This window comes from Lentzea chajnantorensis (genome assembly GCF_054300775.1).
On record NZ_JBSDZT010000001.1, the window covers coordinates 1 to 53,101 of the forward strand.

Annotated in this window: 70 protein-coding genes (1 of these 70 cut by a window edge); 25 read left to right on the forward strand and 45 right to left on the reverse strand. The window is 68.9% G+C overall.

The features are described 5' to 3' along the window. From ACVDFE_RS00005 to ACVDFE_RS00130, 26 genes are all read right to left on the reverse strand, one after another. The coding region (locus ACVDFE_RS00005; RefSeq protein WP_458429131.1) for a hypothetical protein at positions 1 to 373 on the reverse strand (373 nt) is incomplete at its 3' end. Between the two features lie 110 nt (positions 374 to 483). Then, positions 484 to 1,341, reverse strand: a complete 858-nt coding sequence (locus tag ACVDFE_RS00010; protein WP_458429212.1) for a formyltransferase family protein — start codon at positions 1,339 to 1,341, stop codon at positions 484 to 486. Further along, positions 1,341 to 2,006, reverse strand: a complete 666-nt coding sequence (locus tag ACVDFE_RS00015) for a YczE/YyaS/YitT family protein (RefSeq protein WP_458429132.1) — start codon at positions 2,004 to 2,006, stop codon at positions 1,341 to 1,343. The genes ACVDFE_RS00010 and ACVDFE_RS00015 overlap by 1 nt, the downstream gene beginning before the upstream one ends. After that, positions 1,996 to 2,889, reverse strand: coding sequence for an inositol monophosphatase family protein (locus ACVDFE_RS00020; RefSeq protein WP_458429133.1), 894 nt, complete (start codon positions 2,887 to 2,889; stop codon positions 1,996 to 1,998). Before ACVDFE_RS00020 ends, ACVDFE_RS00015 begins: the two co-directional genes overlap by 11 nt. A 95-nt stretch (positions 2,890 to 2,984) precedes the next feature. Further along, complete coding sequence (locus ACVDFE_RS00025) at positions 2,985 to 3,152, reverse strand: hypothetical protein (RefSeq protein WP_458429134.1); 168 nt, start codon at positions 3,150 to 3,152, stop codon at positions 2,985 to 2,987. 182 nt (positions 3,153 to 3,334) lie between these two features. After that, on the reverse strand, positions 3,335 to 3,769 hold the full coding sequence (locus ACVDFE_RS00030; protein WP_458429135.1) for a hypothetical protein: 435 nt from the start codon (positions 3,767 to 3,769) through the stop codon (positions 3,335 to 3,337). Beyond that, on the reverse strand, positions 3,750 to 4,547 hold the full coding sequence (locus ACVDFE_RS00035; protein WP_458429136.1) for an SAM-dependent methyltransferase: 798 nt from the start codon (positions 4,545 to 4,547) through the stop codon (positions 3,750 to 3,752). The genes ACVDFE_RS00030 and ACVDFE_RS00035 overlap by 20 nt, the downstream gene beginning before the upstream one ends. Before the next feature lie 17 nt (positions 4,548 to 4,564). Continuing rightward, a complete protein-coding gene (locus ACVDFE_RS00040; RefSeq protein ID WP_458429137.1) occupies positions 4,565 to 5,536 on the reverse strand; it encodes a helix-turn-helix domain-containing protein in 972 nt (323 codons plus the stop codon). A 54-nt stretch (positions 5,537 to 5,590) separates the two neighbouring features. Further along, on the reverse strand, positions 5,591 to 5,734 hold the full coding sequence (locus tag ACVDFE_RS00045) for a hypothetical protein (protein ID WP_458429138.1): 144 nt from the start codon (positions 5,732 to 5,734) through the stop codon (positions 5,591 to 5,593). Positions 5,735 to 5,836: 102 nt separating this feature from the next. After that, on the reverse strand, positions 5,837 to 6,307 hold the full coding sequence (locus ACVDFE_RS00050) for a hypothetical protein (protein WP_458429139.1): 471 nt from the start codon (positions 6,305 to 6,307) through the stop codon (positions 5,837 to 5,839). 61 nt (positions 6,308 to 6,368) lie between these two features. Then, positions 6,369 to 7,640 (reverse strand): helix-turn-helix domain-containing protein, encoded by a 1,272-nt coding sequence (locus ACVDFE_RS00055; protein ID WP_458429140.1) that lies wholly within the window; start codon positions 7,638 to 7,640, stop codon positions 6,369 to 6,371. 77 nt (positions 7,641 to 7,717) lie between these two features. After that, complete coding sequence (locus ACVDFE_RS00060) at positions 7,718 to 8,107, reverse strand: hypothetical protein (protein ID WP_458429141.1); 390 nt, start codon at positions 8,105 to 8,107, stop codon at positions 7,718 to 7,720. 109 nt (positions 8,108 to 8,216) lie between these two features. Then, complete coding sequence (locus ACVDFE_RS00065; RefSeq protein WP_458429142.1) at positions 8,217 to 8,630, reverse strand: hypothetical protein; 414 nt, start codon at positions 8,628 to 8,630, stop codon at positions 8,217 to 8,219. Between the two features lie 56 nt (positions 8,631 to 8,686). After that, positions 8,687 to 9,127 carry a hypothetical protein gene (locus ACVDFE_RS00070; RefSeq protein WP_458429143.1) on the reverse strand — a complete coding sequence of 147 codons (441 nt, stop codon included), beginning with the start codon at positions 9,125 to 9,127 and terminating at the stop codon, positions 8,687 to 8,689. Positions 9,128 to 9,147: 20 nt separating this feature from the next. Further along, entirely contained in the window at positions 9,148 to 9,450 is a 303-nt protein-coding gene (locus ACVDFE_RS00075) for a hypothetical protein (protein ID WP_458429144.1), read from the reverse strand. A 160-nt stretch (positions 9,451 to 9,610) separates the two neighbouring features. Continuing rightward, positions 9,611 to 10,201, reverse strand: coding sequence for a hypothetical protein (locus ACVDFE_RS00080; protein ID WP_458429145.1), 591 nt, complete (start codon positions 10,199 to 10,201; stop codon positions 9,611 to 9,613). Then, positions 10,201 to 10,524 (reverse strand): hypothetical protein, encoded by a 324-nt coding sequence (locus ACVDFE_RS00085; protein WP_458429146.1) that lies wholly within the window; start codon positions 10,522 to 10,524, stop codon positions 10,201 to 10,203. Before ACVDFE_RS00085 ends, ACVDFE_RS00080 begins: the two co-directional genes overlap by 1 nt. Before the next feature lie 131 nt (positions 10,525 to 10,655). Continuing rightward, entirely contained in the window at positions 10,656 to 11,111 is a 456-nt protein-coding gene (locus ACVDFE_RS00090; RefSeq protein ID WP_458429147.1) for a hypothetical protein, read from the reverse strand. Between the two features lie 260 nt (positions 11,112 to 11,371). Next, entirely contained in the window at positions 11,372 to 11,803 is a 432-nt protein-coding gene (locus ACVDFE_RS00095) for a GNAT family N-acetyltransferase (RefSeq protein WP_458429148.1), read from the reverse strand. Continuing rightward, on the reverse strand, positions 11,800 to 12,036 hold the full coding sequence (locus ACVDFE_RS00100) for a hypothetical protein (RefSeq protein ID WP_458429149.1): 237 nt from the start codon (positions 12,034 to 12,036) through the stop codon (positions 11,800 to 11,802). The genes ACVDFE_RS00095 and ACVDFE_RS00100 overlap by 4 nt, the downstream gene beginning before the upstream one ends. A 103-nt stretch (positions 12,037 to 12,139) precedes the next feature. Beyond that, entirely contained in the window at positions 12,140 to 12,316 is a 177-nt protein-coding gene (locus ACVDFE_RS00105) for a hypothetical protein (protein ID WP_458429150.1), read from the reverse strand. A gap of 26 nt (positions 12,317 to 12,342) precedes the next feature. Beyond that, positions 12,343 to 12,639 (reverse strand): hypothetical protein, encoded by a 297-nt coding sequence (locus ACVDFE_RS00110; RefSeq protein WP_458429151.1) that lies wholly within the window; start codon positions 12,637 to 12,639, stop codon positions 12,343 to 12,345. Positions 12,640 to 12,791: 152 nt separating this feature from the next. Continuing rightward, complete coding sequence (locus tag ACVDFE_RS00115; RefSeq protein WP_458429152.1) at positions 12,792 to 13,700, reverse strand: hypothetical protein; 909 nt, start codon at positions 13,698 to 13,700, stop codon at positions 12,792 to 12,794. A gap of 162 nt (positions 13,701 to 13,862) precedes the next feature. After that, positions 13,863 to 14,642, reverse strand: coding sequence for a hypothetical protein (locus tag ACVDFE_RS00120; protein WP_458429153.1), 780 nt, complete (start codon positions 14,640 to 14,642; stop codon positions 13,863 to 13,865). Positions 14,643 to 14,972: 330 nt separating this feature from the next. Next, complete coding sequence (locus ACVDFE_RS00125; protein WP_458429154.1) at positions 14,973 to 15,833, reverse strand: hypothetical protein; 861 nt, start codon at positions 15,831 to 15,833, stop codon at positions 14,973 to 14,975. Positions 15,834 to 15,899: 66 nt separating this feature from the next. Next, positions 15,900 to 16,880 carry a hypothetical protein gene (locus ACVDFE_RS00130; RefSeq protein WP_458429155.1) on the reverse strand — a complete coding sequence of 327 codons (981 nt, stop codon included), beginning with the start codon at positions 16,878 to 16,880 and terminating at the stop codon, positions 15,900 to 15,902. 390 nt (positions 16,881 to 17,270) lie between these two features. Here ACVDFE_RS00130 and ACVDFE_RS00135 point away from each other — a divergent pair, with 390 nt between their 5' ends. Continuing rightward, positions 17,271 to 17,933, forward strand: a complete 663-nt coding sequence (locus ACVDFE_RS00135; protein ID WP_458429156.1) for a hypothetical protein — start codon at positions 17,271 to 17,273, stop codon at positions 17,931 to 17,933. Further along, complete coding sequence (locus ACVDFE_RS00140) at positions 17,930 to 18,166, forward strand: Rmf/CrpP fold protein (RefSeq protein ID WP_458429157.1); 237 nt, start codon at positions 17,930 to 17,932, stop codon at positions 18,164 to 18,166. The genes ACVDFE_RS00135 and ACVDFE_RS00140 overlap by 4 nt, the downstream gene beginning before the upstream one ends. A 645-nt stretch (positions 18,167 to 18,811) precedes the next feature. On the opposite strand, the gene ACVDFE_RS00145 is transcribed toward ACVDFE_RS00140, so the two are convergent. Both ACVDFE_RS00145 and ACVDFE_RS00150 read right to left on the reverse strand, forming a co-directional pair. Next, complete coding sequence (locus ACVDFE_RS00145) at positions 18,812 to 20,674, reverse strand: hypothetical protein (RefSeq protein WP_458429158.1); 1,863 nt, start codon at positions 20,672 to 20,674, stop codon at positions 18,812 to 18,814. Further along, entirely contained in the window at positions 20,671 to 21,273 is a 603-nt protein-coding gene (locus tag ACVDFE_RS00150) for a hypothetical protein (protein WP_458429159.1), read from the reverse strand. The genes ACVDFE_RS00145 and ACVDFE_RS00150 overlap by 4 nt, the downstream gene beginning before the upstream one ends. A gap of 386 nt (positions 21,274 to 21,659) precedes the next feature. Between ACVDFE_RS00150 and ACVDFE_RS00155 the strand changes: the two genes are divergently transcribed. From ACVDFE_RS00155 to ACVDFE_RS00165, 3 genes are all read left to right on the forward strand, one after another. Further along, a complete protein-coding gene (locus tag ACVDFE_RS00155) occupies positions 21,660 to 22,064 on the forward strand; it encodes a hypothetical protein (protein WP_458429160.1) in 405 nt (134 codons plus the stop codon). A gap of 536 nt (positions 22,065 to 22,600) precedes the next feature. Continuing rightward, positions 22,601 to 22,987: a hypothetical protein gene (locus tag ACVDFE_RS00160; protein WP_458429161.1), complete on the forward strand. Its 387-nt coding sequence runs from the start codon at positions 22,601 to 22,603 to the stop codon at positions 22,985 to 22,987. Between the two features lie 182 nt (positions 22,988 to 23,169). Next, a complete protein-coding gene (locus ACVDFE_RS00165) occupies positions 23,170 to 25,500 on the forward strand; it encodes a helix-turn-helix transcriptional regulator (protein WP_458429162.1) in 2,331 nt (776 codons plus the stop codon). Between the two features lie 100 nt (positions 25,501 to 25,600). Here the strand turns inward: ACVDFE_RS00165 and ACVDFE_RS00170 are convergent, their stop codons facing one another. Continuing rightward, positions 25,601 to 26,716 carry a cytochrome P450 family protein gene (locus ACVDFE_RS00170; RefSeq protein WP_458429163.1) on the reverse strand — a complete coding sequence of 372 codons (1,116 nt, stop codon included), beginning with the start codon at positions 26,714 to 26,716 and terminating at the stop codon, positions 25,601 to 25,603. Positions 26,717 to 27,278: 562 nt separating this feature from the next. On the opposite strand from ACVDFE_RS00170, the gene ACVDFE_RS00175 reads away from it, so the two are divergent. Genes ACVDFE_RS00175 through ACVDFE_RS00210 form a run of 8 tightly spaced genes read left to right on the forward strand, consistent with a single transcriptional unit; the run spans position 27,279 to position 32,923 of the window. Beyond that, positions 27,279 to 28,073, forward strand: coding sequence for a thioesterase II family protein (locus ACVDFE_RS00175; protein ID WP_458429164.1), 795 nt, complete (start codon positions 27,279 to 27,281; stop codon positions 28,071 to 28,073). Continuing rightward, a complete protein-coding gene (locus ACVDFE_RS00180; RefSeq protein WP_458429165.1) occupies positions 28,070 to 28,663 on the forward strand; it encodes an N-acetyltransferase family protein in 594 nt (197 codons plus the stop codon). Before ACVDFE_RS00175 ends, ACVDFE_RS00180 begins: the two co-directional genes overlap by 4 nt. Next, complete coding sequence (locus ACVDFE_RS00185) at positions 28,660 to 29,061, forward strand: hypothetical protein (protein ID WP_458429166.1); 402 nt, start codon at positions 28,660 to 28,662, stop codon at positions 29,059 to 29,061. The genes ACVDFE_RS00180 and ACVDFE_RS00185 overlap by 4 nt, the downstream gene beginning before the upstream one ends. A 2-nt stretch (positions 29,062 to 29,063) precedes the next feature. Beyond that, on the forward strand, positions 29,064 to 29,474 hold the full coding sequence (locus ACVDFE_RS00190; protein WP_458429167.1) for an SseB family protein: 411 nt from the start codon (positions 29,064 to 29,066) through the stop codon (positions 29,472 to 29,474). Further along, positions 29,471 to 29,818: a hypothetical protein gene (locus ACVDFE_RS00195; protein ID WP_458429168.1), complete on the forward strand. Its 348-nt coding sequence runs from the start codon at positions 29,471 to 29,473 to the stop codon at positions 29,816 to 29,818. Before ACVDFE_RS00190 ends, ACVDFE_RS00195 begins: the two co-directional genes overlap by 4 nt. Further along, positions 29,815 to 30,198, forward strand: coding sequence for a hypothetical protein (locus ACVDFE_RS00200; protein WP_458429169.1), 384 nt, complete (start codon positions 29,815 to 29,817; stop codon positions 30,196 to 30,198). Before ACVDFE_RS00195 ends, ACVDFE_RS00200 begins: the two co-directional genes overlap by 4 nt. Beyond that, complete coding sequence (locus ACVDFE_RS00205) at positions 30,195 to 32,462, forward strand: WXG100 family type VII secretion target (RefSeq protein ID WP_458429170.1); 2,268 nt, start codon at positions 30,195 to 30,197, stop codon at positions 32,460 to 32,462. The genes ACVDFE_RS00200 and ACVDFE_RS00205 overlap by 4 nt, the downstream gene beginning before the upstream one ends. A 20-nt stretch (positions 32,463 to 32,482) precedes the next feature. Continuing rightward, positions 32,483 to 32,923, forward strand: coding sequence for a hypothetical protein (locus ACVDFE_RS00210; protein ID WP_458429171.1), 441 nt, complete (start codon positions 32,483 to 32,485; stop codon positions 32,921 to 32,923). Positions 32,924 to 33,119: 196 nt separating this feature from the next. On the opposite strand, the gene ACVDFE_RS00215 is transcribed toward ACVDFE_RS00210, so the two are convergent. Together ACVDFE_RS00215 and ACVDFE_RS00220 are read right to left on the reverse strand one after the other, a co-directional pair. Then, entirely contained in the window at positions 33,120 to 33,443 is a 324-nt protein-coding gene (locus ACVDFE_RS00215; protein ID WP_458429172.1) for a hypothetical protein, read from the reverse strand. 127 nt (positions 33,444 to 33,570) lie between these two features. Then, positions 33,571 to 34,176 (reverse strand): hypothetical protein, encoded by a 606-nt coding sequence (locus ACVDFE_RS00220; RefSeq protein ID WP_458429173.1) that lies wholly within the window; start codon positions 34,174 to 34,176, stop codon positions 33,571 to 33,573. A 292-nt stretch (positions 34,177 to 34,468) separates the two neighbouring features. Here ACVDFE_RS00220 and ACVDFE_RS00225 point away from each other — a divergent pair, with 292 nt between their 5' ends. Further along, on the forward strand, positions 34,469 to 34,873 hold the full coding sequence (locus ACVDFE_RS00225) for a RapZ C-terminal domain-containing protein (RefSeq protein ID WP_458429174.1): 405 nt from the start codon (positions 34,469 to 34,471) through the stop codon (positions 34,871 to 34,873). A 56-nt stretch (positions 34,874 to 34,929) separates the two neighbouring features. Here ACVDFE_RS00225 and ACVDFE_RS00230 read toward each other — a convergent pair whose 3' ends face one another. Then, positions 34,930 to 35,445: a hypothetical protein gene (locus ACVDFE_RS00230; RefSeq protein ID WP_458429175.1), complete on the reverse strand. Its 516-nt coding sequence runs from the start codon at positions 35,443 to 35,445 to the stop codon at positions 34,930 to 34,932. Positions 35,446 to 35,650: 205 nt separating this feature from the next. Here ACVDFE_RS00230 and ACVDFE_RS00235 point away from each other — a divergent pair, with 205 nt between their 5' ends. Beyond that, positions 35,651 to 35,851 (forward strand): hypothetical protein, encoded by a 201-nt coding sequence (locus tag ACVDFE_RS00235; protein WP_458429176.1) that lies wholly within the window; start codon positions 35,651 to 35,653, stop codon positions 35,849 to 35,851. 67 nt (positions 35,852 to 35,918) lie between these two features. Here ACVDFE_RS00235 and ACVDFE_RS00240 read toward each other — a convergent pair whose 3' ends face one another. The 9 genes from ACVDFE_RS00240 to ACVDFE_RS00280 form a co-directional block, all read right to left on the reverse strand. Continuing rightward, the gene (locus ACVDFE_RS00240; RefSeq protein ID WP_458429177.1) at positions 35,919 to 36,359 is read right to left on the reverse strand and encodes a hypothetical protein; all 441 of its coding nucleotides are present in this window, start codon (positions 36,357 to 36,359) and stop codon (positions 35,919 to 35,921) included. A gap of 297 nt (positions 36,360 to 36,656) precedes the next feature. Next, positions 36,657 to 37,457: a sigma-70 family RNA polymerase sigma factor gene (locus tag ACVDFE_RS00245; protein WP_458429178.1), complete on the reverse strand. Its 801-nt coding sequence runs from the start codon at positions 37,455 to 37,457 to the stop codon at positions 36,657 to 36,659. Positions 37,458 to 37,616: 159 nt separating this feature from the next. Beyond that, a complete protein-coding gene (locus tag ACVDFE_RS00250; RefSeq protein WP_458429179.1) occupies positions 37,617 to 39,767 on the reverse strand; it encodes a hypothetical protein in 2,151 nt (716 codons plus the stop codon). An 8-nt stretch (positions 39,768 to 39,775) separates the two neighbouring features. Further along, entirely contained in the window at positions 39,776 to 41,647 is a 1,872-nt protein-coding gene (locus tag ACVDFE_RS00255) for a DUF2637 domain-containing protein (protein ID WP_458429180.1), read from the reverse strand. A 49-nt stretch (positions 41,648 to 41,696) separates the two neighbouring features. Further along, positions 41,697 to 42,122, reverse strand: coding sequence for a hypothetical protein (locus ACVDFE_RS00260; RefSeq protein ID WP_458429181.1), 426 nt, complete (start codon positions 42,120 to 42,122; stop codon positions 41,697 to 41,699). Then, positions 42,119 to 42,337, reverse strand: a complete 219-nt coding sequence (locus ACVDFE_RS00265; protein ID WP_458429182.1) for a hypothetical protein — start codon at positions 42,335 to 42,337, stop codon at positions 42,119 to 42,121. Before ACVDFE_RS00265 ends, ACVDFE_RS00260 begins: the two co-directional genes overlap by 4 nt. After that, complete coding sequence (locus ACVDFE_RS00270) at positions 42,334 to 42,645, reverse strand: hypothetical protein (RefSeq protein ID WP_458429183.1); 312 nt, start codon at positions 42,643 to 42,645, stop codon at positions 42,334 to 42,336. The genes ACVDFE_RS00265 and ACVDFE_RS00270 overlap by 4 nt, the downstream gene beginning before the upstream one ends. Beyond that, complete coding sequence (locus tag ACVDFE_RS00275) at positions 42,642 to 43,031, reverse strand: hypothetical protein (protein ID WP_458429184.1); 390 nt, start codon at positions 43,029 to 43,031, stop codon at positions 42,642 to 42,644. The genes ACVDFE_RS00270 and ACVDFE_RS00275 overlap by 4 nt, the downstream gene beginning before the upstream one ends. Further along, positions 43,028 to 43,444 (reverse strand): hypothetical protein, encoded by a 417-nt coding sequence (locus ACVDFE_RS00280; protein ID WP_458429185.1) that lies wholly within the window; start codon positions 43,442 to 43,444, stop codon positions 43,028 to 43,030. Before ACVDFE_RS00280 ends, ACVDFE_RS00275 begins: the two co-directional genes overlap by 4 nt. 251 nt (positions 43,445 to 43,695) lie before the next feature. Between ACVDFE_RS00280 and ACVDFE_RS00285 the strand changes: the two genes are divergently transcribed. From ACVDFE_RS00285 to ACVDFE_RS00330, 10 genes are all read left to right on the forward strand, one after another. Continuing rightward, the gene (locus ACVDFE_RS00285) at positions 43,696 to 44,520 is read left to right on the forward strand and encodes a GntR family transcriptional regulator (protein WP_458429186.1); all 825 of its coding nucleotides are present in this window, start codon (positions 43,696 to 43,698) and stop codon (positions 44,518 to 44,520) included. Continuing rightward, the gene (locus ACVDFE_RS00290) at positions 44,520 to 44,888 is read left to right on the forward strand and encodes a hypothetical protein (RefSeq protein WP_458429187.1); all 369 of its coding nucleotides are present in this window, start codon (positions 44,520 to 44,522) and stop codon (positions 44,886 to 44,888) included. The genes ACVDFE_RS00285 and ACVDFE_RS00290 overlap by 1 nt, the downstream gene beginning before the upstream one ends. Positions 44,889 to 45,185: 297 nt before the next feature. After that, the gene (locus ACVDFE_RS00295; RefSeq protein ID WP_458429188.1) at positions 45,186 to 46,205 is read left to right on the forward strand and encodes a DUF2786 domain-containing protein; all 1,020 of its coding nucleotides are present in this window, start codon (positions 45,186 to 45,188) and stop codon (positions 46,203 to 46,205) included. Between the two features lie 103 nt (positions 46,206 to 46,308). Beyond that, complete coding sequence (locus ACVDFE_RS00300) at positions 46,309 to 47,061, forward strand: hypothetical protein (protein ID WP_458429189.1); 753 nt, start codon at positions 46,309 to 46,311, stop codon at positions 47,059 to 47,061. A gap of 761 nt (positions 47,062 to 47,822) precedes the next feature. Beyond that, positions 47,823 to 47,975, forward strand: a complete 153-nt coding sequence (locus tag ACVDFE_RS00305; RefSeq protein ID WP_458429190.1) for a hypothetical protein — start codon at positions 47,823 to 47,825, stop codon at positions 47,973 to 47,975. Positions 47,976 to 48,047: 72 nt separating this feature from the next. Beyond that, positions 48,048 to 48,218: a hypothetical protein gene (locus tag ACVDFE_RS00310; protein WP_458429191.1), complete on the forward strand. Its 171-nt coding sequence runs from the start codon at positions 48,048 to 48,050 to the stop codon at positions 48,216 to 48,218. Continuing rightward, positions 48,215 to 48,763 carry an AAA family ATPase gene (locus ACVDFE_RS00315; protein ID WP_458429192.1) on the forward strand — a complete coding sequence of 183 codons (549 nt, stop codon included), beginning with the start codon at positions 48,215 to 48,217 and terminating at the stop codon, positions 48,761 to 48,763. The genes ACVDFE_RS00310 and ACVDFE_RS00315 overlap by 4 nt, the downstream gene beginning before the upstream one ends. A 7-nt stretch (positions 48,764 to 48,770) precedes the next feature. Then, positions 48,771 to 49,352, forward strand: a complete 582-nt coding sequence (locus tag ACVDFE_RS00320; RefSeq protein ID WP_458429193.1) for a hypothetical protein — start codon at positions 48,771 to 48,773, stop codon at positions 49,350 to 49,352. 23 nt (positions 49,353 to 49,375) lie between these two features. After that, entirely contained in the window at positions 49,376 to 49,705 is a 330-nt protein-coding gene (locus ACVDFE_RS00325) for a hypothetical protein (RefSeq protein ID WP_458429194.1), read from the forward strand. Between the two features lie 222 nt (positions 49,706 to 49,927). Then, positions 49,928 to 50,599 (forward strand): HNH endonuclease family protein, encoded by a 672-nt coding sequence (locus ACVDFE_RS00330; protein WP_458429195.1) that lies wholly within the window; start codon positions 49,928 to 49,930, stop codon positions 50,597 to 50,599. A 525-nt stretch (positions 50,600 to 51,124) separates the two neighbouring features. Here the strand turns inward: ACVDFE_RS00330 and ACVDFE_RS00335 are convergent. The 4 genes from ACVDFE_RS00335 to ACVDFE_RS00350 all read right to left on the reverse strand — a co-directional run. Continuing rightward, on the reverse strand, positions 51,125 to 52,198 hold the full coding sequence (locus tag ACVDFE_RS00335) for a DUF6744 family protein (RefSeq protein WP_458429196.1): 1,074 nt from the start codon (positions 52,196 to 52,198) through the stop codon (positions 51,125 to 51,127). Positions 52,199 to 52,389: 191 nt separating this feature from the next. Continuing rightward, the gene (locus tag ACVDFE_RS00340) at positions 52,390 to 52,662 is read right to left on the reverse strand and encodes a hypothetical protein (RefSeq protein ID WP_458429197.1); all 273 of its coding nucleotides are present in this window, start codon (positions 52,660 to 52,662) and stop codon (positions 52,390 to 52,392) included. A gap of 40 nt (positions 52,663 to 52,702) precedes the next feature. Beyond that, positions 52,703 to 53,005, reverse strand: a complete 303-nt coding sequence (locus ACVDFE_RS00345) for a hypothetical protein (protein ID WP_458429198.1) — start codon at positions 53,003 to 53,005, stop codon at positions 52,703 to 52,705. Between the two features lie 85 nt (positions 53,006 to 53,090). After that, positions 53,091 to 53,101: the 3' end of a VWA domain-containing protein gene (locus ACVDFE_RS00350; RefSeq protein WP_458429199.1), read on the reverse strand. It continues 1,588 nt past the right edge of the window; 11 of the gene's 1,599 nt are visible here — the last part of the coding sequence; the start codon falls outside the window, past its right edge; it ends in the stop codon at positions 53,091 to 53,093.

The following is a 53,101-nucleotide window of genomic DNA, read 5'->3' on the forward strand; positions in this document are numbered from 1 at the left end:
CGTCGGCCAGCGTCGGGCGCGGCCACAAGCCCTGTTGCAGCGCGAGACGGTAGATCGTGGCCACCGTGCGGGCCTTGGCCTCCGCGTTGCCACGCCCGAACGGCGGGACCATGAGCAGCGCAGCCATCTCGATCCCCATGTCCACCCCGCCGACGTCGAGCCGCCCGACCTGCCGTGCAGCCCACGTCAGGAACCTCTTCGAGGGAGGCCGGACGTTGCTCCTGCTCCCCCGGCGCCGACCCATGCTGAGCAACTGCGCGGTTCCCTGGGGCGGGTTGATCTCGAATACCAGCGCCCAGTTCTCCGCACCGGGCATGCCGCCGAGTTCCGCACGTCGTCCGTTGTCGCCGTAGAAGATCTTTCCGTTCAACATGTGACCAGCATCGGCGCAGGTCAACGGTGATCGAAAGCTCTATGGGCAAAGACCACTGAACTCGGGGAAGGACGCCCTGAACGGGCGACCCCTCCCCGAGTTGCGCCCGCCTAGGCGGGGATGTGGACGGTGCGGCCGCCGCAGACCAGCACCTCCCCGCGGGCATGCCTGCCCACGGCCGTGAGCAGCGCGGCGACCTCGACCTGGCGGCCCGCAACACTCAGGTCCCGGGTGGAAGGCGCCGGGCCGAGCCCGTCGACGCTGCGGAACTCCTGGGTGATGATCTGGCCGGCGTCCAGGACCTCGGTCGCGTAGTGGGCGGTGGCCGCGATCGTGCGTGCTCCCCGTTCCCGCACGCGTGCGTACGGGTTCGCGCCGGCGAACCTCAGGGTGTCGTCGTGGTGGACGTTGATCACTGGCACCAGCTGGCACAGCTGCGCGGGCAGGACCTGCATGAAGCGGGCCATCACCACCATGTCCGCGGCTGTTTCCTTGATCAGCTGCTCCAGCTCGGCGTGCGCGGCCGCGGCGCCGTCCGCGTCGGTCGGCCAGTTGATGTGTGCGAACGGCACGCCGTAGACCTCGGTCAGCGCCTGGAGTCGCAGGTGGTTGGACGCGACCGTGACGACGTCGCCGTCCAGGTGCCCGGCCTGGTGCTGCGCCAGCAGCTCGTGCACGCAGTGGTCGACCAGGCTGGCCAGGACGAGGATTCGCGGCCGGTCCAGTGCCTGAACCTGCCAGGCCTCCAGCGACCAGTACGCCGCGTGCGTCTCGAGGTCGAGCAGGAGCGCGTCCAGCTCGGTCAGACACGCGAACTCGATCCGCACATACGCCACCGCCCGGTGCGAGTCGCTGAACGCCCGGACATTGGTGCCCAGCCGCGCGCCGTGCCCGCGTAGCCAGCTCTCCAGCTTGCCGCGCAATCCGGTCTGATCAGGCCCGGCGATCATCACGACGTAGGACCGCATCACCGGCTCACCTCCGCCTCGACCTGCTGCCGGCGCGAGAACGCCGGCAGCAAACGGGCGATCGCGGGCCCCAGCAGCAGGGCCAGCACCACGCTTCCGACTCCGAGCGTCCCCGTCCGCACCGCCAGGACCGGGTTGATGATCAGCACCCCGGCGGTCAGGCAGAGCAGATCGGCGGCGACGCGGATCCGCGCCAACCCCCAGCTGGTGCGCCGGGCGATTTCGAGCATCAGCCCGTCCCGGGGCAGCCCGCCGAGTCCCGCGGCCAGGTACAGGCTCGTTCCGAGAGCGAACAGCACACCACCGAGCACCAGGCCCGCCACCCGCAACCACAGCACGTCCGGCACGGGCAGCACGGTCAGCGCGGCGTCGGCCACGACGGCGGGCACCACGACGGACGCGACCGTGCCGACACCAGGACGAACCCCTAGCGACAGGTTGATGACCAGCACAAACGACTGCACGGCGATGATCGCTCCGCCGATGGTCCAGCCCACGCGATCACCGGTCGCGCGGTGCAGGACGTCGAGGGGCAGCAGCCCCAGCGCGCTGCGGACCAGCACCGCGACCGCGAGCCCCATCAGCGCCGTGCCGACGACGACCTGGACCAGGCGCAGGGCCAGCGCCCCGGCCGTCTTCCCAGCGGGAACGGCGTCACGATGCATGCGCGGTCACCCACTCCGGCTGTACGTCCTCGACGCGCCGCGCGAGCCCGGCCGCCCCGGCTTCCTTGAGCAGCCGCAGGAAGTCGTCCGCGATCTCGGGCGCGCACGCCACGATGGGGTCGCCGAGGTGCGCGGCTGGTCCGCCGGTGCCGGGCCAGCTGACCACCGCCCCGGCTTCCTCGCAGATCAGCAGACCCGCTGACCAGTCCCAGACGTGCAGGTGGTGCTCGTAGTAGGCACCGAGGACGCCTTGCGCGACCCGGCACAGGTCCATCACGGCACTGCCACCGCGGCGAACGTCCTCCACCTGGTCGATCATCCGCGCCACCACCTGCGCCTGCGGCACGCGCTCGTCGGCGAGGTAGGAGAACCCGGTGGCCAGCAGACGCTCCGCGAGCGGACGCCCGACACGGGCCTGGAGCGGCCGCGACTGGTGGACCACGTTCGGGTCGTAGAGCAGCGCGCCGTGGCCGCGTGCCGCCGAGTAGAGCCGGCCACTCACCGGCTCGGCGACCGCGCCGGCCAGGACTAACCCGTCCGCGGCGATGGCGACGGACACCCCGAACTCTGGAGCTCCACTGCGCAGGTTCGCGGTCCCGTCGACCGGATCAACGATCAGCTGGAGCGCGCCGGGCCTGGCCGGCTCGGCGCCGCCTTCCTCACCAACGAAGCTGTAGTCGACGGCATCTCCCCACGTCTCACGTGCTGCTTCACGGATCGCGGCCTCCGACGTCGTGTCGCACACGGTCACGTAGTCGGTGGCCGAACTCTTGGTACGCGCGTCGGTGGCCCCCGGCCGCCTGAGCCGTTCCCGCACGGCGCTGGCGCCCATGCGCGCGAAGTGCTCGGCGTGGTTGCGCAACTGCTTGGTGTCGTAGTGCACGTGCTCCCCCTGATGACGACGACGGATCGGCCGTGGTGCAGGCCGGATCACCTTGTGCGGCGGCGGTGGCGTGAGGAGAAGGCGTTGCACCGGCCTCACCGGCCGGTCTCCGCGGTGGCCCTGCGGCGCCGCGACGGCCTCCAGAACCCTGGATCGGCGGCGGCCGCGACCAGGTACAGCACGAGCAGCACGACGGCGCCCGCGCGCGTCCACACCGCAGCGGTCGCTCGCCGGCCCGTCCAATCGACCCCCACGAGCTGCATGAACCTCTCCCCTCGCGCTCCGGAGAGGGACCGCTGTCCCCATCCCCCTGGAGCTCCACGGATGGTGGAAAACCCCCAGGTCAGGGTTGCGGGACCGCCTCCGGTGTCACATCGGTGGAACAACCGAGAGCGGGTACCTAGCTGCGCCGAGACGGCGCCGTGAGGGTGAGCGGCCGTGCGAATCAGCCGGCAGAGGGTTCGTCCCTGACAGGTGGTTCGTCGCTGGAGACGTGCAGGTCAGCAACCGCCCGCAGCAGCGTCGGCCTGTCCCCGTCGTCACCGTCCGACACGGATTCCTGGGCCGGGGCACGGAGCACTTCCGACTCCGCGACGTACAGACGTCCAAGATCGATAAGCAGCGTGCCGAGTTCCTCGAAGTGCGCCGCACGCTCCGCGTCCGGGAGCATCCCGCACGTCTTCATGAGGTGCTGGACCAGCACACCGCCGAACTCCGGATGGCTCTGTGCGACGACGCCAGCCAGCCGCTTCAGCGAGATGCGGAGCAGGTCCTCGGTGAGGGGTTCGGCGGACACGGAAAGCAGTTCCTCGTTCTCGATCGGCCGGTGCCGGCGTTGGTGCGGGTCGGACAGCCTGGCGTCACGGGCGCCGTGCGACACCGGCGTACAGGCCGTCCTGCTCGGTGTCCTGCTCGCCGGTCGGCTCGCCGTCCGGCCGCCAGCTTGAGGTGGTGACCAGACCCGGCTCGACCAGCTCGTAGCCGCTGAACAGCGCCAGCACTTCATCACGCGTCCGCGGGAACACGTGATCACAGCTGGTCTTCATCGTGCTGACGATCTCCTCACCACGGATGAAGTCAAAGTCGTCCGTCAGGTGGGTGAGGGCGAAGAAGCTGCCCGCAGGCAGCGCATTGCGGTAGCGGGCGAACAGGGCCCTGGGGTCGGCTTCGGGGGCGATGAAGTGGGCGGTGGTGATGGCCAGCAGCCCGACAGGCTGGGTGAAGTCGAGCAGCCGGGCAGGCTCGGCGTCGAGCACATCGTCAACGTGGGTGACGTCGGCGGCCACGATGGCGGTGTAGTCGTTGCCCGCCAGCAGCAACTGGTTGTGCGAGACGGCGACGGGATCACGGTCGACGTAGACCACGCGTGAGTCCGGAGCTTCGGACTGGGCGATCTCGTGCACGTTGCCCACGGTCGGGATGCCCGAACCCAGGTCGAGGAACTGCCGGACCCCGTTCTCCACCATGAACAGCACCGCCCGCCGCATGAACGCCCGGTTCTCCCGGGCGATACGAGCCACGCCGGGCTGCACCTTCATGATCTTTTCCACGAGCAGGCGATCGGAGGCGAAGTTGTGGCCTCCGCCGAGCAGGTAGTCGTAGACCCTGGCAGCGCTGGGGATCGACACGTCGACCCCCGGTAGTTCGGGCGCCGGCACCGACTTGTTCCTCCTGGTCACAGCGCCCCAGAGGTGTTCTGGAGAAGGTCGAGCAACTGGTGCGCGTGCTGCTGCCGCAGGATCGTGCCCGGCGGATGTGTCACCAGGACCACCAGCTCCGCAGAGCCTTCGACCCAGCGAGCCACGGCCGTCTGCCCCCAGACGTGTTCGAGCGTCGTCATCGGGCTGACGGGCCCGCATTCCAGCGGAATCGTGGACGGGGTCGTCAACGGGCGCGGCTGCTTCGGTTCCGCCGACCACAGCCGCTGAGCCGTGTAGCTGCTGAAACCCGATTCGAACTTGAGGAACGGGCGGTCGTCGACGGCGACGTGCACCTTGCAGTCCTCGGGACGGACAACGCGCAACGAGTGCGGGCTCGGTCGCCGCTTCGCGGCGGTGTCGCCCAGGGCGACCCGCACCAGCCGCAGCTCCCCCGTGCGCAGGTACCCGAGCAGCTGGCCGAGCGCGTAGTCCTGGCCGTCGACCAGCTCCGCCCGCTCGCTTTCGGAGACGGAGCCGAGGACGTCGAGCAGCTGCTGGTTGCGGGGCTCCTGGCGCCAGGCCTGGACGAGGTCGAGGACGGTGGCACCGGCCGGGTTCGTCTTCGCGCGCCACTGCCGGCCGAGTTCGGCGGTGAGCAGGTCGACGGCGTCCTTGCGTGCCACGTCGCCCTCCTCCCCCGCCGCGCACAGCACGCCGTAGGCGCCGGCGCTGTCGGACGTCACGAGCACCTGGACGCTACGCCCGGTGTGGCGCAGGTGCCGCACGCCGACGTTCAGCGCGGTCGGGCCCAGCCCGTAGCGGTTCTTCACCGAGCAGTGCGTGACGAATCCAGCCCGCACAAGCTCGTTGAGCAGGTGATAGGTGGTCGAGCGAGGAAGCCCGACGTCCGCCGCGAGACACGTGGCGGACGTCGGTTCGGGTCTGCGCGCGAGCGCGTCGAGCAGCGCCAGGCCACGACGCAGAGCGGGGACGTAGGACGCCTTCACTGCCGCTGAACACCCTTCGTACGAACAGGACTTGCTGGTCTGGCTGGTGCTTCATCACGTGACGCGAACGACCACGAACACCACGACGCCGACGATCAGCACGGACACCAGCACCCACGGGGTCGGGCCGTACGCCACGAGCACACCGAAGGTGATCGCGGCGCACACCGCAGCTAGCAGGACTCTCCGTGCGGGCATGAGGGGCGCTGGTCTTCCGATAGAGGTCCGGCCTGGGCACCGCGCCGAGGGGGGAGAGGGGCGGTACCCAGGCCGGGATTTTGGGGAGGGGGCTGAAGCGAGCTACTGAGGGTTCTTGGTGCGCAGGAGCAGCTCGGCGAAGCATTGATCACACGGCAGAAAGCCGACGCCGCGCATGTTGTCCACCAGGTCGAGTTCGCCAGGACCGAACGACTCGGAGCACAGAGCGGTGATCGCCGGGGGCGGCGGCGCCGTGAGATCAGGCATCGGGATGACGTGAACGGATCGGTCTCGTTCGCCGACAACGCGGTCTCCGCGCATGCCGCCGGCCTTCAGCCTCGCGAAGAGCACCTGGAGCTCCGCTGCTGGCACGAGCGCGGGCGTCAAAGACGCGTCGGCTGTCGCCCCGGTCCTGCCCGACCGGGACGACTCCGCCGAGCCGCGGAACACGTCGCCGTTCTCCTGGCCCGCACCGCCGCGACAGCGCGGGAGATCGCCGACGTGTTCCGCGAAAGGGGTCGCGATGGTGCCGCCGAAGGCGTCCCGCTGCGCGACCTGCCGTCCTCCATTCACGACGGTGAGGCTATGAGCAGCCCAAAGGCGTTTGTGGCATGAGATGCCACACGAACAAAGATCACCCAGTAGGGGCAGCCATGCCGATGACGTACGCGAGCCTGCGCAGTTCACGGCCTTCGACGGTGTTCCGGTTGGCCCACTTCAGGTTGCCCGCGACCGCCTGCCGGAACAGGACATGATGGTGCATCCGTTGCGGCGCAATGCTTTCCGCCCGCACGAGTGCCTGCACGCCGTCCAGGCGGAACTTCTTCTCCGCGATCAGGGAACGTCCTAGATCGGCCTGGTACATGGCCACGCGAGCCGCAGACGGAATCAACTCTGGGTGGACGTCCTGCGCCAGTTCAGCCACCCGTCCGGCCCCCTCCCCCAGCTCGGCGGCGAGGGTGACCCTCCAGACGCCGACGTTCGGCCGGCCGAAGTAGAGGTTTCCGAACTCCCCCACCTCGACGTCCATCCGCTGCGCGATCGCCTCGGCCTCCGCCAGGTGCTCCCGCGCGCGCTCGGGGTCCGGGGCGTGGCCGGCAGCGGCCGCCAGCGCGGCGTTGAGGTGCAGCATCCCGAACATCTGCTGGGCGTTGGGGTCGTCCAGATGGCCGGTCAGCTGGTCGGCCGCGTCCACGGAGAGCTTGTACTGGCGGGATCGGCCGGCCGAACCGGCCGCGTGGCCTCGCAGCCAGGCAGCCAGAGCGAGCCACGCGGGGTCTCCGAGTTCCTCGGCCACCTTGCGCGCGTGATGAGCGGCCAACGTCGGAAGTCCGCGGACGCCCAGGTTTTTGCACAGCACGGCGGCGGTGTGCATGACCTCGAGCTGCGCCTGCAACACCTCGCGGGACGGTTCGTCCGCGAACAGCGCGTACAGCTCCCGCATCAACCCCGGAACGACGGCGCCCTGCGCCGCGTAGTCGGTCTTCGGACGCAAGACCCTGTTGAGGTGGTCGACGTCGGCCAGGACCTGATCGACCGGCCGGGGAACGACGCCCTCCGGGCGCTCCCCCAGCTCGATCTCGCCCAGCGCGTCCTCGACGTCCACGATCACCGCGTGCGCGTCCGCGGCTACTGGGTTCTTGAGCGTCAGCGGCTGTTCGAGCAAGTCGTGGGGCGCGACTTGGAGCGCGGTCGCGATGGCCTCCAGCACGGTCCGACTGGAGACGTTGACTTCACCGCGCTCGATCTTCGCGAGGTTGCTGTGGTCCATGCCTGCCAGCGGACCGGCTTCGCGCAGCGTCAAGCCTCGGACGTTGCGAAGTTCTCTGACTCGCTTGCCGAACTTCTGTGCCTCGTTCAACGACGCCCTCCCCAACCGGTCGGAGCCGTCCTGCTCTCCTGGCAACGGTACCGGCGCCGGATTACGAGCAGGTACGCCCGGTCCCGCACCGCACGACGTGGGCAGGGCCGCTGGCCAGCGGCTTATGCGTATTCGTCGTCAGCGTCGGGGACCACGAAGACGCCGTTCTCGAGCACGAGCACGCCGTCTTCGGACAGGAAGAAGTCAGGCTGTTTGGCGAGGATCGAGGCGACGTACCGAGCCGCGTCCAGGGCCGTCCTGTGCGGCCCGAGGTGGACGGCGAAGTCGAGATGCCGGGCGCCGCACCACCACTCCAGCCGCGTTTCGGCGCCGTACATGGTCCTGCTGCTCAGCACGTGGACGAGGTCGTTCACCGTGGCCTGGTAGGCGTGCTGGGTCTTGTAGTCGACCCCGACCATGTCCTGCGCGTCGGTGGACGGGCGCCACAGGATGCCGTCTACCTCAAGGGTGGCCGGATCGCTGACGGGATCGGCGGTTCCCAGAATGCTCATGACGCTCCTTCTGCTGCAAAAACGGGCGTTTTCGGATGCTTCGGGTCGTGTTCGGCCTGGTGGCGGGAACAGCGACCGTAGTCGGTGGCTGTGCTGTGATGATCTTGGTTCAGGAGAGTTCGAGTTCGGCCTGGCCGGCCGTTTCCTCGGGCTGGCCGAACTGGCCAGCGCTCTCCCCTGGCTCTGCCGGTGGCTCTCCCGGCTCCAGGTCGAAGTCGAGCTCAAGCTGACCGTGTCGTACGGCTCCCCTGGGAGCGTTGCGGGGGTTGTCCGCGTGCTGGCAGTGGTGACACGTCACCGCGTCGGTGGTCGGGTGCAGTTCGTCCAGGCCGACGCCGCTCCAGCCCTGGCCGCAGCCTGGCGCGGGCAGCTGGAGACCGGCCAGCCACGCGACCAGTCGGACACCGTGGACCACGTTCGAGTCGCGCACCCGCAGGTTGTGCCCCTCGAACCTGTTGCACTGGTGCATGGCGATCCCGGTCAGGATCGCCGTCGTCGGGTCGGCAACAGGAACAGCAGCCACGCGCTGATGGTGCCCGAAGGCACCGACAGCGCGCGACGTCTGGCGGCGTGGGCAGCTCAGGACCGATCGGCAGGGGCGGCAACCTGGAACGCGCGATGCGGATCGCTCCCCGCGTCGCCCCACATCAGCCCGGTACGCAGGTCCAGGGCCACGGTGAACCCGTCCGAGACGGGGCCGAACAGGTCGCTGAGCAGGTCGTCCGCCCGCGTGAACGTGACGGTCCGGGTGTTGCCGTCCGCGAACGCGACAACGCCCGCGTCATCGAGGAACCGGCCCTGGTCGTACTCGCGGTGCTCGGCGAACAGCACACCGATCACCGGCTCCCGGGGGTCGAGTTCCTCGTGGACGAGTTCGATCAGGGCGTCGATGTCGTCGCGCTCGTTCAGCGCGGTCATGGCGTGGCGCAGTCGGTCGCGGGTGTCCTTGTCCAGTGCGGCCAGCGACGTGGCCAGGGTGTGATCGTCCGCGCCGTCCAGCGTGATCAGGTTGACGGCCACCGGCGCCAGACTGCTCTCGCTCACCGCTCGTCCGTTCCGCCTGCGCCCAGGCTCGTCTTGATCGGCTCGGCGTCGACCTCGGGGGCCAGCTGGTCGACGTGCAGCCAGGTGGGCGTGTGCGGGCTGTCGTTCACCTGGAGCACCAGCTCCGCGTCGCGCAGCTCCCGCAGCCTCTTATAGGTCGTGCCGAAGCTGCCGCCGATGCCGCGATGGGCCTCGGTCGTCGTGAACGCCGTGGTCTGGGCCTTGATCCACGAGTCCACGGCCTCGATCTGCGCGAGGGTCGCCGGTGTCGGGTTCGGGCCGAACCTGGGGTGTTGCATGGGACTTCCTTCCGTTGTCGCGAGTGCCAGGGTCTGAGCTGCGAATCTCTCGCCTGACACCATTAAATATATCAGAGATAAGGGGACAGTGGAAGTGGGCCCTGATCGGGTTCGGTCAGCAGTGCCTCACTCGGATGCCGGTCCCCAGCTCCACCGCTGATCAGCTGCTCGACTCGGCACGGATTCGGGCCAGGTGCCTGCCCACGGTGTTGACATGGACCTCCAGGCGTCGGGCGATGTCGAGGTTGGTCAGCGACGTGCCGGCCGCGGCGGCCTCGTCCAGCAGCGCGCGAATCCGCTGCTCGAGGTCGAGCGCGTCCTGACGCCGGCCTCCGGTCGTGCCAGAGGGCCGGCCGCGCGTCGGCGGATTGTCGCGCTCCCGCTCGGCCGTGCTGCGGTTCCAGAACGGCACCCCGCACCGCTCGTCATCAGAGGGCAGGCGTCCGTTCTGGTAGCGCTTCTCCCAGGCCTCGGGCTTCACGCCGGCCACCGCGGCGGCCTCGAACCGGTCCAGCAGATCGTCCGGCCGGTCTTCCTCGGGCAGAGGCTCGACCTCCAGGCTGGCCGCGAACTGCTCGGCCTGCTGCCGGTCCCACAGCGTCGGGTAGCCCTGAGCGGCCTTGCGCGTGGTCACCGGCGCCGGGTGGCCGTCCTGGGCCCACGGCTTCTTCTTGTGCGCCGTGGCTTCGCTCTGGCCGTGCAACGCGGCGATCTCGAGGCGGCTGACGACGTCACGTCCCGCGCGGATCATCAGGCGTCCACGCTCAGGTCGCTGCGCAGGCCGGCGAGCACGTCGAGCGTGTCGGTCACGAGGGCCTGGCCGCCCTCGTCGCGCGCCGGCGCGATGTGCGCGGCCGGCTCGTCGTCCAGCATGAGGACGAACGGCTCCACGTGGCCGGCGGTGACGAGTTCCGCGGCTGCGTCGAGCGCCTGCCGGCGCGCGGTGGCCACGTCGCCGGCGCTGCCGTGCGCCAGGTCCCCGGTCGTGCCGGCGCTGAGGCTCCACCTGTGGTTGGGCATGTCCTGTTCCTCCTGGTCTTCGCGGTGCTGCGGGTTGTTGCGCTGGTGCTGCACGATCCCGTGATCGCCGAGGGGAAGGGCGTTCGCCGGGCTGGATCTGTGGACAACTCGTACCTGTGGACAACTCCGGAACCTGTGGACAGCCCGGAAACCGGGGGCCTCTTGGTGAGGCCCCCGGCACCTGGTCAGTCTTCGGGCCGCACGAGCGCGCGAGCCTGTCGCCAAGCGTCCATCGTGGACCGGTAGGCGCTCTGATCCCTGATCTCCAGGCTGAGCGCGCCGACCCGCAGGACCAGGTGAGGCTTTCCGCCCAACGTGCGTGACGGCGCGAGCGCTGCCGTGCAGGCCGGGAGGGCGGTCAGGCTGACCACGGTGGTTGCGTGGCTCCCGTCGCGTCGCCGCTGGAGATCCCCCGGTGCGAGCGATTCGGGCAACCGGTGCAGGTAGACCCCGCCCGCCTCCCACGTGCTGAACACGTGCTCGATGGTCAGTTCCGGCTTGAAAATCCGGTACAGCACCGGCCCGACGATCATGGTCACTGACCGGCGTTCGGTGTGCCAGCCTGACGTCCCCAGGTCTTCCAAGGTCTGCTCTCCGGCCGCCAGGATGGTGGTGGAGACGATCTCCGAAGTTCCCCTCATCAGGTACTCCCCTCTGTGTAGTTGTCGCGATGTCCGGTCCGGGCTGCGAATCCCTCGCCTGACACCACAAAATATATCAGAGATGCGGGGAGATTGGAAGGGGTGTTGACCAGCGTTTACACTCAAACCGCCAGCAACCTGGACTGCCCGCACGGGACTGCCCTCGTTGTTGTCGCGATTAGGGGTCGACACCTGCGAAGCGCCCTCGGGCGTCGTGTCGGCCCCGTCTCGCGTTCAGGGCGGGAGCCGGTGCTCCGAGGTCAGCCGCGCGCGGCGCGCACCAGGACCTCGGCAAGGTCGTCGGACAACTCCGCGTCGTGGCTGAAGCCGAGCCGCTCGTACCACTTCCTCAGCTCGACGCGGGACAAGGCGGGACGGCCCACCCGGCCCCGCTCCAGCGGGCTGCATGCCAGCGCGAACGTGCGGCCGGGGTTCCGGGCGAACACGGCCTCCATCAGCTGTCGACCGTGCCCCTTCCCGCGATGCTCGGGGGTCACGTACACGCGCTCGACCCACAGTCGGACGTGGCAGTCGATCGTGTTGACCGTCGCGACCACCTGACCGGCGTGCAGCAGGTCCAAGTACTCGTGGCCGGATTCCGGCGCGGTCACGAAGAACGTGGCGGGCATGATGCTGGTTGCCGTGGCGGAGCGGGTGAGGTGCACCCGCTCGCCGTCCAGGTTGGCGATCACTCGTCGCCGTCCGCGAGACCGAAGCCGAACGCGAGCACTGCGGCGTCCTCCGCGGGCATGGTCAGGGCCTGGTCGATCAGCGGCGTGGTGCGCACCTCGCGCACCGGCTCGGAGGCCTGGCCGTAGTCGACCGGCCGGGCCACCGGCTCGACGTCGGGCAGGTCGAACAGCGGTTCGGTGGTCGGCGCCTCGGGCGCGGGCTTGGGGTCGAGATCGGGGAACAAGCTGCTCACGGTGTGCTCCAGGTTGTCGTCGCGATGTCCGGTCCGGGCTGCGAATCCCTCGCCTGACACAAGAAAATATATCAGAGATAAGGGGAAATGGGAAGTCCCCTGGTCATGCGGGTTCCGTGGTCTCGGTGGCGGGCCGGATGGTCGGTTCGATCCCCTGCCTGCGGAAACTCGCGGCGACGACCTCGGCCGAGATGAGACCGGCCGTCTTGATGCGGAACCCCGGACCCTCGACGTACTGCGGGTCCGAGTCGTGCAGCTCCCGGTACCGCTTCTCGGACATCCGCCGGGGCTTGGGTGGGACCGCCATCACGCCCCCGCGCTCAGGCCCGGCTGCGCCGCGAGTGCGCGCAGAGCGGCCCGGACCGCCGTCGCGCTGCCGAGCTGGTGCTTGGCGCCCTCGTTGCCGTGCTGGAGCCACCCTCGCAGCAGCTTGCCCGACTTCCGTCCGATGTAGACGATGCCGAACGTGCTCTCCCAGTGCGGTCCGTGGAGGTAGACCCGCACCGTCCGCGTGGTCTCCAGGTCCTCGTCGAGGTTGGTCACCGACAGGCCGGCCGTCACGGCCAGCGCGAGGACTCGGGAGGCGAAGGTGTTGGTGTGCACGGGACGAGGCCTTTCGGTCGTGTTGTCGCGGTGTCGGGGTCTGGGCTGCGAATCCCTCGCCTGACACCACAAAAAATATCAGAGATAAAGTGAGAGCGCAAGGGGGAACGGGCGGTGAGGCTGGCCGCCCGCTCCCCTGGTGTTTGCCCTGGTCAGTCCTCCCGGATCTGCCGCTCGATCTCGCTCAGGACCTCGTCAATGCTGGTGAGACGGGCGGGGACCTCGAACTGGCTGGCCTCCACTCCCCCGTGATCCAGGCGCTCGTTGATCTTCTTGAACTGCGTCTCCTTGTGGGCCTCCAGGCCGGGGCACGGCCAGGCCCGATCCGCGTCGGTCTCGATGAGCAGGCAGTACAGGCACGCGCCCGTGGAGTCCTGGTGCAGCTGCGGGTCCAGGCACCACTCGATGCGGTTGAACTCGCCGTGGTGCTCGATCCACACCGCCGCCACCGAGCGGGTCGGCTCGGTCGGCTCGATCTCGTCGGGGTCGACGTCGGTCAGCTGGTCCCAGTAGTGCGCGCACGCGGCGGCCAGCATGTCCGTGAACCGCTCGCCGTCGAGGCGCTCCACCCACTTCGTCGTGCAGAGGTGCTCCAGGGACAGCAGCATCGTGCCGAGCTGGAGCACGAGCGGGTCCCTGATCGGACGGGCGTGCAGGTCGAGGTTGCGCGCGTCCATCAGGTGCATCGCGGCGGCGAACAGCTCGCACAGCACGGCGGAGAACTCCTCGCCGTCGAGGTGCGCGGCTTCGCGGTAGGCGCTCACCGCCGCGTCGGCGGCCTCCTCATCGCTGCGGAACCATTCCGCAAACAGCTGGTCGAACGTGTGCACGGCGGTGAGCGCCAACCCGGCGTGCAGCGTGTTGTCGTGCTCGACGTCGGCGCGGCTGCTGCCGTTGCGCCGCTTCCCGTCGCCCAGCCACAGCGCCAGGTCAAGCCCGGCCGTGAGCGACCGGACCGAGGGCTGGGGATCGACGGCCGGAACCCTGCGGGTGAGGCGGTCCGGATCGGTCTGGCCGTCCACCGGGAACAGGCGGAACCGGTTGTCGTGGAACGAGTACATGGGACTCCCCCGAGTCGTGGTGTTGTCGCGATGGACCGCCTGGCCAGGGCTGCGAATCCCTGGGACAGGCGGGAACTGCGCCTGAAACGGCGCGTGAACGTGCGCGGCCGTGCCGCGCCCTGGGTTGCCGGGAGGGCCTGCGCGGCCCTCCCGGCGTGGTGCTCAGGCCTGCTGAGCGACCTTCTCGTGGTACGCGAGGTACGCGGACAGCTCCACGCCCCCGAACACGCTCAGCGCGACCTGCGGCATGACCGCGAGGCCGGGCATGATCGCCAGCTCATCGGCCCACGTGGTGACGGCGGACTCTCCCAGCACCTCCACGACCTCCGCGACGGCGCAGGCGATCAGGTCCTCTTCGCTGGTCTCCGCCTCGATGCGGAACCCGCGCGCGTCGGCGAAGTGCCGCAGGTCGGTCAGCAGGTCCTGCACCACCGTGGCCAGGCTCTCCCCCTGCGTGCCCGATGCCGCCCGGTACGCGGACAGCATCGCCTTGACCGCCTGGGCCTGCGTCCGGACGTCGGTGGTGTGGAACACCCGGACTGCGACCGCCGCGCACGCCGCGCTGCGATCGGCGTAGCGCCCGCTGACCTCCGCCGCCTGGAACCACAGCGACGGGTCCAGCTCGTCCACCGACGCCGCCTCCGGCTGCGCGTCCTTCGCCGGGTGCATGTCGTCGTAGACGACGCCGCGCGCCCCTTCGGCCCTGGTGAAGAACTCAGTGATCGTGTGGGCGAAGCCGGTCGAGGCCTGGTGAGTCGCGTTCCACGCCACCGTGCGCCAGGCGCTCAGCGGCATGGGCCTCGTGATCGCGGCCGGGTCCACGACCATGTACGTCACGTCGTCCTGCCGCTCGCCGTCGACCAGGACCACAAGCTCGAACGTGTTGGTGGCCGGGTCGCGGTATCCGGCGATCTCGATCCGCGGCGCCATGTCGTTCTGCATCTCTTCTGCCCTTCGTCTCTGTTGTCGCGAGTGCTGGGGTCTGGGCTGCGAATCCCTCTCCCAACACCAAAAAATATATCAGAGATAGCGGGACGATGCGAACCTTTTTGGCTCTAGATCGAAGAATTTTTTGCTCGGCCTCTGTCCGGCGGCCGGCCATTCGTGAAGCGATTTCGCCGGCCTAGTGCTGTGGCGCCGGCGGAATGCGCCAGTCCCCCATTCCTGCGAGCGCGAAAAGGTCGGGCGGAGATGGAACGCGCTGGCAGCGGGGCTGGCGGTGCCAAAAACGGCCGTTTTTGGCACCACCAGCGGCGGTGATGTGGCTACGACTCAGAGACGACTTCCTCGACGTACCTGCGGTACGCGGCGCTCTGAAGCTCGGCGAACACATCCTTTGCCAGGCCGGACCGCCACGGCACGTCCTTCTCCCCGGTCAGTTCCTCCGCCCACACGGTGATCCCGCACTCCTTCAGCGCGTACAGCAGCTCTCCGATCGCGCACGCGATGGCGTCGGTGTGGTGCGGCCGCGCCTCGATCCGGAGCTTCCCGGGAATCGGCGAAATGCCGCAGGTCAGCGAACAGCCCCTGGAGCGTGTTGGCCAGCGATGCCCGGAAGTAGCGCGTGGCGGCGCGGTACGCGCTCAGTGCCGCCTCGACCTTCTCCCGCTCAGACTCCGCCGCGCACGTGCGAAACGCCCGCAGCGCGACCACTCCGTACGCCGCGCTGAACCCCGTGGTGCCGGTGGAGGCGTTGGCCGCCTCGAACCACAGCTCCGGGTCGAGGTCCTCCACCGTGGCGGCGTCACGCTGCACGTTCGCGCTCGGGTGCATGTCGTCGTAGGTCAGGGTCTCCTCGTCGATCTCGGAGTACGCGCTGATCATCGACGCGAACGCGACCGAGCCCTGACTGGCGACCTCCCGGACCGCCCCGCGCCAGGCGCTGCGCGGAACGCGGTCCTCCTCGTCGCGCAGGCAGGTGGAGAAGTTCGCCCAGCGGGTGCCGTCGAAGATGTTCCACAGCACGTTCTGCTGCTCTCCGTCGACGTAGACCACGAGGTCGATCTCTCCGGTGTCCGCGTCGCGGTGCCCGGCGATCTCGATTTTCGGCGTGTTGGCCTGCATCTCTTTTGCCCTTCGTCTCTGTTGTCGCGGTGTCGGGGTCTGGGCTGCGAATCCCTCGCCTGACACCACTAAATATATCAGAGATAAGGGGAGAGTGCGACTGTTTTCGGCTCTACACCAGAAAAAAGTTCTGTCTCAACAGGACTGGAAGCCGGCAATCAGGTAGCCGATTCCGCCGGCCTGGGTTTCGAGCGATAGCCGGCCGATTTGTGGTCCCGGCGGACGGGTTCCCGTGGTGGCGCTGATCCACGTGAGTGAGCAGGCGTCCACCGTGGCGTGGCCTGGAGCTCCGGCGATGGCGGCCGCGCCGCGCGGGTTGCCGTAGTTGGCCGCATCGGTGACCTTCGCGGCCAGCGCGGTGATCGCGTCGGCGCAGGTGGACGCGCCGAACGCCTGCGCGAACTGCGCCCGACCGGTCTCGGTGAACAGCGAGTCGCACACGCCGGTGTTGCGGCGGCCGATCGCCTGCGCGAGCACGGCGGGGTAGCCCGCCGGGTAGGTCGGCAACCAGCGTGTTCCGGTGCTGCTCGTGGTCGTCGGCGCGGCCTTCGTCGTCGCGGCCGTGCTCGCCGTGGTGCTCGTGCTCGCCGTGGTGGTCGACGGCGGGCACGGCGTCCACCCGACGATCAGGTAGCCGTTGCCGTTCTGGCGCAGCAGCTCCCAGCGGCCGAGCCTGGGCCCCGCGTCGGTCGTCGGACTGGCGAAGGTGTTCCAGTTGACCGCGCACGCGTCGACCCACGCCCGGCTCCCCTGCACGCTGATCGCCGTGGACGCGTCGTAGTTCGGCATCTCGTAGCGGCCACGGTCGACCACCTGAGCGGCCAGCTTGTCCATCGCGGCCACGCAGTCAGCCGCGCCGTGCGCGTGCGCGAACTGCGGCTGGACCGGCTCGGCCAGCAGGACGCACGCCCGCTTGCTCTCCCGCCTCGCGAGCAACGAGTGGAACACCATGACCTCGTCCTGCGGTGAGCGAGGCAGCATCACCGAGACGTTGTAGTCGTGCGCCTGCTCGGCCTGGCGCTGCTCGACCGCCCGCACCTCCAGGTGCTCGACGGCCAGGCCGAACGAGCCGACCGTGGCCAGCGCCAGCCCCGGCACCAACAGCTTCCACTGCATGATCACCACTCCCCCGCGCCCGCGTCGGCGGCCGCACTCCCCTTGGCGTCCAGGGTCGAGCGGCGAAGTCGCCGGATGCATCAGCGAAAGCACCCAACCGCCCCACCTAGTGCACGACGCCCAGGTGCCCGCTTCTACCTATTTCCGCTGGTTAAAGCACTGCGCCGGTCCCCGGAGAGGTACACAAAGGACACAGGGGAGTGATCAGCAGCGAGGGGGTTGGAAATGTGCCGAGCACGTCATGAGCGGCCGCCGAACGGGCGGAGGTGCCCAGGTCACGCGGATCCGGATCGCAGACGCCTGGCGAACATCCGGCAGAGGATCGGCCGCAACGACCGCGCCGCCCGCCGCGCAAACGAGTCGCACGACTGGGAACGGCTGGACCGCCACGTGGCGTTGCTGGAGCGCGACCTGGCCGAGCTGGACGCGTGGAAGGCCCGCGCCGCGGCCGCCAGTCCCCCGCCCAGCCGCGCCGCCGAGTTCACCCCGGACGCGACGTGGAAGCTCACCGATGATGAGCTGATGGCCGCGTTCGGCGAGCTGAACGACGATCCGGCCGCTCAGGAACAGATCGTCGCGACGTTCGAGTGGCGGGAGGAACTGGCGCGACAACGTGACGCGGAAATCGCCGCCTGGGAAGCCCGGCAGGAACAGCAACGGCGCGAACGCGCGGCCGCAGAACTGGCCGAGATCGAGGACGCCAGTCCCCTCACCAACCCTGCCCGACGATCGGACCGGAAACTCTCGCCGGAGCGTGCGTGCCGCGAGGAGTACGACTCGTACGTGTTCACGAGCTACATGCAGGCGGAGGCGGACTGCCGTGGTCAGCTTCTCAACCGTGACGGTCTCGCCGCTGGTATCGATCCGCAGGAGCTGTTCAGTGGACCCGCTTCCCGAGCGCGCAAGTACGCGAGCGAGGAACTGCGCACGTGGTGGGGCAGGAACAGCCGCATCACCTACGCCGAATGGAAGTACTCGTGGTTCGGTCGGGAGTCCGACAAGGACGCGGCCCGCACGGCCAAAGCTCAGTCCCTGGGAGAGGTGACCGCATGAACCAGCCGCATCCGGCCGACATTCTCGGACCGCAGGACGTTCTCCACGCCCAGCAGCAAGGACTCGAAGCCGCCCGCGCCGGAACCGGTCTGGACTCATGTCCGTGGAAAGCACCGGCCGACGATCGGGAGCAGGCGCAGCGGGCGATGTGGATTCGCGGCTACGCCCAAGGACGCACGGAACTGCGCATCGCCGGAGGAGCCCCGGAATCGCCACGCCGGTCCCCTGACTAGGCGCCTAGTCAGCGCTGCTATCAGAAATCCGACTCAGCAAAGCGCCCCGATTCCCGCCGAGGGAGTCGGGGCGTTCCCATTTCGAAGACCGTCCCGAATACAGCGAACGCCAGTCCCCCGGCTCGCAGACTCCTCCAGCTCCCACGTCCAGGCCGAGCCCCGGCACCACGGCGCGGCTGGACGGCGACCCCATCAGCAGCCCTCACCCTGACCGCCCATGCCCCGGCCGACAACGCCAGTCCCCTCCCCTCTGAGCTGGAGCTAGGGGAGAGCGGTACCTCCCTGCGGTGGTCCACCGAGGCTGCCGTCGCGCCCCTCCGGCACCCTCGGGCCACGCCGTCGCTGCCTGCTCCCACCGGGGAGCAGGCAGCTCCGCCTGGCCTCCCCCGAGGGGAGCGGAACACGCCCGCTCCCCTCCCCCGCTCCACTCAGAAAATTTTCGAAAGAAGCGTTCGAAAATTTTTCTCGCTCACCGCCTCGCACGACTCAGCGGATATACTGGGGGCAAAGCCCCCAGAGATCTCCCGGTGTAGTCGCGTGCGAGCCGTAAACCACTGTTCCGAGTCTCGCCCGGCCAAACCCGAAACGGCCCCGTTCCTGATCATGGAACGGGGCCGTTGCCGTGTCGCTGGAGCGGGCTGTTGATCAGATGGTGCGGCGCCGTCCGGAACGTCCGCGAGGCTCGCCCGCGGCCGGCGGAGCCACGTCCTGCTCCGGCGGCGGAGCGAGGTCCTCAGGCCGCACGACAGGCGTCCCAAACGGCGGCGTCTGCGCCTCCGCCTCGGCGCCGTGTTCCTCCTCCTGCTCGGCCGCTGGCGCCTTGCGGGGTGACCACCGGATGACGTTGGACGGCAGGTCGTCGGCCGGAGGCTGCCCGCCGCCACCGCCTCCGCCTCCGCCACTGCCGCCGCCCTCGGGAGTGCTTTTCCCGAGTTTCGGCGGGTACAGCTTCTCCATTTCCGGGTGCTCTCGCGGAAGGTCGATGCGCAGGGCCTGAATACGGGCCAGCTTCCCCGCGATCCGGGCCAGGCCGCGGCCAGGAATCGGTTCGGCGCCGTACTCGTCCACAGCTCGCCGCCAATCGTCCTCCAGCGCCATTCGCGCACCGACCGGCGAGACGTAGCCCAGCACGATGCGGTACTCGAGCATGTCCCGCACAGCGCCCGGAATGGCGTCCTCGGCGTCCGGCCGTTGCGTCACGACCATGAGCCGGCCACCGGACGCGCGTAGCTGGCGGGAAAGCTGTTGCAGGATCGGGTCGAGAACCTTCGCCCCGAGCACCGACCGGATTTCCTGTACCTCTTCCAGCACCACCAGGAAAGGCGGGTGGTAGGGCTTCTCCCGGTTGCCGCGGTGGTACTCGGCGTCCTCCTCGTAGCGGGCCCGCATCGTGGCCGAGATGCGCTCCAGATTGGCCAGCCACTCTTCCGGCTCACGGGCCACGCAGTGCACGCCCCGGCGGCCCTCGAACACGATGTAGTCCGAACTGCCCTTGCCGTCGAGAATCCACGTACCGCCGGGGAACCATTCGAGGCGCAGGCCCCTGGCGATGTAGCCGCGGGTGAAATGACTCTTGCCCGCGCCGGTCCCGCCGATCACGAGCAGGTGCTTCTCCGCGTCGGCCGGGTCGACCATCAGCAGCGGAAGCCGCAGCAGCGTTTCCCCGGTGGTCTCGTCGCGTTCCTCGTAGATGCCGGTGGCGGATTCCTCGTCGGTGACGCCGATCGGAATTCCCGGCAGGTTGGCGGGCCACAGCAGATCAGGGATGTTCGTCGGCAAAGCCGGTTCGGCCTTGAGCTCGAAGACGGCGCGGCCGGCGGGCCAGCTGACGGTGTAGTCGCCGGCGTGCCGCAGCGACCACTTCACCGCGCTGGCGATGCGCTCCCGCACCGCCGACTCCTCCACCCGCACGTCGTTGCCGAACGGCACCTCCGCGTAGACGAGCCGTTTGCCGTCCCACTCCCCGTGCCGGGCGGCGAACTGTGCGGGGTCGACGCGCGCCGACCGGGCGACCGAGCCCAGCACCCAGGCGATCAGCCGGTTGCGGGCCCGCCAGGTGTCCGTCGCGCCCGCGATGACCAGCCACAGCCCCAGGGCGAGGATCCAGACCCACAGGCCGGCGTCCAGGGCCAGCCACGCGAGTGCCACCAGGCCGATCACCGGCCGGAACCACCGGCGCACCCGCCGGCGGATCCACCAGGACAACCACCTGGTCAGCCACATCATCGCCAACCACAACGCGGCCGCGGCCCCGATCGGCACCAGCGTGAAGTCGGTGGCGACCCAGGACAACGCCACGAAGCCCAGCAGCACCCAGCCCGGCGCCCGCCGTGCGTCGTACCAGGCCACCCGCAGGTCGTAGCCGCCCACCGAGTACCACCAGGACGTCAGCGCCGAGCGCAGTGTGCGCCAGTCCCGCGCCCACGCGAACCGCTGCCGGCGAGGACGCGGACGAGGCCGAGCAGGCGCCTGCTCCTCCTGCTCGACGGTGGTCGCCGGGCCCGTCATCGCGGCATCCGCGCAGCAGCGCCCGCGACGTCGTACGCGGCCCGTTCGTGGTCCCGTTCCTTGCGCGGGGTGTCGTTCGGCCCCCATTCCGCAGGCCTGCGGCCGCGCAGCTCCTGCGGGTACTCCGACGCCGCACGCGAGCCGAACCCGTCCGGGCGGATGAGCTTGGCCTCGGGAAACTGCCCGATCACCGCCGCCGCCACCTGCTTGGGGATCAACCAGTCCCGCATCGGCAACCGCTGGAACTTCTTCGCCGAACCCGTTTGCCAGCCGATCGGCACGCTGGGCACCTCGACCGCGACCCGGACCTCCCCGTACCGGTCGATCGCGAACGTCACGAGTTCGTCCAGCGCGTCGACCAGCCGCGCCACGTAGAGGCCGAAGGCCGGCCAGTTGTCGACATCGTTGAGAGCGTCACGACGAACCACCCCGTACTGATCAACCGGGCCCATCGTCCAGCCGTGCACTCCGAAGTCGCCGACCCGCAGGACCGCGGCCGTCCACGTCTGCCCGGGGTCGACGCCGATCGTCGGCAGCGGCCGCACGAGCTGCGGCGCTTCGGCCCCCGCTGCCGGCGACATCGTGGTTCCGGCGGTCACCACGCCCACCCGCCAACGGCCGGAGCGTGCTTGCCGGAGAGCCGCCCGAGCTTGCCTCCGAACTGGACAACAACTGGACACACTGCAAGTTCTCGATCACCGCGCCGCGCCTTCCCCCGGCACAACCCAGCACCAGTGCGAGACGGCGCACCGCTCCACTCCTCACGCGGCGCACCAGCCCCCTTCTTCCCGTACATCCGACCCCCTCATGACACAGAGCCAGTCCCTTCCGGCCCGTGACCAGCATCAATAGGAGGCCGATGTGTCCACATCGGTGTGATTGCCGATCTGCGCCACCGACTTCCGCGACCGGCACGGACGTACTCCGCATCCCCCGAGACGAGCCGCTCCCCCACGCCGGCCGCGCCAACTGGCACGCTCAGCCGGTGACCACTTCTTTCGACCGGGAGAACACGCGTGAAGCGGCGTTCATCGCCCTGCGCAACTGGGCTGAGCACGATGACCAGGCACAAACCCAGCGGTCCTCCCTGATGGCTATCGCGTGGCGCGCGGACGCGCAGGACGCGGCGCAGCTCGCCGCGGCCGCGGACGTGCCTCTCCACGTCGTCTTCGAGGATCTCCGCCGGCACGGCATCGAGCCCGACGCCGACCCGCTGGCGGCCGCAGCCGCGCACGGGCAGGAGATCCTCGACGTCGTCACCTCCCTGCTCGCCCCGGCGCACCTCCAGGACCCTGCCGAGGTGCAGCGCCGCACCGCGCTGCTGGGCGAGATCGCTGCCAGTGCGTCAGCCGCCGCCCGCGCCGTGCAGCAGGTCCAGCACGAGGGCTGACAGCCGACGACCTTCTCGAACCGAACACCACAGCCATGCCGAAAACGGCCGTTTTTGACGTTTCGGAGTCGGTGGCGGGGGCGCTGCGGTGCCGGAGATCGACCGCCAGGCCGTGCTTGCAGCCTGCGGGAGGTTGATGAAACCGCGCACGGCGCGACGGCCGAGGGTGCACAGTAGGCAGGTCCCGCACCCGGTCTTGGGTGTTCGCGCCCCTCGTCAGTCCGCGCCCTTCGGGCTGTCCCGAAACGAGGGCGTGAAGATGACCATGCAGTTGGCGCCGGAGCTTCTCCCCTGCCACTTCCTGCCGTGGCGTTGCCCGTGCCGGCAGACTCGAGTTCGCTGACGCCGCGGCGTCAGCGTCGATCCGAGGGCCGGTCAAGGCTGGCCCCGCTCTTGCCGCCGAGGCCGCGAGACTGACGCGCGGCCTCCGCAGAACGAGGTCGTTCACGAGGTCGCTGGGCACTTATCTGGGCACACCGCTGCGACGTCAGCCGCGGCTTGAGGACTGCCGCCGACCGGTCTCCACCAGCGACGCCGTGTTCCTCGACGTCGACGCCGGCGACCCCGCCCTCTATCGAGAGGGGTGGCTGGTGCCCCGGATCGCTGGGCCCGCGTTCTACGCCGCGGCGATCTCCGCGCTCGTGATCGAGCACCGGCTGCCGTTCACCCTGGAGCAGCGCGAGGCACTGCGCGCCGGCGAGATCCCGCTCGGTGCGCTCCTGGAGGACGCCGACGCCGAGCGGTCGAACCACTTCGCCTACACGATCGCCACCCGCCCGCGGGAGGACTTCCCGGTGATCCACGTGCAGGCCACCCTGATTCTCGGCGGCGTGCCCGTCGCGCTGGTGCGCGAGACCGTCCTCTGGCGGGTTCTCACACACCGTAACCACGATCGGACGGCGGCCGCGTCCGCGACTGCCTGAACGACGCCAGTTCACGCCTGAGAAATGACCCAAAAAGGATGTAATCAGGCGGTTGCGCACGGTGATAATCGCGCCAGTCCCCCGTCAGGTGTGACCGGAGTGTGAGCGCGACAGTCTTAAATCCCATACTTGAGCAGCCGCGATTACGTAACCTCACCCAAGTGACTACCGACAGTGCACCCATGACCGGGACGAGGCCCGGCAATTTGCCCGCAGCTGATGAAACCAGCTTCGTGGGCCGGCACCACGCTGTCGCTGACACCCTGAGAATGCTCGGCGAGTCACGCCTGGTCACGCTGACCGGCACGGGCGGCGTCGGCAAGACACGCCTGGCACTCCGGATCGCCTCCATGATCGCGGCGAACCCCGCCGAGGACTACCCGGACGGGGTCTGGGTCGTCTGGTTGACCCCGCTGTCCAAGCCTGAGCAGATCGCCGCCGCCGTGGCCGAGGTGCTGGGATTCCCGTTCAACAGCTCGGTGGGCGTCAGCTTCGGGATCCTGCTGGAGAGGCTGAGCAAGCTCAAACTGCTGCTGCTGTTCGACAACTGCGAACGCCTCGCTGATGACGTCGCGGGCCTGGTCCGCCGGGTGTTGCAGGCCGCCCCCGGCGTCCGGATGCTGGCGACCTCCCGGCAGACCTTGCAGGTGCCGGGAGAGCGAGTGCTGGGCGTCTCCCCACTCGACGCCGGCAACGACGACCCCGTGGCCAGCCCTGAGGGCACCCGCTACGAGGCTGTGCAGCTGCTCTATGACCGGGCCCGCGCGGTCGGGATCGAGCTGTGCGAGAGCGACCTGCCCGACGCCAAGCGCTTGTGCCAGCTGCTCGACGGCATCCCGCTGGCGATCGAGCTGGCCGCCACACGGCTGCGCACGATGGGGATCAAGGACCTGGTGGACAAGCTGGCCCTGGACGAGCGGTTCTCGTTGCTCGACACCGGCACGCACTACTCCCAGCCGCACCACAGCACGCTGTCCGCGATGATCTCCTGGTCGTATGACCGGTGCTGTCCTGAGCAGCAGCAACTGTGGGAGCGCTTGGCGCTGTTCCCGGCCAGCTTCCGGCTGGAAGTCGCGGAAAAGGCGTGCTCGGACGCCACGATCGCGGCCGAGAACGTCGCCGAGTTGCTGATGTCGCTGGTCGATCAGTCGATGCTGGTCGTGGAGATCCGCGACGGCGCCGCGCGATACCGGATGCTGATGACGATGCGGTCCTTCGCCAAGGCGAAGCTTCGCGACCGCCCCGAGGAAGCCCAGCTCAGGCTGAGGTTCGCCGAGCACTACCGGGACTGGGCGGCCGAGCTGTCCAGCGCGGTGCAGAGCCCGCACGAGATCGCCTGGTTGCAGCTGATCAAGGCCGAGATGCCGTCCTTCCTCGCCGCCTCGGACATCTTCCTGGCAGAGGGCAAGGTGCACGACGCCAAGCGGCTGGCTGTGGCGTTGGGACAGTCACGCTGGGGTTACGCCCTGGGGCGGCTTCACGAGGCGCGCAGCCTGCTCGAACGCACCCTGGACGCACCGACTGACGAGCCTCACCGGCTGGACATCATGGGGCGCATGCTGCTGATGACCATCGGTGTGTCGCAGGGCGATCACACGATGGCCCGCGCCCGTCTCGCCGAAACGATCGAGATCTCGGCCCAGCTGGGCAACCCCCCGGACCTGGAGAGCTGGATCCTGTTCAGCAAGGCCCTGATCATGGTCTACGCCGACTCCGACCCCGGCGCGATCGCCGTGCTCGAGCAAGCTCAGCGGTTGTGGCTGGAGAACGCTCCCTCCGGCTCGGTGTACCCGGCCCGCTCGTTCGTCCCGATGGCCGCGGTCCTCGTCGGACCGCCGGACCTGGCCTTTCAGGCCTCCGAGGACGACATCGCCCGCGCCCACAGCACCGGCTCCCCCATCGGCCTCAACTGGGCCAAGTGGTGCCGGGGGATCGCCGAGCTCAAGCACGGCTCCGCCTACCGCGCCATCGATGTTTTCGTAGAAGTGATGACCAGCCAGATGAGCATCGGTGACATGTGGGGGCCGACGTGGAGCCTCGACGCCCTGGCCTGGGCGATGGTGGAGGTCGGTCGCCACGAGGCCGCTGCGGTGCTGATGGGCGCCGTGCGCCAGTGGCAGCAGGACACCGTGGGAATCATGGAAGTCGGCATCGTGCACAAGCTGCACTCCCACTGGGAGACCATCGCGCGGGCCCGCCTCGGAATGGCCGAATTCTCGGCCGCGGCCGAGCGCGGCGCGGCCATGAGTCGCCCCCAGGTGCTCGCGTACGCGCAGGAGCAGGCCGCCGTGCAAGACGGCCGGCCGATCATCCCTGGCGGGCTGACCGAGCGGGAGTACGAGATCGCCGGCCTGGTCGCCGCCGCGATGACGAACAAGCAGATCGCCGAGAAGCTCGTGGTTTCGGTCCGCACGGTTGATGCGCACCTGGCGTCCATCCGCAACAGGCTCGGTCTCGTCGGCGCCGGCAGCCGGGTGGACATCAGCGTGTGGTGGGGCCAGCAACAGCAATAGCCCGGCTACCTGCGGAAACCGCAGAGAACCGGGCCAAGGTCATGCTCGACTGAGAAAGGGGACGTGCCACTGGCACGTCCCCTTCGTCATCGTCGTGTGGTCAGGCTGGATCGAGGATCACGGGGAGTTCCCGGAAGCCGGACGACACCATGTAGGCGCGTCGGTGTTGGAGCTGGTCGGAGGGGACCGCGCCGACGTAGCTGGGGAACCGACTCAGCAGCTGGCGCAGCGCGATCTCGCCTTCCAGCCGGGCCAGCGGGGCGCCGATGCAGTGGTGGATCCCGTGGCCGAACGCGAGGTGGCCGGCGCTGCGGCCCAGCTCGAACTCGTCCGGGCGTTCGAACCGGGCGGGATCACGGTTCGCGCCGCTCAGCGACACGAGCAGGATTTCGTCGGCCGGCACCGTGACGTCGCCGAACGTGACGGGCTCCGCGGTGTAGCGCACCGTGGCGATCGTCAACGGGCTGGTCAGCCGCAGTAACTCCTCCACCGCTTGAGGCATCAGCGTCAGGTCGTCCACCAGCCGCCGACGCGTGTCGTGGTCGCGCAGCAGCCACTCCGCACCGGACCCGACCAAGTTCACGGTCGTCTCGTGGCCGGCCACCACGAGCAGGATGGCGGTCTGCACCACCTCGTCCTCGGTCAGGCGTTCGTCGTCATCGCTGGCGCGGGTCAGCGCGGAGATCAGGTCGTTGCCCGGCTCGACACGCTTGCGGGCGACCAGGTCCGTGAACAGCGCCGTCATGTGCTGACCGGCCTCGACGGCGGCCTGCTGCGAGGCCTCGCCCATCATCGCCTGCGACCAGTCCCGCATCGGCGCCCGAGACTCCTGCGGCACGCCGAGCAGCTCGCAGATCACCATCATCGGGAGCTGGAAGGCGAACCGCTCGATCAGGTCGACCGGCTCGGTCACCGGCAGCTGGTCGAGAAGCTCGGTCGCGATCTGCTCGACCCAGGGACGCAGCGCCTCCATCCGGCGCTGCGTGAAGTCCCTGGCGAGCAACTTGCGCAGCCTGGTGTGGTCCGGAGGGTCCATGACCAGCATGTTGTTCGCGAAGAACGACGACACCGCAGGGTGGCCGCCGCCCTCTTCGAGCTTGCGCAACATGATCTCCGACAGCGGACCCGAGGCCTTGCGGACCCTCGGGTCGGTCAGGGCGATCCGGGCGTGGTCGTAGTCCGTCACGACCCACACCGCCGCCTTGTTCGGCAACACCGCCGGGTGCACCGGCCCGAATGGCCTGAGCGAATTCAGTGTCGGCAGTGGATCACGGAAGTACTCCCTGCTGAACAGCGTGCCTGTTGCTGACACCCCGCGCCTCCATCGGCTCCCGGCCACGCCATCGCGACCAGCCCTCAGTCCCCACCAACAGGGGTTCTCAGTAGCGTCGATCATTCGTGCCCAAACCCGCATCGGTGAATACACCTACGTGCCCCACCTAAGCGGATCGAGCGACGGCCACGTGCAGTACCTACGTAGCTACCAAGAGCTAGTCCATTTGGCTGCGCGGCAACATCGGCGCTTCTTCCGATGAATTCCAGACCGCCTGTCTTGAATCCTGGATGAGCCACAACTCCGCCGGGGGGCGGGGACTTCGAGGGGCCCGGACATCCATCCCGAAGTGCAGGTGGCAGCCCCGCAAGGGGTCACAAGAAGGGGGTGGGGGCGAGAAAGGACGCTCGCGGTCGGCATGCCTTGGACGGCAACGAAATACCCCTGCCACGGACCGCGGGCTCCCTTTCTCCCTTCCCCAGTCACATATTCGGGGGGCTTCAACATGACTGAACCATCACGGGCGTATGTGCTGCGCCCGGTCTCGCGACCGCAGGCGACTCACCGCCTGATCTGCATCCCGTGGTCCGGCGGCGGCCCCGGCGTCTATCACCGCTGGGCCCGCGAAATGCCGGACGAGGTCGAGCTGCTTACCGTTGTGCTTCCGCGCAGCACCGCGTGGCGCGGCGACGAGTACACCGTCGAGATGATCGCCGAGCAGATCGCCTATGACCTGGTCACCAGGTACGGCGAAGTCGAGTGGTCGGCGCTGTTCGGACACAGCCTGGGCGCCTTGATCGCCTTCGAGCTGGCGGTGCGGCTGCAAGCGCAGAACAGGCATCTGGACGGCGTGATCGTCTCCGGCTCGCGTGCCGCGCACCTCGAGGCGCCGGTTCAGCTGCACCAGCTCGACGACGGCGGCCTGGTGGACGCGCTCATCGAGCTGGGCGGCCTGTCGATGGACCTGCGCTACGACGAGAGGCTGTTGAACCGGGTACTCCCCCGCGTTCGCGCCGACCTGGCCGCCTGCGAGCGCTACCGCCCCGCAGCCACCGCGGCCCAGCTCGTGCAGGGCTGCCAGCTGCACGCGTGGAGCGCCAACGGCGATTGGTACGCCCCACCGGCCGCAGTGGAGCCCTGGAGCGAACTCGCACACCCCGGCCACGCCGCGCTGCGCCAATGGGCCGGCGACCACTTCTTCGTCAGGGACTTCGGCGTGCACGCCGTGCTGGCCGCGCTCGGCTGGCCGCACGACACCGTCCACCCGGACGACGTCGCGGAACTGGAGCGTGCGGCATGACCGTTCCTCCGCCGTTGCTCGCCCCGATCTACCTGCGCCGCGCCACCCCGAACGACGGCCCGGCGTTGCGCGCGATGTTCGCCCGCTGCTCCGCCGAGTCGCTGCACGCGCGCTTCCTGACCGCCACGACCGGCCCCGCCGACGAGGACGAGCTGGTCGAGCTGGTCGGCGACATGAGGGCGGTGACCGCAGTCGAGCTGTACGTGGACACCGTCGTGCGCAGCACCAAGCACGCCACCGTGCTGGCCTGGCAGGACGATCGCGTGCTGGCCGCCGGGTCGATCCTGCCCGACGACGACGCCACGGCCGAGGCCGCGCTGATCATCGAAGACGCCTGGCAGAGCAAGGGACTCGGTTCCCTGATGGCCGCGATGCTCGCCGAGGTCACGGCCCTGGCGCAGATGGATTACCTGTGCGCCTACCTCGGTACCGGCAACGTCCGCGCCCGGAAGTTGATCACCCGCTTCTGCCCGCAGGCACGGTTCTTGTACCCAGACGCCGGCGTGGTCGACGTCGTGATCCCCGTCGCCGCCATCAGCGCCGATGCCCTTGCCCAGCACCAGATCGACTCCACCGGGAGGTGGTCATGAGCTTCCTCGAACCGGCCAACGGACCACGCAACCCCGTCGTCGGAGGCCCCGACCTGCGGCGCACCGCCCAGCAGGAACGTCAGCAGGAAGTCCAGCGCGCTGGCCTGAGCGAGCAGTTCGACTGGGCCACCGTCTACGTCGCGACCGAACCCGACACCGACCACATCGTCATCCACAACGCGGGTGGCGGGAACTGGGTGCACGCCTACAGCGAGTACGGGTTTCTGCCCGATGCCCGCTTCGGCCATGACGAGGTGTGGCACCGCCAGCTCAAGGGCGCAGACCTGCGCCGCCAGCTGCCCGAGCACGTCGGGATCGAGCTTGATCACGGACTCCCGCACGCACGCATGATCGCCCGCCCCAAGGTGAGGCCGATCGCCCTTGAAGAAGCGGAGTGACGATGCCTGCCACCGACAACACGACTGACCTGGCCGTCGTCCGCGAGGTGCAAGCCTTCTACGCGGGCAACGGCAACCCGCACCGGCTCCTGGCCGCGTTCCGCGAGACCCCCGTGCACGTCTGCCGCCAGGTCAGCCCGCCCGCCGTGATCACGGTCGACGTGCCCGGAATGGGCCGGTGGTTGCAGGTCTTCACCAACGTGGAGCACCTGACCAGCGTGACCGGCGCGGACTCCGAGTACATGACCCTGCTTGGCTCCGAGGTCCTCGACCTGCTGCTCCCGGTGATGCCTGAGGGCCTGGGCGTCATCCTCGACCCGCACACCTCGCACATGATGACGTTCCCACCGGTCGCGCCCATCGTCACCACCCACGCGAAGGTGATCCCCTTTCCCGGCGGTGAGCGCACATGACGGCCCACCCACCGCACGACCCGCGGCTGTCAGTGCTGGCCGGCAGGCTGGCCCGGCTCGCCGACCTCAACTCCGAAGCCGCGTTCGTCGTCGCCGGCCTGACCACCATCGCCGCCGAGCTCAACATGCTGCCCCGCGTGCCTTCCGGCGACGTGTCCGCGGGACCGATCAGCATCGCCTACTGGGCCACCAGCCAAAGCGTTGACCAGCTGATCAGCGAAGGAGCCCAGCTGCTCGACGCGATCCAGCAAGAGCGCCTGCGGCAAGCCGGCGCAGCGCACCGGCCACACACCGACTACCAGGCCGTCGAGCTTCAGCCACACGTCTCCGAGGTGCCTCGATGAGCGGCGGCTACGGCGTCGACCTCGAAGCCTTGAAGGCGGCCGAGAAGGGCATCACAGACACCCTCGGCGAGCTGCGCCAGGCCGGATTCCACGGCCAGGAGAGGTCCGGTCAGACCGTCGTCATGTGGAAGCTCGACGTGGACGAGTCCGGCCACCAGGTGATCACGGACGGGCTGGACGAGTTCCTGGACCGGCTGCACTGGTGGGTCCGCGGCCTGATCGAAGGCACCGAAGAGTTCGTCACGGCATTGGCGGACACCCGGTCGACCTACGAGAAGGTCGAAGAGGGCGTCGTGAACAAGCTCAAAGAGCTGGTGGACATGACCATCGGCAACCCGCTGGGAGAGCCGAAGGCCCCACCGGCGGAGGCCCCGCGATGAGCAGCTATCACGGCATCGCCGGCGACGTCGAGGAGTTCGCCGGCGCGACGGACGCCAACGACCTGATCTCCGGCGAACCTGCGGAGATCACCGAATCCGCCACCGCAATGCGCGAACTGGGCGAGGCGATGACCCTCGCCGGCGAAGGCTTGACCGCGATCGACTCCTCGGGCTGGACCGGCCAGGCCGCGGACGGCTTCCGGTCGCGGATCGCCGGCAAGCCGAAGCAGTGGATGGACGCGGGCGCTGCGCTGCTGGAGATCTCCAAGGCGCTGACCAACTACCGCGTCGTGCTCGACTCCTCCAAGGACACCGCAGGCCGAGCACTACACATGTGGAAGGGCGCGCAGGAGGCGACCAAGAAGGCGATCACCGAGCACAACGAGCGCGTCAAGGTCTACAACGGCGCCATCGACGCAGGCCAGGACCCCGGTCCCCAGCCCGTCTACCAGGACCCAGGCGAAGCGGGCCGCAAGGAAGCCGAGCGGATGCTGGAGGACGCCCGGCGCCGTGTCACCGATGCCGGCTACGCGTGCGGACGGGTCATCTCCGAGTGGATCGGCAAGGCGCCCGCCCAACCCGACTGGTGGGACCGCCTCGGCGCGAACATCAGCGACGCCGCCAGCTACGCCCTCACCGGTGCGCAGGACGTCGCCGAAGGCATCTGGGAGGGCGTCAAGGGCATCAACTCGATGATGCGCTTGACCAACCCGTTCGACCCCTACAACATCTCGCACCCCGGCGCGCAGCTCGAGAACATGAACAAGCTGGCCTCCGGCTTGTGGAACGGGGTGCAGCACCCGACAGAGTTTGCGAAGACCGTGTTCGACGTCGAGACCTGGAAGGACAGCCCCGGCAAAGCGCTGGGCAAGCTCCTGCCCGACATCGCGCTCGGCGTGGCCACCGGCGGCGGCGGGTTTGCCGGGCGCACCGCGGCCAAGTCCACAGCGGCCGCCGCGCTCGACACCGCCTCCGGCGGGCTGTTCGGCCTGGGTCAGGCCGGCGTCGGTGGCGTGCGCAAGGTCGGCTCGATGCTCGGCCGGGACGCGAACAAGATCGGCCACGCCGCGGAGGACGCGGGCCGCGCCGGCCGCAACGTTCCCCACGAACCTGCCCACCCCAACACGACACCGGTCGCCCAGGCGGACAGTCACTCGGCCGGCATGTTCGACCAGATCGGCAAGTCGCTCGGCGACGTCGGGGGCGATCTCCGCAGCCGCATCGACGACTTGGCGGCCTGGGCCACCTCGAAGAGTCCTGACTCCACCACCGTCTCCAGCGTCACCCCGACGCCGCAACCACCCGTGCGCCAGCCTCCGCAGGTCAACCGGCCCACACCACAGCAGCCAGCGCAGCCACGGCCCGCGGTGCCACCGCCGGCACCGGTGGCACCGCCACCGGCCCTACGACCGGTGCAGCCGCCACCGGAGCGCCCTCCTCCCCCCTTCGATTCGCCCGAGCGCAACCGCTACGACATCGGCGAGCGCATCCAGCAGTCCATCCAGGACACCCACAAGTTCAAGGAGGAGATGCGCAACGGCTTCCCGAACGGCAACGGCGTGCCGAAGGGCGACGGCATGCCGAACGGCAACATCGCCGAACGGCTCACCCCCGACCCTCACCAAGCCACACGGCCGGACCAGGAGCCGCCGGCACACCCCAAGGACCCGGACCACGACCAGCCGACGCACCAGCACGAACCCGAGCAACAAGCGGAGCCCGAACACCAGCAGCCCGAACCGGAGTACCGCAGTCCGCTGGCCGACGACCCCGCCGTCCGGGCCGATATCGACCACTCCGCCGCGGTCAAGGACCTCGACCTCAGCACGATCCACGAAGACGCTGTGTGGCGTGACACCACCGAGGATCTGCACCGCGTAGACGCCCGTGACCTGGACGAACTGTTCGAAGAGGGGTTGCTACCGCGCAACGAGAACCTCGGCGAGATCAGAAAGATGATCGATGAAAACGCGGAAAGTGCGTGGGTCAGCACCACTCGCGATGAGAAACTCTGGGAAAATCACGCCATCAGCGGTCTCGGAGACAAAGACACCTTCTCCGTGCTCACTCTCGGCGCACGCGGGGGCGTAGACGTCGAAGCCTCATTCCCCTACACGCACTATATGAAAGAACAAGAGATCGCCTTCCCCGGCGGCGTTGATCGCTCACGAATCCGCGGCGGATACCTCGTCCGCATCAACCCAGACGGTAGCCGCGAGATCGTCCCCGGCTCCTGGCGCGACAACCCGTACTACGAGCCCTAGTACCTGGTAAAGGAGACACGATGCAGCCGCATCAGCTTGCCGGATGCCCCGTCACCGCGTTCAACCCCAGTGACCCGGCCCAAACCCACACCATCGAGGCGAAGATCCTCCGACACGGCCCAGAACTCCGTGCAGCCGTTCCGCCCACGGAAACGCACTGGGAAGCCCTGGTCGAACTGCCGGAGGGCATCGTCAGCGGCACCGGTGACAGCACCTGGACCGCGCTGCTGAACGCCCGCCGCGATCTCGAAGAGCGGCACGGCCTGCTGCTGGCAATCGCCGCCGCACAGCCCGAATACACGGTGGAGAACATCGAGCGCCGTCGAGGCATCACCACGGTCACCAGCCTGAATGGTGGCCCGACCAAGGGAATGCTGACCGCCGTCGATCCGCACCTCGTCAGCGGAATCGAAGAGCAGCGCCGCACCCACGAACAGCTGCTGAGCCAGGTCAACGGCTAAAGCTTTCCGCTCCAACGCTGTGAACCGAATTCATCGCTCTTCGCGGTGGTGGCCCAGGTGACCCAGTCCACCAAACTGGAGTCCCCCCAGGCCTGACCATCAACCGCGTGCGCGGGTGCCTCCTGGGAACACCCAGGCAACCAGGAGGTACCCATCAGGGCCCCCGCGACCAGGCCCAGGTCGCGGGGGCCCTGACCTATCTCGAGCCCGCGGTGACCGGCCGTGAGATGAACCGCGGCTGCACGTCGCGGTAGGGGCCGTCATCGAGTTCCGCCCGCGCTGGCAGGGCCCCCTCCAGCTGCAAAGTCCAGTAGTGGTCAGGGTTCGGCTCCGCCGCGCACGCCTCGCAGCTGACGTGCAGCACGTCGCCGTGGGTTGTCGCCCGGTAGCCCACCTGCGTCAGCGAGTGCTTCCCCCGCTTGCACGACGCCGGCAGCACCCCGACCCGCTCCCCCGCGTCAATCCGGTACCTGACCTGCGCATCCGGCCGTTCGGTGCCGTTCTCTCCTCGCCAATGCATCCGCGAAGCCTAGCAATCCAGTCGCACACTTGTTCGAGCGCTGTGGACGTCCGGATGGGTCAAAAACGCCCGTTTTGGCATTAGTGGTGACGTGACCACGAAGAGACCGTGTGCAGGTTTTGGCTGGTCAGTGACCGAGTTGTGCGAGAGCGTCACTCCAGATCGACAGCATCCCTGCGGGCAGCAGGTCATAGGCGTGGGTCTTCGAGCCCTCCGGCCGGCCTGGTGCCGGGCGGGACTGCGCGACCGTGACCAGCGACGCACCCTCTCGAGATCGCTCACGCCACTGCCGCCTGGCGGCCATGTTGACCGTCTGCGCCATCGAGCTGAGCCGCGACTGGCCGGCCACCTCCCGCAGCCGGTCCACCGTGGCCGAACCGCCTTCCGCGACGAGGGCGCGCACCAGTCTTACGCCCGCCTCGGTGGAGTCTTTGAGCACGTCAACAGCGAAGTCAATCGTCCAGTTCACCGGATCCGCGACCGCCTCGTGCCGACGCTGCACCACGTCCTCTTGCACCTCATGCCGCATCGGCTCCGCGTCGAGCGGCCGGACCAACGCGGTCCGGCCGAGCAACGCCAGCCGCGCCAGCAGCGGGCCCGCACAGCGCGAACACCACCGTCCCACGGCCTCCCCTGGTGCCTGGGTGACCTCGTCCCGCAAGAGGTCGACGGTCATGTCCGAGTCGAACTCCTCGCAGCTGGTGCAGTCGTTGCGATCATGCGGGTACGCCATGCCGATCATCGTGCACCGCCTGCACGGCTATGACTCACGCCACACTGAAACTGTCCGGCGGCGGACATTCCCATCGATCCGCGATTGCCAAGCTCCTCGCCAAGCACACAACGAGGAGGCGACGTGATCGACAGCGCGAACAACTCGGCACCTGGCCGGCCCGCTGCGCCGATCAAGAACCCCGAACCACCTTCTCCCCCGCGGGCCGACCGCCGAACAAGCTCCGTGCCGCTCAACGCTGATTCACCGCGCATCCACACCTGATCCACAGCGGATCGAGAGGGTGCGAAGCATGTCAGCGGTCCAAGCTGTACAACTGCACGTGAAGAGCTGCGGTTCCAGTCATCGCGGCGAGCTTCCCCGAGGCCGCTTCGTGCTGGACGTGTCCACGTGGTTCGATGACCCCAGTTCCGCGGTTGACCAGCGCAAACTGACCGCGAAGGACCCTGCGGTCGTCAACCGCGTCCGGAGTGCTCCCAGGTTCCTCGACTACACCCGCCGGCTGCTCGAACTGCTCGTCGTGACCGTCGACCTGGCCAAGGGACCGGTTGTCCTCGTCCTGCACTGCGCCGATGGCCAGCAGGTCAGCCCTGTTGCGGCCGATGAGGTGGCCGAACTCGGCCGCGCCCAGGGCTGGTCAGTGAAGGTGGAGCACCTCGACCTCGGCAAGCCGGCCATTCACGCGGTGCGGACCTGACACCGCTGTCCGCTGCGGCTGTGCCTGGTCACGGCGGAGCCGCGCCGCTGCCGGAGCTACAGCAGCCCCCGCGCGAGGCCGGCCAACGCGGGGACCGCCGCGAGCAGGGAGGGCACGTGCACCACCGGTTGCAGCGGTGAGGGCTTCCAACCGGTCGCCTCCTGGATGAACCCGCCCTTGTCCGCCTTGCCGGGCCGCCAGAGTTTGTCCGCAACTGGCAGGGTCAGCCAGTTCAGGGGTTCCTTGGTCGTCGCGTGCCGTGGCCAGGTGTAGCTGGTGAGGAAGTGCTCGTCGGGGGCGTCGGCTCTGAACGGCGCCGCCTCGAAGTGCGCGGCCTCGGGGCCTGCGACGAACCAGTGGATCATGATCATTCCCGGTCCGTGTGCCGCCTCGTCGTGCGTGTCCGGGTAGTAGCGCTCAAGCCACAACCGCCACAAGGACACCGCGTCGATCTCGCCAGGGCTGTAGTCGTCCGTGAACGGAGCCCCGTCGATTTCCCAGGTCAGCTCAAGGGATGTGGTGAACGTCGGCCCCGTGTACTGGCTCAGTTCGTAGGTCCACTGGTCGCCCATCGCGTCCTCCAGGCGGTCATCACGCCGAGCCCCGGAGCCGAGCCCTCGACGCGCGGTGTGCCGAACAGATGGGTCATCATCTCCGACGAAGCTCTGATCGAGCTGTCGCCGACGCCGTCCGTGTACGGATTCCTGGAGCCTCTCTGGACCCTGCTGCGGCTCGATCGGCCGAGATCCTCCAGCGCTACCCGCACGGTTGGGACAGATGAGCACAGAACCGTTGAGCGAAGATCAGCAGGACGCCCTCGTCGTAGACCTGACGGTGAGCCTCGGGACCCTGCCAGAAGAAGAGTTCGAGCAGCTCTACCAGCAGCTTGATACAGAACACCAGTTGCTGATGGACACCAAGATCCGCGAGTTCGCCGACAACGCGGTCGGAAGCGAGCACTGGGACTCCGACGACTGAGCGGATCGGAAACAGCAGCGGGCCCCCGAGTCGATGACCGGGGGCCCGCTGCTGTTCAACAGGTGGATCAGAGGCTGCGGCGTTCGATCATCGCCAGCATCCCGGCAAGCGCGTGGTGTTCCGGGAGCGTGGCGGCCGCGGCCGCGGCACGGTCGTGGACGTCGGCGGGAAGCCAGCCCTGCTTCCGTCCGAGGACGACGAAGCCGGACACGATCGCGACGTTGATCGCCTCCGGCTCGCACCACTCGACGCTGAGCGCGTCGTACATGTCGGCCAGGTCGAGGTCGCCCTGCTGCTGGGCCTCCAGCCCCAGGCTGAACAGCACGGGCGCCAGCAGGAAGCCCCGCGTCATACCGTCCGGTCCTTCCGCCACGACGTGATCGAGAACCCGGAGGATCTCCGTCAGGTCGCCGCCGTCCGTGACGGCCTGGCGCACGAGGTCGTGAAGGGCGTGGCCCTGGTTGCGCAGGTAAGCGGTGGTGTCGTCGGTGGCGTCGCGGTCGGTCACGGTGCGGAGATCCCCTCATAGCTCTGGACGTCGTGGCTTCCGGAAGTTGCTGCGGCATCGGGCGAACGAGGCAGGGGTGCGGGGTCACGGGTTCGCAGAACGCCCCAACGGTGACCGCATGCCGGTCGTGAGCAGCGGAATCGGAGGCTGTGCTCGTCCTCGACGCCGTGCTGCCCGCGGTGCCGGCAGGACTGGCCACCGACCAGCACGCCGTCCGGGTCCAGGCACCACCGGCAGGTGTGTTCGGGCAGGGAGCTCCACCGTTCCCACAGCACGCCGGTCCCCTCGCGGTGCTGGTCAGCAGAGAATCCCGGCATTGTCTTCCTTCAGCTCATCGGTGATGGCGCGGCAGTGACCGCAACCGTCCAGGTGGGCGTCGACCCGCCGTGTCTCCCACTTGGTCGTCTCGCCGCGCGTCCACGCGCCCAGCAACCCCACGACGTCCTTGCAGCTCTCCGCGGCCTCTTCGCGGACGTGCATCTGGAGGTAGGCGCTGCGCAGGCCCTTGCGTGCCCGGCAGGCCAGGGCCGCCACGGCGTTGGGGCTGAGGCCGAGAAGGGGGGCGACTTCAATCGGGTCCTGCTGCTGGATCTCCGTGTGCCACAGCACCTTCTGCCATCGCGGCGTGAGCGACGCGAACGCACGGCTGGCCAGAGAACGCTCGAGCCCGGCCACAGCGGGGTCGGTGAACGGAACGGTCATGCCGGCGGCGTCAGCGTCGCCGGAGATGTCCTCGGACAGCGTGATTCGCTTGTCCCGCTTGAACTTGTCGTAGTGGCCGTTCCGCAGCGTCCTGAGCAGGTACGCGCGGAACGGGAACTTCTCGGGGCCGCGGCCGCCGAGCAGCATGGCCAGGACCTTGCTGAACGCCTCGGCCACCAGGTCGTCCGCGTCGGTGTAGCTGAGCTGGTAGGCGAGGTTGTAGGCGGCGGCCACGTGCTCGGCGTACAGCTCACCGAACGCGGCACGGTCACCCTGGCGAACAGCGGCGATCAGGTCTTGTTCGCGGTCAGAGCATTCTGCGGCCGTGGCCGGTTTCGGTTGGGGTGTGGTGCTTTGCGCCCGCGAGTTGGGCGTGACGATGGTGGGTGAAAGCATGGGAGCCAGCTCCCCCTTCCGGGAGCGAGGGGCGTCTGGCTGGCGGCATTCTTCGCGGGATCGACGCCAGCCGGACGCACCGTTTCCGAAACGGTCCGGGTGGACCCGACACCCTCCGACGCGGCGACGTCGGCGAGCATCGCGCGCACCCGGCGCGAATCAGGCCTGGTCAGAGGCAGCGCGGGCGCGCTCGCGCAGCGTGGCGATCGCCTGGTCCAGGTCCTCCAGGTAGAAGCCCTTCGGGTTCGAGCCCGGCGCCAGGTTGGTGTCCCTGCTCCGGGTGATCAGGCCTCCGGTCGCGTTGCGCAGCTCCCGGACCAGGGCGGCCTTGTCGATCACGACCCCCTGCGCGCCCAGGTGGTAGGAGATCTCCTCCCCCGATGCCCGTTCGGGGTTGCGCTTGGGGTTGGACTCGCTCGCGATCGCCAGGACGGCGTCGCGGACCTGGTGCACCAGCTGGGGAACGCCGTCGAACTCGGCACCGTCGACCACCAGCCGGTCCCGTTCCCGCAGCTGCGGGCGGAACGGGGCCCGCTCGGCGGAACGACGAGCAGCCACACCGCGGTCGGTGCGGTCGAACCGGGCCAGGATCGGCATCGGCTCCAGGCCGATCACGAAGCCCTTGCCCGCGTCGCCGGGATCGGTGCGGGTGGCCTGGCGGAACAGCTGCGGGCGGACGCCCTGGTCCCGCTCAGACTTCGGCAGCGATGCCACGTCCTCGGCGGCCATGCCCAGGTAGATCTTGACGTGGACCTGGGAGGCGATCAGCGCGGACTTCATCATCTCCTTGACCTTGCGCTGCGCGCACAGCACGACGTGCACGCCCACCTTGATGCCGTAGGTGATGAGGTACTCGACATGCATCCGCAGTCGCGGGTGCTCGGCGGCCAGGCCGTACTCATCGATCACGACGAAGTGCGCCGGGCCGTCGACCTCGGTGTCCCAGTAGCGGGCGCCCAGCTGCGCGGTGCGGTCCTTCACCATCGCCACCGAGCCAGCCAGCAGCTTCTCCGCCTTGACGAAGTCGGGGCCGCCGACGTAGCTGTTCAGCGAGTCTTCCCAGGCACGCAGGTCAGGGCCGCCCGTGATGTCCAGGCCGTCCACCGTGCAGTCGCCCATGCTGGTCAGCGCGTCCACCACGTCGTGCAGGACACCCGACTTGCCCGAGGCGGTACGGCCCACGACCAGGATGTGCCGGCCGAACAGCTCGACGCGCAGGCGGCCGCCGTCGAACCGCGTGGCGAGCTCCACCGGCGTGCGCACCGACGTCTGCGAGCGCTCCGGGCTGTCGATCGGGTTGGCCAGCAGGTCTTGCATGACGATCCGCAGCGTCCGCACACGTGCGGCAGCGGTCACCGCCGACAGCACCAGGCCCCCGACCGGCGTGTTCAGGTACCGCTCCAGGCCCTCCAGCTTGGCCTCGGTGATCGCGTCGAGCACCTCCAGCGTGGCCGTCCAGCCCCAACCGCCGGCGGCCTTCTGGACGCCGTGCACCTTCGCGCGCAGGTTCGCGTCGGCGAACGCCTCGTTCAGGTTGGCGATCACTCCCCTGTCCGACGCGTCTGCGGCCAGGCCATCCGGCATGGCGGAGAGCACGGCCGGCTGCTCGGCGGTCTCCCCCAGCTCCGGACGACCGGCGTATCCGAGCCCGAGCAGGATCAGCCCGCCGACCGTGAACAGCGCCCATCCCGGCGTGGACTGCCACGCCCAGGCCAGCAGCTCGTCGCCCCAGAACTTGTAGACCACCCAGCCCGAAGCACCGACGCCGAGCAGCGTCAGCAGCGCGATCCGACGCTCCCGCCGCAGGTCCTTGCGTCGGGAGGCCGCCACGGTGGGCTGGGTGTCCTTCAGGGTCGCGATGATCTCGGCCATCTCGGGCTGCCACACCACGCGGTAGCCGCCGCGCAGCGCCACAGGCACGCCGCGTACCACCCACCACAGGCGCGTGCCTACCCAAGACACCGTGGTCATCGCCCACCGCGCGTTGCGCTGGCGGCGGGCCGCGCGGGCCACCAGCTGATCCGGGGTCAGCTCGCGGCGCCGCGCGCGGTACCGGACCATCGCGCCCTGAGCACGCAGAACCAGAGCACCGCCGCCGGGCTGCTGGTCGGTGCGCACGGACTCAACCCAGATCGGACCACGACGGCCGTCGCGGTCGTCGTGCTGCTCATCGAGCTGCCCGTGCCACTGCTGGACCATCTGGTGCTGTTCCGGCAGATCAACCGGACGCTCCTGAGGGAAGCGGCTGGTGGCGTCCACCACCACGCCGTCCTCCTCCCAGTCGTCGTTACGAGCTGCGCTGATCACCATCTCCCCCTTCACGCGGCCTTGGCCGTCGTCTTGTTGCCGAGCGCGGCCTGGACGGCCTTCACCACTGCCGGGCGCCGGGTGCCACTGGCGTGCTTGTCGGCTGCGGTCGTCGTGTCGCGGAGCCCGTCCTGCACGGCCTGGTGGATCGCCTCACGCCGGCGGCCGCCGACCCGGTGGCCCAGAGCCCTCAGGGCGGTCAGGAGCGGGTCGCGTGCGAGCCGGTCGCCGAGCAGTGCGCCGATCTCCAGGGCGTCGTCGATGAGGTCGTCCACGTTCACGTCGGTCGTGTCGGTCGTCGCGCCCTCGGTCGTCTCGGTCGCGTCGGTCGCCTGCGCGCGGTCGTTCTGATCGCTGTTCCGGTCGTCTCGGTCGTCGGTGTGGCTCACCGCGACCGAGAGCCGGGCCCCGGTCGTCTCGCCGCTCTGGTCGTCGGTCGTCTCGGTCGCGGTTTCTGCCGCGTCGGTCGTCTCGGTCGTCGCGACGGTCGGTCCCCGGTCGTCCTCGTCGGTCGCGGTCGCGGGCGTTGCCAGCAGCCGGTCGCCGGTCGAGGTGGCCGCACGGTCGGCAGGCTCCGCGAAGCCGACCGGACCGCCGCCGGTCGTCTGCTCGGTCGTCTGCGTCTCGGTCGCCTGGATACGGCTCCCGAACAGGAAGAACTTCCTTCGGCCGCGAGGCTTGCCCGGCCGCTCGGTCGTCTCGGTCGTGGAGTTTCCGGCCTCGTCGGCCGTCACCACGGCTGCGGCCGAACACACGTCAGCAGCCGGGTTTCCGGTCGCCTGGCCGGTCGACGTGCCCAGGTTGGCTGCCTGCCCGGTCGCGCCGGTCCCCCGGCGGCCGTTGCCCCGGTCGCCTGCCGCCGGTCGCCGGTCGCCGGTCGTGCCGACCGACCCGTTCCCGGCCGTCTCGGTCGCCTCCGCCACGTCCCGCAGGACGGCCGGACCGAACAGCAGCGCGGCCGAGCCCAGCACTTCCTCCGCCTTGGCCAGCGTCGCCGCGGCCGTCTCGGTCGCCGCCTTGCGCTCGAGGTCGACCAGCGACCGGACGGCCGGCGCCCACTTCTTCGCCTGACGACCGAGCCGCCGCGCGGCCTTGCGCGCGGCCTTCTCGGCCGCCTTGGTCTCCAGTTCGGCCTTCGCGACCGACAGCGCCAGCGTGGTGTTCTCGATCCGGTCCCGCACGGCCACCCGGTACGCGTGCAGCGTCCAGAGGGGGAACAGCAGCGCCTGGTCGAGCGGGAACCGCGGCCGCACCGGCCGCTGCTGAAGCAGGCCTGCCTCGTGCAGCTTCGCCCGGTGCTGCCACCACTCGCGGATCTCCCAGGCGGTCGGCCCGGCGATCGACAGCACCGCCAGGATGGCGCCGTTGTGGGCGTAGTTCGAGGCGGCAGAGAACCCCACGATCGCCCACATGAACAGGCGGACGCGGATCGCCCGGTCCCGGTACTGGCCGGCCGAGCGGGCGATCATGCCCATAGCCAGACCGAAGACCTCCAGCGCGGTCGCGGCGGCCGCCGCGAACAGCACGGGAACGTCCTTGCCGATCAAGTAGTAGAACTGGCCGTGCCAGGCCGCCGACGCCGCCAGGGAACACAGGATCGTCACCAGCTGGCCGTCGAGCGAGCGCACGAACCCCGCCCACACCTGCGCCCGCCGGGCCTTGCGAGCCGCGCTCCGCTGCTGCTTGCGCTGCTGCTTGGCGGCCCGCTTGGTAGCGCGTTCTCCCTGCCTACGGGCCCTTTCCTCCGCCAAGCGTGCGTCCTTGAGCGCGCGTTGCTTGCGCTCGAACTCCAGCCTGGCCTCGCGCGTGCGGGCCTGCCGGTCCGCCGCGGCGTCCGCCTCGCGGATCCGGGCGTCCGTCTTGTCCGCTACCGCCGTCTTCACCCTCTACTCCTTCTGCCGCCGGGAGTGGTTGTGCTTGCTCTGACCTGCGTCAGGTCTGCTGAGTCGTGCCCGTGTCGAGGTCCAGGGCCTGCGTGGGCCCGGTGAAGTCGTCCACGCCGCTGTGATCGCGGATCCACTTGCTGCACCAGGCCAAGACCGCGATGGGGTCCCGCACCCGCAGCTCGTGGGAGGTCGATGCGTCGATGAAGGCCTTGGCGCAGGCCAAAGCGATGTTCTGATCGCCACACCTGATCGGGAGCGTGCTGGCGAACGGGTCCCAGATCAGCCAGGCCTTGATGTCCTGCTCGATGCCGGTCACGTAGTTCCGTTCATCGAGCTGGAGCGACGGCTTGGCGAAGATCAGCGGCGTGACGTCCTTGTCCAGCACCTTGAGCGCGGGAACCGTCACGGCCAGGCCGTCGAGGTCCGCCGTGATCAACGTGTCCACGCGGTACAGCGGGGAGGGGGTGTTCATGGCCGTCCCCCGCGTGCACGGGCGTACAGCACCGCCAGGACCGCCGGAGCGACGAACAGCGCCACCGTGGCGACTGTCTGACCAGCGCCTTTGCCGAACCATCCCGTCGTCACAGCAGCGATGAGCAGCAGCACGATCAGGCAGACTCCGCTGCCGAACACCGCGGCGGCGAACTCCTGGTTCTCGTTCTTCGAGGCCTTCCCCGGCGCGCTCATGCGGCGCACTTCCCCGCGGGCTCGGCCACCACGAACACGGTCTGGCGGAAGCTCGGCGACGTCGCGCCGGGTGCCTGCCGTTGCTGCTTCGCAGAGGCCCAGGCCAGCACGTCCTCCTCCGGCGTGCCGGCCAGCTCGGCGATCGTCCGCGCCACGAACTCGGCGCCGTGGTGCGCCATGAACGACACCAGAAGCGCCGTCCACTTCAGGCACACGAGCAGCCCGTACAGCACCGTGAGCAATGCCAGCACGATCCGCTTGCCCACGAACACCAGCCGCTCACTGCGGCTCATGACCTGCGCGTTCATCGGGAACCACCGCCGGTCCCCTGCTCGTTGGGCTGCTGCGCCGCCAGGTTCAGGCGGATCAGCTGCCGTTCGCCCTCATCGGTCAGTTCGAGGTGGACCGCCTTGACCTGCTGCACCCCGCAACCGGTCAGCCAAAAACGGCCGTTTTCGCCCAGGGTGAGAAGTCCGTGCGTCAGCAGGTGTTGAACCGCGTCCGCCTCGAGGTCCTGCCCCTTGTGGGCGATGCGCAGTTCCTTCGCCATGACCCAGAGCAGTTCAGCGGCGTCGGGGCCGGCCGAATCGGCGCTGGGCAGCATCACGAGCTGGTTCGCGTACGCCGCGAGCAGCAGCTGGTGAATGGTGGCGACGTCGTGGCTGCACGCCGGCAGTTCACGCTGCCCGGTCATGCCGCACACTCCCCCGCCGACATGTCGTTCATCGAGGTGCGCGACTGGTTCTGACCTGCGTCAACCGCCGCCCGCAGCTGGGCCAGGCGGGCGCGCTTAGCGCGCCGGGTCCCCCGGGCCTCGGCCCTGCGCACTGCGGCCGACACGCCGCCGCTCTTGCGCACCGCGGCCACCTCGTCGGCAAGCGCCGGCGGGAGCTCCTCGCCGTCCAGGGCGTACAGGGCGGCGATCTCGAGAGCGACCTGGGCCAGGCCGGCCACCACGTCGCCGTCGTTGTCGATCAGTGCCTCGAACCGGGCAAGTTCTCCCCGCGAGACCGCTTCCGACTGCCTGAGCAGCCAGTTCTCGGGCTGCTGCTCCAGGTCAGCGGCCTCTGGTTCCCCACACTCAGTCCAACCTGAGATGCTCTTCATCGGGACCCGTCCTCCTTCACACGTGGCTTCGGGTTCCAAGGCGCCTCGGCGCCGAGCCCTCGGTCCGGGCCGCAATCCCGGGCCGGGGGCTTTTTTGTGTCCAGTTATTGACCATGTGTCACCGGCTGCTGCCGTTTGGTGACACGCCTAAGATGGCCCTCAGCATCAGGTGTTGTCAATAGAACACGCCGAATGTCATGATCTGAGCGTGCAGGAGCCAATAGGTCCTGTCGGGAGCGAGGTTCTGGGAGATGGGTCAGAGTCGCCGTGAGATCGCGGCAAGGTTCAGGGAGGCGATCGAGTCGGGCATGTACCCGCCAGGCTCAACGCTGCCTCGTGCTGCGGATATCGCGGCAGAGGAAGGCGTCTCAAAGGGCCTTGTTCAGGATGCGTACGGAGACCTGCGCGCGGAGGGACTGGTTGACACCGTTCGTCGCCGCGGGACCGTCGTTCTTGATCGCCGCCGCGAGAAGATCACCAGGTCAAGACTGGTCATGCGCGACGAACTCGGCTACTCGTTCGATGCGGCAAGCCTGGAGTGGCGCCTGCTGGAGCACTACGGAATCCACCGCGTTCCGGTGCCGCTCGACGTTGCCGACCTGCTCGGCCTCTCCCCCGGCTCGGAGGTGATCATGAGGGATCGACTTCTCGGATTGCCGGTCAACCGTGCCGTTGGGCGCACCAAGCCAGAACCCACACAGCTCGCCACCTCCTATTTGCCGGCCTGGCTGGTCAACCAGCTTCCGAAGCTTGAGGCGCGCTACACCGGTCCGGGCGGTGTTCTTGACCGGATCGAGGAAGCGATGGGTGGGCCCCTGATCTGGGAGGAGTACATCGGAAGCGAGAACGCTGGCCCTGTCTACGCCGAGCGCCTGAAGGTCCCGTCCGGGACCTCGTTGCTGCGGGTCTACTGCGTGACCAGGCTTCCGGACGAGCGGCCGGTGGAGGTCACCATCAGGACCTTCAGCGCCGCGCGATACCGAATCGGCCCGCATCCCCTGATCAGGCACTCTTCTGCTGCGTTCCCGCCGGTCCCTGCGACGGAGCCGAAGCCTCCCAAAGAAGAGGCTGTTTGATGATCAACTTTTCGGCATTCCCCGGCGTGTCACGCTTGATCGTCATGGCTTTCGCGACAAAGCTGGGCGGCATGGCCAAGCGTCGTGGTGTTCGACAGCTGCCCAACGGCAGAACTGGCGATCAGCGTGCCGTTCGTGCGCGCGCGAGTTTGGTGGACGCGATCGTGAAGCGCGTAGCCGCGGAGTACAAAGTCACGGACGCGCTCGCCTTTGACCTGCTGTTTCTGAAGGTTGCCCCAGTTCTCGGTCTTGAAGATGAGGCGCGGGAAGCCCTCGAACGAGATGGCATGACCCCTGAGGACCTGCTGCGGTTCATCGCAGCCAAGGAGCAGGACGGCCTGCCGTTGGAGGTCCCGATGGCCTCGTAAAGCAACGAGGCGGCTCCGCTTACCACGGAACCGCCTCATCGAACGTTTTGGGCGACTGGCCCACAGTCGCCGTTTGTAGTGCCTTCGCTGATCTAGATCCGGGTTACCAGCCCAGTTCCTGATCAGAGCCCGGCTACCAACCGGGCCATTCATCCCCCAACCAAGGGATTTGTTGTGCCCAGGATAAGCCCTGGACACGGTTCACACCAAGCACCCCTTGGTGTGTCGTCTGCCGTGCCCTGCGTGACGTGTCACGTGCGCCCTGGTCGACCACGTCTGACCAGGCTTTCTACTGCTGTGTGCGGCCCGTGCTGGTCGGCGCACGGCGGCAAGCCGTCCGCCGAGGAGATCGGCCCGACTCCGACTGAGACCGCTCCCCTGCGCTACCCCAGTGGGCAGCGGCACTGGCTCGGCGCGCTCAAGCGCGCGGAGTGGGTCGAGGCTGTCCGGGTCGACGGCCGCCGGCATCTGCTCTCGATCGCTCGCCACATCGCGCTGGGCGCGAACTGGGAGACGCTGGAGTCCATGCCGGGCTGGGACCGGCTCATGAAGCGCACCGGCCTGTCCGAGACGACGATCCAGCGCTGGATCCAGGAGCTGAAGCTCCGCGGCTGGCTGGAGGTCCTCGAGACCGGTTCGACGCCGCTGACCAGGCCGATGGCGCTGACCCTGCCCAATGGCCACATCCTGTCTCGCGACGAGGGCAACCGCCGGGCCGTCTACGCCCTGCGCATCCCCCTCTCCCCCGCCGAGGCACTGCGTTGGGCCGCCGAGACCATCGCAGCGCACGCCACCCAGCTGGCCGAGGAGAAGGCCGAGAAGGACGCCGCCGAGCTGCGCGCCCGCATGGTCGAGAAGGTGCGCAGGTTGCACGCCAAGGCCGCCTCGACGGAGTACGTCTGCGAGCGCGAAGCCCTCACCGCGAAGGCCCAGGAACTCAGCACCACGCACGAGCTGAGCACGGTTGAGCTCACCGACGTCGACGTGGCCCGTGCCGAGCGCTGGGAGCAGGAGTACCGGGCCTACCGGGCTCGGGAAGCGGAGATCCTCTACGACCGGATCATGAACGACCCCGGCTTCCGCGAGGCGTACGAGCGCAACCTCCGCTGGCAGGAGGAAACCGAGCGCAAGCAGGCCGAACGTGCTGCTCGTGGGGATAAAAAGGGGTGGCCTACTGGTCTTTTTTCCGTAGGAAAAAAGACCTGCGTAGGTGGTTACGCGCGCGAGGCTCGCGTTGTGGATGACTGTGGTCAGCCCGTCTCTGACCCGTGGGGGGGGGAACAACCAAACGAGCGCCCTGCGGGCGCCTGGCTTTGACGAAGAAGCGGCGCGAGCTTGGGCGACCAAGGTCCCTACCAGCGGTTTTGAGATGCTTGTTGCGGCCGCCTGGCTTCGCTGGAGGCTGCCGGTCTTCGGTCGGATGACCCGGAAAGCCGTCCGCGCCCTGGTCAGGCCGTTCTGGGCCGCTGGGTGGTCGAATCTCGACGTCGTGCACGCGATGGACCACCGCCCGGCCGCGTTCGGCATGGCCGCCGGCACTCCGATCGGCCGCGGCGACGGCGACGCGACCACCGCGCAGTCGGCCTGGTGGTTCATCAAGGCCCGGCTCAGCATCTGGCGTGACGACGACGGGCAGCCGCGGCGTGGCTTCTACCAGCACCGGCACCGCAACCGCGTCGTGCGCCAGGCCGTCGCCGAGCACCACGGCCGCGCGGCCGCCAAGCTGCTCAGCGACTACGACGCCGAGCTGACGGTGGCGCACATCGTCGCCCACGGCCGCCGCGCCGCCCGCGAGGCTGGCTCCCCCGCCGTGCCGCAGCAGCGACGGCCCCGCCAGGCCCCGGCCACGCGTTCCGCCACCGCGCCGGACGCAGCGGTTCGGGCGGCGGCCGCGCAGCAGCTCGACCAGGCGCTGCTGGCCAAGCGTGCCCGTGACGCCGAGCGCGCCCGCGCCGAACTCGAAGCCAAGTTCGGCCCGCAGATGGCGGCCGCGAAGGCCGAGCTGTCCGCGCGCACCAGGCCGGCCGATGTCCCGATGGACACGATGGCGGCCGCCGAGTGGAACGCCCTGTCCCCCGAGGAACGACAGGCCCGCATCCGCGACCGCGCGCGGGCAAGCCAGCGCGGCAGCGCGCACGACCGGCGCCGAGCCCGCCGTGGCGGCCGCCGATGAGCACCTGCTCCCCTGGCGCCGACGCGGCTCGAACCGGTCCGCGCCGGTCCCCCACCAGCCAAGCGGCACGCCCACCTCAAGATCAACTTTGCGGGCGGGAGGTCGACGGCGCGGTCTCCCGCCTCTCCCCCGGCGTGAACCTTTTGGTTCATCACAACGCTTGGTGTCGCGCCAGGGGAGCAGGGCGTGAGCGCGTTCCTGGCGATGGCGTGGGGGAGGGGAGCGGGCGCGAGAAAGGCCCGGCGAGAGCCAGCGCCGATCTCGCCAGGTAGTCCTCTGAACTGCGGAAACCTCTCGCCTTACCGCCTGGACGCGGCAGGCGGCGGACTGCCGGACGGTGCCAACCCCACCCCCACCGCAGGTCCCGGCGAGACCCAAGCTCCTATTTATGCAGGTCAGACCCCTCTTAAGCGGCGGGTCCACCCCGATCGGACCCCCTCCCCGACGACCGGCAAGCACGCGGCTCCCACGCTCCCCCGCAACCCCGGAAATCCGGGGCTGCGGCCGCGGATGCCCACCGGTGCGCGCTGCGTGCTTAGCCGCTTGTCCGCAGATCACGGCCCTTACCCCGCCGCTTGCCGTCACGCGCCCACGCTTCGCTCTCACGCGGACGCACGCGGCATAACAACACGCCGAACGTCGGCCGCCGAACGCCAAGCCCACGCGCCAGGGGATCACTCGAACGGACGACTAGCCGAGTGTGTCTCCAGCTGGATACAGTTGTCTCCAGTTGGAGACAACAGCCTGACGGAGGGAACACCATGAGCGAGACCAACGACCAGGACCGCAAGGCCGTCGTGAACCAGTCCGCCGACCTGATGACGCGCGTCCAGAACGGCGAGATGACCGGCCAGGAGGCGTTCGAGCAGATGCTGGCCAACCCGCAGACCAAGCCGTTCACCATCGGCGACTGATCGCCGGACGCCACCGCGGCGGGGGCCTGCCCGGCCCCCGCCGCGACCGCCAGCCACGAGAGGCGAGGGGCCGTGAGCCTGATCGGCAAGCTCAAGCACGCGAAGGCCCAGTGGGACGCGCTGAACGACTTCTGTGCGGTGTGCGGCGTCACCGGGGACTGCCACTGCGAGTTCCTCGAAGGCTGGACGGACCCCGAGATCATCCCGGCGCAGACCACTCAGAACGGAGCCACGACCACATGACCGTCGCCGACGAGCCCGAAGCGATGAGCGCGGAGCAGTTGAAGGTGCCCGCCCTGCACGTGCTGATCGGAGCACCGGGCGCGGGGAAGTCGACCTGGACAGCGGCGCAGAGCGCAGGCCTCGGCGCCGTGTTGTCCCTGGACGACGCCCGCGCCGAGATCAGCGGCGACGCCGGCGACCAGTCCGTGACGCGGCACGCCGTGAAGCTCGTGACGGACCGCGCGATGGGGGAGCTGCTGGCCCGCCGTGTCGCGACGATCGACGCGACCGGCGCGGTGGCCAGCGACCGCCAGCACTGGCTCACGCTGGCCCAGAGCTGGGGTGGCGTCCCGACCGCGTGGGTGTTCCGCACGCCGCTGGAGGTCTGCCTGGCCCGTAACGCGCGCCGGTCCCCGAACCGCCGCGTGCCCGACGACGTGGTGATCCGCATGTGGACGGCCATCGACTCGGTCAGCGTCGAGGAACTGCACCAGGACGGCTTCCGGGTGGTCGTGGAGCTGCTGCACCCCGACCTGCACCCGCGCAGCAGCTTCCACCTTGGATGATCTGCCGGTGACCAACCTCGAAGACCTCCTGGCGGTGGAGACGGCGCTCAAACAGGCCGCGATGCTGGACAACCCGAACGCGACGGCGCTCGAGCGCGACCAGGCGCTAGCCGTGGTCGCCTCGACGGCGGGGGAGGTGCGCCGCGTCGCCGGAGAACTCGAAGCCGCCGGCATCGACGGCGTGGCGTTCGCGCTGCACGTCCACGGCCACCGAAGCCTGGACGACGTCGCCGACGCCCTCGGCTACGCCCAGGGCAAGGCCTCGCGCGCCACGAACCCCATCAAGAGGCGCCTGGTCCGCGAGCACGACCGCCGCGCCGCGAACCTGACGAACACCCTGACCAAGATCCCCGCCGAGCAGGTCACGGCACCGGCCGCGGCCTCGGACACCACGGCGGCCGCCGTGGCGGAGCTCCACCACGAACTCGCCGCCGCGCGTGCCGGCACCGGCACCACAGACCGCGTGCGTGCCGCGCTGGACGCGCTACTGGCCACAGCCGGAACCCCCGGCTCCCGGCCTGCCGGTGAGCTGCTCGTGCACCTGGACCGCCTGGTCACCACCTACCAGCACCAACACGACAAACCCTGAACAACACCACGGGGGAGACCCAGATGAAGACCGCCGCCGCCGCGCTCGCAGCGTTCCTGCTCGTGTACGTGATCGCCGACAGCATCAAGGGCGATGCCCTGCAAGAGCAGTACGACCAGCAGCACCCGCAGCCCTCGGTCCAGACCGCGGACTGGGTTGTCGAGAGCAGCGGCTTCCACGGCCCCCGAGGCGCAGGCACACACCGCGTGACCTGCGTCCCCCCGGCTGACCTCGCACGCCCGCGGGAGGAGCGGCAGCGCTGGAAGGACGTCAAGGTCACCCAGGAGACCGCCAGCAGCGCGGAGGCCGGCGACCCCTGCCCGTCCGGACCCGTGCTCGAGCTGGTCGGATGACCGGAAGGACCTGACATGGGGTTCTTGGCGAACCGGCTGGTCAACAACGACCCAGTGCCGTCCGGATGCAACCACAAAGGGTGCGGATCGACCGTGACAGAGATCGACGGTGGATCGGTGGAGACCTGCGATTTCTGCGGAACAGTCACCCTCGTCACAGAAGACTGAGGCCTGCCGATGACGCGTTTCGAGATCGTCGGGACGATCCCCACAACCCGAACCATGACGGCCGCCGCGGTGCTCACCGCGGCGGCCGTCGCGCTGTCCGCCTGCGCACCAGCGGCCGGAGGCACCCGCCTTGAGCACGCCGAGCACGTTCCCTCCGGAACGCTCGACGCCGCCGACGCGCGAACCCACCTCGACCAGCTCCGCGTCGCCGCGCCCGGCACCCTCGCCGGCTACGTCCGCGACTGCGACCACGGCAAGGCGTGCGTGTTCGGCCGGCCCTGGACCGACACCGACAACGACGGGTGCGACCAGCGCTCCCAGGTACTCGCCCGCGACCTGGCCGACGTCGAGCGCAAACCCGGCCGCTGCGCGGTGACCGCCGGCACCCTCACCGACCCCTACACCGGGCAGACAGTGACCAGCGTGTCCAAGATCCAGATAGATCACGTGGTCAGCCTGGGGGAGATGTGGCGCACCGGCGCCTCCTCCTGGAGCACGCAACGACGTACCGCGGCCGCCAACGACCTGCGCAACCTGCTGGCCGTGAGCAGCAAGAACAACCAGGCCAAGAGCGACAAACCCGCAGAGCAGTGGCTCCCGCACATCACCACCGGCTACGGGTGCGCGTTCGCCCGGATCACGATCACCGTGAAGTCGGCCTACCAGCTCACCATCACCGCCAGCGAAAAGAGCGCGCTCACCACGGCGCTGAGCGCATGCAGGTGATCACCGGGGGAGTACGGAACACCCCGCTCACCTCAGCCAAACCGCCGCCCTCAGAGCCAACCTAAGGCCTCCGCCAGGAACATGAGCTATGGCGAGTTAGGTGGACCGAGTTCTGATCGATCTGACTGCATCTGGAGGACAAAGTCAAAGATCATCAGGGCTCAAGATCCACTTGTTTCGATGAATCGAAACGTAGAAACGTTTTGAGTTTCGATGGGGAGAAACGATAGATCAAGATTTCTGGACTGCACCTACTTTTGGGCTTTGAGGTGGATCTAGGCTGGTCGGAATTGGGCGGGACAAGCCGATGGCAGCTCGATCTGCCCGGAGAGGCCTCATGTGGGTCTCTGTGCCCTCGCTCTTTGCCGGCTGTCGCGGCTGGAGTCTAGAGCCGACGTGCGATCTCGGCCGGAGGTTCGACGCGGCCGCCCTGCCGGCGGTACTGGCAGGGTCATCGCGGCTGCTCAAAGCGAAGGCCCTGCGGTCCCGGTGGGTCCGCAGGGCCTTCGAGGCGGGGGAGAGGCTTCAGTCTTCGGCGTCGGCTGTCATGAGCAGGCTGGACAGCTGGAGCTGCACCAACTCCAGCGCGGACGTGGTGTCGTCCAGGCTGGTGGACAGCAGCGTGGAGTGCTCCTCGGTCGAGGCCTTGAGCTCCCGGAATCGTGCGTACAGCTTCTCGATGACGTGCGCCTTCGCGCCGTCGCGCTTGGCCGCGGCGATCTCCTCCGCGAGCTTCTCCAGCTCCTCGGCAGCTTTCGACGTGAACGCCTCGATCACCATTTCCCGCATCTCCTCCTGGTCGAGCAGGGGGATCCGCGTGAGACTGCTCTTCTTGTTGCCCATGCCGCCGAAACGCTTCACCAGCTCGTGCAGGGCGGCGATCGTCTCCGCGTGCTGCGCGTGCACGAAGTACACGCCACCGCCCGGCCGGACCATGACCGCCTTCAGGTGCTCGAGGTAGTTGCGCACGACCTTGCGCAGCTTGTCGCTGTCGAGGTACGTGCGCCGGTAGTCGAACCAGTACTTGATCTCCTCCAGCACCTTCCGCACCCGGTCCTGCTCGTCCGGGGGCAGGTTCTTGATCGCGCCCTGATACGGGCGGATCTCCAGGGAACCGGCACCCTCGGCAGCCCCCTTCTCGTTGTCCCGCTTGAACGTCAGCTCCGCCATAAGCGGGTCGTAGGTCAGCTTCGACTGAACCTCGTTGCGCACCTCCCGCACGACGTGGTGAACGATCTGCCCTCCGTCCTTGCGCACGAGGCGGATCATCAGCGTTGCCAGGTTGCTCGGCTTGTTGCGCTGCTTGACGTCGCGGAAGTTCGCAGTGGGGTCGTCCAGGGCGTAAGTCGCCTTCACTCCGGAAGGACCGGTGACCTTCTCGTACGCGTCGGACGCGCGCAGGTCGGGCGGGAGGAAGTCCGTGTCCAGGCCGAGTTCGCCGAACCACTGGGTGATCATGGCGGGGGTCACCTTCGCGTCGTACACGCTGTACATCACCAGGTGCCCCAACAGCGGCGCGTCCCCGACATCGAAGGCCCGGGAGAGCGCGTCGCTTCCCGCCTTGCGGCTCGGAGCGGTCGTGGCTGCCTGGGTGCTCATCGGAGGGTCCCCCATGTCGAAAACGGGCGTTTTTGCAAGTTCGAGAGTACCAGCTATCGATCTCCTGTGGGGAGTAGAAGCTGGTCAGCTGTGTAATCAGCCGAGTTTTTCGCTGCGTCCGTGCCCGTGTGCCAGGTTGCCGGCCACCAGCAGCGGTCCGTTGTCGTCCGGGTGCGTCACCGCCCAGCCCCTCAGCACCTCCAGGTCTCGCCGATCACAGGCGCGACCTGGGCCGGAACACTCCAGTCGACCACGTACTCAGATCCGGGCGTGCCGGTCCAACAGGTCACCGGAGCGACCTCGCCGGACGCCACGCCCACGTTCTTCACCACGGGTACCGGGCGACAACCCGCCAGGAGGACGAGCAGCGTCAACGCAATGAACTTCACCTGGTCACCTGCCTTGCCCAGACCATCGGCTTGGCCTGCTCGAAGATCATGTTCGGGATGCTGTTCGACGTCCACGGGGTGTGGGTCGACCAGGCAGTTTCACTGCTCGCCGTGGTCATGGCGCACTCGTTTGTGACGGCTGGGTGCCGGCGGCGGCCTCTGCGGCACGCACCGCGCCGGCCAGCTCCTCGGCCAGCGCGGTCAGCACCTCGGCCGCGGCGCGCAGCCCGTCGACCGCGGCTTTGCCGGCGACCAGGTCTTCCCCTGCCGGGGAGGAGACGTCAGGGGTCTTGAAGAGCCTCATGTTGTGCTGGACGTCGTCGAGGTCGCGGTGCAGTTCCTCCAGCACCTCCGCGCGCTCGTCGTACTCCTCGTCCTCGCCCTGGTGGTCATCGAGGTCGTCCAGGTCGGTCGCCATCGTGGGTGTCCTTCGTGATCGTGTGGTGGGTGTCTGCGCTGGTGGCGGGGGGTTGGCGGTGTGGTGACCGCCAACCCCCCGCGCGTCAGATCGTGC

What these genes read in the sequence shown, in the direction of transcription:
- ACVDFE_RS00010 (WP_458429212.1), bottom strand. Translation starts at nt 1,341, where the DNA reads ATGCGGTCCTACGTCGTGATGATCGCCGGGCCTGATCAGACCGGATTG.
- ACVDFE_RS00015 (WP_458429132.1), bottom strand. Translation starts at nt 2,006, where the DNA reads ATGCATCGTGACGCCGTTCCCGCTGGGAAGACGGCCGGGGCGCTGGCC.
- ACVDFE_RS00025 (WP_458429134.1), bottom strand. Translation starts at nt 3,152, where the DNA reads ATGCAGCTCGTGGGGGTCGATTGGACGGGCCGGCGAGCGACCGCTGCG.
- ACVDFE_RS00045 (WP_458429138.1), bottom strand. Translation starts at nt 5,734, where the DNA reads ATGCCCGCACGGAGAGTCCTGCTAGCTGCGGTGTGCGCCGCGATCACC.
- ACVDFE_RS00060 (WP_458429141.1), bottom strand. Translation starts at nt 8,107, where the DNA reads ATGAGCATTCTGGGAACCGCCGATCCCGTCAGCGATCCGGCCACCCTT.
- ACVDFE_RS00075 (WP_458429144.1), bottom strand. Translation starts at nt 9,450, where the DNA reads ATGCAACACCCCAGGTTCGGCCCGAACCCGACACCGGCGACCCTCGCG.
- ACVDFE_RS00080 (WP_458429145.1), bottom strand. Translation starts at nt 10,201, where the DNA reads ATGATCCGCGCGGGACGTGACGTCGTCAGCCGCCTCGAGATCGCCGCG.
- ACVDFE_RS00090 (WP_458429147.1), bottom strand. Translation starts at nt 11,111, where the DNA reads ATGAGGGGAACTTCGGAGATCGTCTCCACCACCATCCTGGCGGCCGGA.
- ACVDFE_RS00105 (WP_458429150.1), bottom strand. Translation starts at nt 12,316, where the DNA reads ATGTCCGAGAAGCGGTACCGGGAGCTGCACGACTCGGACCCGCAGTAC.
- ACVDFE_RS00115 (WP_458429152.1), bottom strand. Translation starts at nt 13,700, where the DNA reads ATGTACTCGTTCCACGACAACCGGTTCCGCCTGTTCCCGGTGGACGGC.
- ACVDFE_RS00120 (WP_458429153.1), bottom strand. Translation starts at nt 14,642, where the DNA reads ATGCAGAACGACATGGCGCCGCGGATCGAGATCGCCGGATACCGCGAC.
- ACVDFE_RS00130 (WP_458429155.1), bottom strand. Translation starts at nt 16,880, where the DNA reads ATGCAGTGGAAGCTGTTGGTGCCGGGGCTGGCGCTGGCCACGGTCGGC.
- ACVDFE_RS00140 (WP_458429157.1), top strand. Translation starts at nt 17,930, where the DNA reads ATGAACCAGCCGCATCCGGCCGACATTCTCGGACCGCAGGACGTTCTC.
- ACVDFE_RS00145 (WP_458429158.1), bottom strand. Translation starts at nt 20,674, where the DNA reads ATGACGGGCCCGGCGACCACCGTCGAGCAGGAGGAGCAGGCGCCTGCT.
- ACVDFE_RS00165 (WP_458429162.1), top strand. Translation starts at nt 23,170, where the DNA reads ATGACCGGGACGAGGCCCGGCAATTTGCCCGCAGCTGATGAAACCAGC.
- ACVDFE_RS00175 (WP_458429164.1), top strand. Translation starts at nt 27,279, where the DNA reads ATGACTGAACCATCACGGGCGTATGTGCTGCGCCCGGTCTCGCGACCG.
- ACVDFE_RS00180 (WP_458429165.1), top strand. Translation starts at nt 28,070, where the DNA reads ATGACCGTTCCTCCGCCGTTGCTCGCCCCGATCTACCTGCGCCGCGCC.
- ACVDFE_RS00185 (WP_458429166.1), top strand. Translation starts at nt 28,660, where the DNA reads ATGAGCTTCCTCGAACCGGCCAACGGACCACGCAACCCCGTCGTCGGA.
- ACVDFE_RS00190 (WP_458429167.1), top strand. Translation starts at nt 29,064, where the DNA reads ATGCCTGCCACCGACAACACGACTGACCTGGCCGTCGTCCGCGAGGTG.
- ACVDFE_RS00195 (WP_458429168.1), top strand. Translation starts at nt 29,471, where the DNA reads ATGACGGCCCACCCACCGCACGACCCGCGGCTGTCAGTGCTGGCCGGC.
- ACVDFE_RS00200 (WP_458429169.1), top strand. Translation starts at nt 29,815, where the DNA reads ATGAGCGGCGGCTACGGCGTCGACCTCGAAGCCTTGAAGGCGGCCGAG.
- ACVDFE_RS00205 (WP_458429170.1), top strand. Translation starts at nt 30,195, where the DNA reads ATGAGCAGCTATCACGGCATCGCCGGCGACGTCGAGGAGTTCGCCGGC.
- ACVDFE_RS00210 (WP_458429171.1), top strand. Translation starts at nt 32,483, where the DNA reads ATGCAGCCGCATCAGCTTGCCGGATGCCCCGTCACCGCGTTCAACCCC.
- ACVDFE_RS00215 (WP_458429172.1), bottom strand. Translation starts at nt 33,443, where the DNA reads ATGCATTGGCGAGGAGAGAACGGCACCGAACGGCCGGATGCGCAGGTC.
- ACVDFE_RS00220 (WP_458429173.1), bottom strand. Translation starts at nt 34,176, where the DNA reads ATGGCGTACCCGCATGATCGCAACGACTGCACCAGCTGCGAGGAGTTC.
- ACVDFE_RS00225 (WP_458429174.1), top strand. Translation starts at nt 34,469, where the DNA reads ATGTCAGCGGTCCAAGCTGTACAACTGCACGTGAAGAGCTGCGGTTCC.
- ACVDFE_RS00230 (WP_458429175.1), bottom strand. Translation starts at nt 35,445, where the DNA reads ATGGGCGACCAGTGGACCTACGAACTGAGCCAGTACACGGGGCCGACG.
- ACVDFE_RS00235 (WP_458429176.1), top strand. Translation starts at nt 35,651, where the DNA reads ATGAGCACAGAACCGTTGAGCGAAGATCAGCAGGACGCCCTCGTCGTA.
- ACVDFE_RS00245 (WP_458429178.1), bottom strand. Translation starts at nt 37,457, where the DNA reads ATGCTTTCACCCACCATCGTCACGCCCAACTCGCGGGCGCAAAGCACC.
- ACVDFE_RS00250 (WP_458429179.1), bottom strand. Translation starts at nt 39,767, where the DNA reads ATGGTGATCAGCGCAGCTCGTAACGACGACTGGGAGGAGGACGGCGTG.
- ACVDFE_RS00260 (WP_458429181.1), bottom strand. Translation starts at nt 42,122, where the DNA reads ATGAACACCCCCTCCCCGCTGTACCGCGTGGACACGTTGATCACGGCG.
- ACVDFE_RS00265 (WP_458429182.1), bottom strand. Translation starts at nt 42,337, where the DNA reads ATGAGCGCGCCGGGGAAGGCCTCGAAGAACGAGAACCAGGAGTTCGCC.
- ACVDFE_RS00270 (WP_458429183.1), bottom strand. Translation starts at nt 42,645, where the DNA reads ATGAACGCGCAGGTCATGAGCCGCAGTGAGCGGCTGGTGTTCGTGGGC.
- ACVDFE_RS00275 (WP_458429184.1), bottom strand. Translation starts at nt 43,031, where the DNA reads ATGACCGGGCAGCGTGAACTGCCGGCGTGCAGCCACGACGTCGCCACC.
- ACVDFE_RS00280 (WP_458429185.1), bottom strand. Translation starts at nt 43,444, where the DNA reads ATGAAGAGCATCTCAGGTTGGACTGAGTGTGGGGAACCAGAGGCCGCT.
- ACVDFE_RS00285 (WP_458429186.1), top strand. Translation starts at nt 43,696, where the DNA reads ATGGGTCAGAGTCGCCGTGAGATCGCGGCAAGGTTCAGGGAGGCGATC.
- ACVDFE_RS00290 (WP_458429187.1), top strand. Translation starts at nt 44,520, where the DNA reads ATGATCAACTTTTCGGCATTCCCCGGCGTGTCACGCTTGATCGTCATG.
- ACVDFE_RS00300 (WP_458429189.1), top strand. Translation starts at nt 46,309, where the DNA reads ATGACCCGGAAAGCCGTCCGCGCCCTGGTCAGGCCGTTCTGGGCCGCT.
- ACVDFE_RS00305 (WP_458429190.1), top strand. Translation starts at nt 47,823, where the DNA reads ATGAGCGAGACCAACGACCAGGACCGCAAGGCCGTCGTGAACCAGTCC.
- ACVDFE_RS00315 (WP_458429192.1), top strand. Translation starts at nt 48,215, where the DNA reads ATGACCGTCGCCGACGAGCCCGAAGCGATGAGCGCGGAGCAGTTGAAG.
- ACVDFE_RS00325 (WP_458429194.1), top strand. Translation starts at nt 49,376, where the DNA reads ATGAAGACCGCCGCCGCCGCGCTCGCAGCGTTCCTGCTCGTGTACGTG.
- ACVDFE_RS00330 (WP_458429195.1), top strand. Translation starts at nt 49,928, where the DNA reads ATGACGGCCGCCGCGGTGCTCACCGCGGCGGCCGTCGCGCTGTCCGCC.
- ACVDFE_RS00335 (WP_458429196.1), bottom strand. Translation starts at nt 52,198, where the DNA reads ATGAGCACCCAGGCAGCCACGACCGCTCCGAGCCGCAAGGCGGGAAGC.
- ACVDFE_RS00345 (WP_458429198.1), bottom strand. Translation starts at nt 53,005, where the DNA reads ATGGCGACCGACCTGGACGACCTCGATGACCACCAGGGCGAGGACGAG.